The organism is uncultured Reyranella sp. (genome assembly GCF_945957355.1).
Taxonomy (GTDB): Bacteria; Pseudomonadota; Alphaproteobacteria; order Reyranellales; family Reyranellaceae; genus Reyranella.
Genome location: NZ_CAMFKM010000009.1, coordinates 112,888 through 168,151, shown reverse-complemented (window position 1 = coordinate 168,151; position 55,264 = coordinate 112,888). Strand labels below are relative to the sequence as shown.

The following is a 55,264-nucleotide window of genomic DNA, read 5'->3' as shown; positions in this document are numbered from 1 at the left end:
GCTTGATCAGCTCGCTGGTGAGGTGCGCGGCGGCGCCGACACCCGACGAGCCGAACGAAAGCTTGCCCGGGTTCGCCTTGGCGTAGGCGATCAGCTCGGCCACGTTCTTCACCGGCAGGCCGTTGGTGACGCAGATGATGAGCGGCGCCACGCCGACCAGCGACACCGGCGCAAAGCCCTTCACCGGATCGAACTTCAGCTTGCCGGCATAGAGCGTCTTGTTCGCGGCATGGGCCGCGATCACCGTCAGGAAGGTGTAGCCATCGGGGGCCGCGTTCGCGACGATTTCCGCCCCGATCAGCGAATTGGCGCCGGGCTTGTTGTCGACCACGAAGGTCTGGCCGACGTTCATCTTCTCGAGCGTAAGCCGTGTCGTCACGTCGGTCAGGCCGCCGGCCGTGTAGGGCACGACCCAGCGGATCGGCTTGCTGGGCCATGCCTGGGCACGCACCGCGCCCGGAATGAACGCAGCCGCGGCCGTCGCCGCCAGCGCCGTGCGGCGATTGATCTTCATCATCTGTTGTTCCTTCTTCTTCCCTGCTTGTTTCAGTCCAGATCGAGACCGTTCATGCCGGCGTTCTTGCGGGCCTTCCGGGCGATCTCGGCCAGTACCTTGCCGGCCTGCACCGGATCCATGATCTGCTCGACGGTCGGGCCCTTATGCCAGCCCTCGGCAACGGCGAAAATACCATTTCCGGCCTGGAAGACGCGGCCCGTCACCTCGCGGCTGTCCTCGCTCACCAGCCACGTCGCGACCGGGGCGATCCACTTGGGGTCGCGGCGCTTCTTGTCCTCTTCGGTGTATTCGCGCAGGTCCTCGGTCATGCGCGTGAAGGCCGAGGGAGAGATCGAGTTCACGGTCACGCCATAGCGGGCGAGTTCGCGCGCCGCGATGATCGTGAACGAGGCGATGCCGGCCTTGGCCGCACCGTAGTTGGTCTGGCCGATATTGCCGTAGATGCCCGAGACCGACGTAGTGGTGATGATGCGCGCATCGACCGGCCCCCCCTTCAGCTTGGCCTGGTCGCGCCAGTAGGCGGCGGCGTGGCGGGCCGGTGCGAAGGTACCTTTCAGATGCACCTTGATGACGGCGTCCCACTCGTCCTCGCTCATGTTGACGAGCATGCGGTCGCGCAGGATGCCGGCGTTGAGCACAATGGCGTCGAGCTTGCCGAAGGCCTCGACCGCCTGGTCGATCATGTGCTTGGCGCCGTTCCAGTCGGAGACGTCGTCGCCGTTGGCCACGGCCTCGCCGCCCATCGCCTTGATCTCGTTCACGACCTGCTGGGCGGGACCGACATCATGGCCCTTGCCGGCCCGGTCGCCGCCCAGGTCGTTCACGACCACCTTGGCGCCATGCTCGGCCAGCATCAGGCAATGTTCCCGGCCGACGCCGCGGGCGCCGCCCGTCACGATCGCAACCCGTCCTTCGCACAATCTCGCCATTGCTCCCTCCCGTCTTTTGCGTGTCTGAAACCTGTCGTCCTAGGCTAGTGTAGCGGGGCTCAAGGGAGGATCGCCATGGACACGCTGCCGCTCGTTACCCCCGAACAGGTCGGGCTTTCCGCAGCGCGGCTCGACCGCGTGCGCACTTGGATGAACCAGTGGGTCGACAGCGGCAAGCTGGCCGGCATGGTGACCTGCTTCATGCGCAAGGGCGAACTCGCCTTCGCCGAGGTGGCCGGCAAGTCGGACCTCGCCCGCAACAAGCCGATGCGCGCCGATACGATCTTCCGCATCTATTCCATGACCAAGCCGCTCACCTCGGTGGCGATCATGATGCTCTATGAAGAGGGCCGGTTTCAGCTCGACGATCCGATCTCGAAGTTCATCCCCGCCTTCGCCAACCCGCGCGTCATGGTGGGCGGCAGCCGCGGCAAGATCGAGACCGTGCCGGCCGAGCGCGAGATCAACTTCCGCGACCTGCTCACCCATACGTCGGGCCTGACTTACGGCTTCATGGAGAGCAACCCGGTCGACGCCGCCTATCGCGCCAAGCAGGACGGTGTCGACTTCCAGACGGCCGACACCAGCCTGAAGCAGGTCGTCGAGCGGCTGGCCCAGCTGCCGCTGATCGCGCAGCCCGGCAAGGCGTGGAACTACTCGGTTTCCACCGACGTCCTTGGCTATCTGGTCGAGGTGATTTCCGGCCAGCCCTTCGAGAAGTACCTGAAGGAAAAGGTCATCGATCCGCTCGGCATGGTCGACACCGACTTCCACGTGCCCGCCGCAAAGCACGACCGCTTCGCCGCCAACTATGCCGCCGGTCCGGGCGGCCGGCTCGACCTGATCGACGATCCGGCCAAGAGCCGCTACCTCGCGCCGCGCAAGGTGAACTCCGGCGGCGGCGGCCTCGTCTCGACCGCCTCCGACTATCTGCGCTTCTGCAAATTCATGCTGAACAAGGGCGAACTCGACGGCGTGCGTCTGCTCGGCCGCAAGACGGTCGAGCTGATGACCATGAACCATCTCAAGGGCGACATGGCCGACATGGGCACGCCGCGCTTCTCGGAATCGACCTATACCGGCATCGGCTTCGGCCTCGGCTTCTCGGTGATGATCGACCCGGCCAAGGCCTATATCGCCGGCACGCCCGGCGAGTATGCCTGGGGCGGGGCCGCCTCCACCGCCTTCTGGATCGATCCGGTGGAGGACATGGCCGTGGTGCTGCTGACGCAGCTCATGCCCTCCTCGACCTACCCGATCCGGCGCGAGCTGCGCGTCCTCACCTACCAGGCGATCATCGACTGAGGGCCGACGCCATGCGCAACACCGGCAGCATCGAAGTCCGCAAGCTCCATCCACTGTTCGGTGCGGAGATCACCGGCATCGACATCACGCGCCCCCTCTCGGCGCGCGAGTTCGGCCCAATCCGCGCCGCCTTCGAGGAGCATTCCGTCCTTCTGTTCCGCGACCAGGCGATGGACGACGACAAGCAGATCGCCTTCAGCGAGAATTTCGGTCCGCTGGAGACGACCCTCAGCGCCAATCCCGCGGCCGGCACCAAGTTCCAGCGCCAGTCCAATCTCGACATCATGACCGGCGAGCCGATCCCGCCGGACGACATGCGCATGATCTACCAGAAGGCCAACTACTTCTGGCACTCCGACTCCTCCTTCAAGCGCATCCCGTCGCTCTGCTCGATCCTGACGGCGCGGATCTGCCCGCCCGAGGGCGGCAACACCGAGTTCCTGAACATGCGCGCCGCCTGGGACGCGCTGCCGCCCGCCCTGCAGGCGACGATCCACCCGCTGGTCGCCGAGCATGCGCTGGCCCACTCGCGCGACCGAGTGCAGAAGGGCATCCTGAGTGCCAAGTCGCTGGCGGAGTTGCCGCCGGTCAAGCAACGCATGTTCCGCGACAATCCCATCAACGGCCGCCGCGCGCTTTATATCGGCGCCCATGCCGGCCGGATTCTCGACTGGCCCGAGCCGATGTCGAAGGCGATCCTGTGGGAGCTGGCGCAGCGTGCCGAGCAGCCGGAATTCATGATGTCCCACGCCTGGCGCGAGGGCGACGTGATCGTCTGGGACAATCGCGCCGTGCTGCATCGCGCCACCTACTACGATGCGACCAGGCACAAGCGCCTGATGCAGCGGACAACCATCGCCGGCGACGAACTGACGGTCCCGCAGTAACAGATGGCCGAACCCGCTTCAGCCGGTCCGCTCCCCGACGGCATGCCGCCGGGACCTCGCCGGCTCGCCGCCGTGGCGACCATCACCATCGGCCTGTCGATGGCGGTGCTCAGCAACTCGATGACCAATCTCGCCCTGCCCTACATCGCGAACGACCTCGCGATCACGGCCGAGAGCTCGATCTGGATCGTCAACGCCTACCAGATCGCCCTCATGGTCATGCTGCTGCCGGTGGCGGCGCTGGGCGACATCGTGGGCTATCGCACCGTCTATCGCTGGGGCCTCGTCGTCTTTTCCCTGGCGTCCATCGGCTGCGTCCTGGCGCCCTCGCTCGCCTGGCTGATCACCGCCCGCACGCTGCAGGGGCTGGGCGGTGCCGCCATCATGGCCATCCAGCCCGCCCTGGTGCGATCGATCTATCCGCGCGCCGCGCTCGGCCGCGGCCTCGGCTTCAACACGACCGTCGTGGCGACCTCGCTGGCGGCCGGTCCCAGCCTCGGCGCCGCCCTGCTCGCGATCACGAGCTGGCCGATCCTGTTCGCCGTCTACATTCCACTCGGTATTCTTTCCTTCTTCCTGGCCGGCCGGTACCTGCCGGTGACGACCCACGCCAAGCGGCCCTTCGACGTGCTCTCGGCCGTCCTGTCCGGCGGCACCTTCGGCCTGCTGATCTTCGGCATCGACGGCGTCGGCCATGGCCATCCCCTGCCGGTGATCGTCGCCGAGCTGGTGGGGGCGGCCCTTTTCGGCACCCTGTTCGTCTGGCGCCAGCGCAAGCTCGCCGACCCGATGATGCCGATCGACATGTTCAGCCGGCCGATCTTCTCGCTGTCGGTGTCGGCCTCGACCTGCACCTTCACGGCACAGGGCCTGGCCTTCGTCAGCCTGCCCTTCTTCTTCCATACGGTGCTGGGACGTGACGCCACGGCGACCGGCCTGCTGCTGACGGCCTGGCCGCTGGCGCTGGCGGGTGTCGCCCCGATCGCCGGGCGGCTGGCCGACCGCCACCATGCCGGCGCCCTGGGCACGATCGGCCTCACCAGCATGGCCGCAGGTATGATCCTGACGGCACTGCTGCCGCCGGACCCGTCGGCCTTCAACATCATGTGGCGGCTGGTCCTGTGCGGCGCGGGCTTCGGCATCTTCGCCTCGCCCAACAACCGGTTGATGATGAACGCCGTGCCACGCGACCGCAGCGGCAGCGCCGGCGGCATCATCGCCACGGCCCGGACGCTCGGCCAGACGATGGGCGCCGCGCTGGTGGCCCTGGTCTTCGGCCTGTTCGACTTCTCGGGCGGCGGCGCCGCCGATGCGGCGCGGGCTGCGCTCTGGCTGGGCGCCGGCTTCGCCCTCACCGCCCTGATCCTAAGCAGCCTGCGCCTACGTCACTGACGCGGCGTGCATCTCGCGGAACAGCGACGGCGCCATGCCGAAGCGGCGCTCGAAGGCCTGGCCGAGCCGTGCCGAGGAGCGCAGGCCCACGCGGTCCGCGATCGTCTTGAGCGGCAGGCCCTTGGCCAGCAAGGTGCGGGCCGCGTCGAGCCGCAGCCCTTCGACGAAATGCGCCGGTGTCTTGCCGGTCGCCTCGACGAACTTGCGATAGAAGCTGCGCTCCGACAGGCCGGCGCGGACTGCCAGTGCCGGCACGTCGAGCGGCTCGGCGAGATGGGCCTGCATCCATTCGATCAGCCGGGCGAACGGCGCAGCGGCTTCGGTCTGCACCTGCAACAGCGGACTGAACTGCGACTGGTAGCCGGGCCGGCGCGCATAGAGCACGAAGTGCCGCGCGATCAGGTTGGCCGTCGCCGCGCCGAGATCGGCCTCGACCAGCGCCAGCGCCATGTCGATGCCGGTCGTCACGCCGGCCGAAGTCCAGACCTTCCCGTCGACGACATAGAGCGCATCGGCATCCACGGTCAGCGCGGGGAACTTCTCGGCCAGCCGCTGGCAGCTTGCCCAGTGCGTCGCCACGCGCCTGCCGTCGAGCAGGCCGGCCGCCGCCAGCACGAAGGCGCCGGTGCACACCGACCCGAAGCGCCGCGTGCGGGGCGCCACCCTCTGCAACCAACGCCGCACGTCCTCGCGCGCGACCACCGCCTTGAGCCCCCGCGAGCCGCCTGCGACCAGCAGCGTATCGTAGCGCTTCCCGAAGCGGCGGCTCATCAGCACGACGCCGCAGTTGGACGTAATCGGACCGCCATCGGGCGAGACGATTTCGACCTCATAGGCCGGGCGCTCACGCCCCTCGTTGGCGGCGCCGAACACGGCGGCGGGCCCGGTGACATCGAGGAGCTGGCAACCTTCATAGGCCAGGATGGCGATGCGGTGCGGCTTGGGCATTGGCAGAAATTACTCTCTATTTGACGTTTCTGCCAGCCGCCGGAGCGCCTACTGTCTCGACCAACAACGGAGATTCCCCATGGCAGACACGGTTCATATTGGCATCCTGCTCTTCCCCGACGTCACACAGCTCGACGCGACCGGTCCCGCCCAGGTCCTGTGCCGCGTGCCCAACGCGAAACTGCACATGATCTGGAAGACGCTCGATCCCGTGCGGACCGATGCCGGGTTCTCGATCGTGCCGACGACCACCTTCGCCGACTGCCCGCAGCTCGACGTGATCTGCGTACCGGGCGGCGGCGGACAGGTCGCGCTGATGACCGACGAGGAAACGCTCTCCTTCCTGCGCAAGCAGGCCGAAGGCGCACGCTACGTCACCTCGGTCTGCACCGGCTCGCTGGTGCTCGGCGCCGCGGGGCTTCTGAAGGGATACAAGTCCGCCTGCCACTGGACCTCACGCGAGTTCCTGCCGGCCTTCGGCGCGATCCCGGTCGCCGACAGGGTCGTGCGCGACCGCAATCGCGTGTCGGGTGGCGGCGTCACCGCCGGCATCGATTTCGGCCTCACCCTCGCCGCCGAGTTGGCCGGCGAGGAAGTGGCCAGGTCCATTCAGCTCACCCTGGAATACGATCCCAAGCCGCCCTTCGATTCGGGCAGCCCCGAGAAGGCCGGACCGGAACGCGTCGAGCGGCTGAAGGAACGCATCCACGCGATGCTGCAGAAGCGCGAGGAAGCGAACCAGGCCGCTGCCGCACGACTGGCCTAGCGCCGCGCGGCGATGAACGGGACCATGGCGGCGGTCGGGACGACCATCCGCCGATGCGTCCCGGCGATCCTCAACCGCCTCCCACGAGGCGCTGCAGCACGGCGTCGAGCGTCACCGTGCCCCGGCGCAGGTCATCGCTCGGCGGAAAATCGAGACGGCCAGCATTGATCGCCTCGTCGAGCTCCGCGAGCTTCGCCGCGTAATCGGCCCCGAGGCCCGCGGCCACCAGCGCCGCCACCGACTGTTCGCGCGACGACGGCACCGCCGTCACCGGCTTGCCCAGCAGACGCGACAGGACTGCCGCCGCATCGAGCGCCGAATAGGGCGCCGGCCCCGCGAGATCGACGATGCGCGTCCCCGGTCGCGGGTCGAGCAGCAGGTCCGCCGCGACGCGGCCGACATCGAGCGCCGACACGGCCTCATGGCGTTTGTCGAGCGCGAGCTTGCCCGAGGGCAGCACGCCCGCCTCTCGCGCCACCGGCAGCATGGCCGCCCAGTTCTCCAGGAATTCGCCCGGGCGCAGGAAAACGAGGGACGGTGCGGCGTCGGCAAGGGCCGCTTCGAAGTCATGCAGGACCTGCACGATGCCGTTGCCCTCGTGGAGATGCGCACCGACCGACGAGAGCGCCACGACATGCGGCACCCCTGCCGCGCGCACCGCGGCAGCGATCGATCGGGCCATGACACGCGATTGGGCCACTACGTCCTGAGCCTGATACGGCGGGACCAGCATCACGAAGGCCGCCTCCGCGCCCGTGAAAGCCGCGGCGAGGCTTTCCGTTTCCGATGCGTCGCCGCGGACGGTCTCGACGCCCAGCCCCTGTGCACGCGCCGGATCGCGCACCACCGCGCGCAAGGCGGTGCCGCGTTGCTTCAGGGTCTCGAGCGCTGCGCCCCCGACTTTACCGGTGGCTCCCATGATGACGAACATTGCGACCTCCAAGGTTGTGGAGCCGCACCTAGCATCCCGGTGTACTTCTCATAAGTACGCACATTTTTTATACTAGGTATCAGTCATGGATTTGGAGGCGCGCGCGATGGCCGAGACGAAGGCCCCCTGGTGTCCGGTCACGGCGACGGTCGAAGTGATCGGCGGACGCTGGAAGCCGACGATCCTGTACCACCTGAAGGATCAGCCCCGTCGCTTCAACGAGCTGCGCCGCCTGGTTCCGGGGATCACGCAGCGCATGCTGACGCTGCAGTTGCGCGCGCTGGAGCAGGACGGGATCGTGGCGCGCAGGGTGCACAACACGATCCCTCCCCATGTCGAGTATTCGTTCACGAAGAAGGGATTTACGCTCGGCCCCATCCTCGATGCGATGGTGGCCTGGGGCGATGCGAACCGTCCGCGCGGGCGCGGACGCGCCGACGGCTAGTTGGCGCCGGCCGTCGCGCTCTCAATGGTGATGGCCTTGCCGGCGGCCATGTCGAACTTGAGACGGCGTACGTAGTCGAGGTCGCGGCCGGTGACGCGCACGAAGCGGCTACCGTCGGGATAGTCGATGGCGTGGATCGCGCCGACGTCATAGACGCCGGCGTGGCCGGGCTCGAGGCGATAGGTCTTGACCTTCTCGAGCTTCGCGTCGCCGGCGTCTGTCCCGCCGTCGACGCGCTTGTACTCGCTCATGTCGGTGTACATCACCGCCTGGCCGTAGACCGCCCATGAGGCGCCGTGATCGTGCGGCGGGCTCTTGTGCGGCTTGGGATTGCAATGCGCCAGCACGACGAAGCCGAGGTCCTTGTCCTCGTAGAGCTTGCGCGTGCCGATCGGCGCGGCGGGGCCCACGGCCTCGTCGACGAAGGACGGGTTCGCCAGCAGCTTCTCCAGCAGCATGCGAACCTGCTCGCGGCCGGCGGGTCCCTCATGCGTCTTGAGCGCGGCCTGCGCATCCTTGACGAACGTGTCGAGCGTGTAGGCCATGCGACGGCTCCCTCAGAGAAAACGGCAGGCGGAAATGATCCGCCTGCCCACCTCGCCCTGTCAACGGCCGCCGAAGATGCGGCGCGCGATCACCATGCGGTGCACTTCCGACGGGCCCTCGTAGACCCGCATGGTGCGCACCTTCTGCGCCATCATCGACAGCGGCAGCTCCTGCGTCACGCCCATGGCGCCAAACGCCTGCTGGGCATGATCGATCACCTCGGTCGCCATCTCGGTCGCGTAGACCTTGATCATCGAGGCCTCCATGCGCACGTCGCGGCCCTCGTCCTGCTTCACGGCGGCATCCATCACCATCAGGCGACAGGCGTGCAACTTCATCGCCGCATCGGCCACCCACCACTGGACGGCCTGACGGTCGGCCAGTTTCTCGCCGAAGGTGACCCTCTGGCTGGCGTGTTCGACCAGCATGTCGAGCGCGCGCTGCGCCATGCCGATACACCACGAGCCCATCTGCAGGCGGCGCACGGTGAGGCGGAGCTGCATGGGTGCGAAGCCCGCACCGATGCGGCCCAGCACCTGCGTCTCGGGCACGCGGCAGTCCTCGAATACGACCTCATAGGTGCGCTGGCCGGCCAGCATCGGAATGGCGCGGGCCACGACCAGGCCCGGCGTGCCCTTGTCGATCAGGAAGGCGGTAATGCCGCCGCGCGCGCCGAGATTAGGATCGGTCACCGCCATGGCGATGGTGAAATCGGCCTTGGCAATGCGGCTGATCCAGATCTTGCGGCCGTTGATCACCCAGTCGTTGCCGTCCTTCACCGCCCGGGTCTTCATGCCGGCCGGATCGCCGCCGGCGCCGGGCTCGGAGATGGCAATGGCCGAGCTGGTTTCGCCGGCGGCGTAGGGTTCGAGGTACTTCTTGCGCTGCTCGGGGCTCGCCGTCGCCAGCAGCATGTGCAGGTTGGGCGAGTCGGGCGGGAAGGTGAAGGGCACGCAGGTGTAGCCCAGCTCCTCGTTGACGCCAACCAGTGCCACGGCCGGCAGGTTGGCGCCGCCGACTTCCTCGGGCACGTCGAGCGCCCAGAGGCCGAGGTCCTTGCACTGCTTGAAGAGCTTGGCGTTCTCCTCGTCGGACAGCGACGCCGGCTGGCCCGAGGCGAACCGGTCGAGCACGTTCTTCTCGAGCGGCATCAGCTCGTTGCGCACGAACTTCTTCACGAGATCGCGCAGCATCTGATGTTCTTCGTTGACCTGGTACATAGCAGCTCCTCCTGATTCGATTACGTCGGCTTTCCGATACCCTTGTTGACGAAGTCGAGCGTGTAGGCCCGGGCCACGTCGAGCCCCTTCGGCAACACGTCGACATCGACCATCGACTGATAAAATCCCTGCCAGCGCGAATCGGTCATGGCGCCGACGCCGCGCTGCAGCGCGTCGCCCGACATCACGATGCCGCGCTCGTTCATCACCCGGATCGCGTACTGGATACGATCGTCGGTCTGTTCCGGATTGGCCTTCTTGATGAGTGCGTTGGCGGCCTCGGCCGCCGGCCCTCCCTTGAGATACTGGGCCCAGCCTTCGAGCGTTGCGTCGACGAACCGCTGGATGAGGTCGCGCTTCTCGCCGGCCAGCTTGCGCGAGATCGCGATGGTGGTCTGGTAGGCGCTGAATCCCGCGTCGGCAATCAGTAGGTACGGCGGCATGCGCCCGATGACCTTCGAGATCGAATAGGGCTCCGACGACACGAAGCCCTGCTGCACGACGTTCCGGTCGGCGAGGTAAGGCGCCATGTTGAACGTGTAGGGCCTGAGCTGGTCGTCGCGCAGCCCGAACTTCTTGCGGAGATAGGGCCAGTAGGTGACGCGCCCGCCGCTGCCGATCAGCAAGGTGCGCCCCTTGAGGTCCTCGAAACCGTCGAAGCCGGTGTCGGGATGACCGATCAGGACCTGCGGATCCTTCTGGAAGATCGAGGCGATGGTGAAGAAGGGCGCGCCCTCGCGTACATAGGTGAAGGCCTCGAAGCTGTTCGACATGGTCATGTCGACGCGGCCTGTCAGCAGCAGCTGGCCGATGTTCAGGCTCGGGCCGCCCTGGCGGATATCGCACTCGATTCCCACCTTGCGATAGAGGCCGGCTGCGACCGCCTGGTAGTACCCGCCATGCTCGGCCTGGGCGCGCCAGTCGGTCTGGAACACGAGCCGGTCGAGCGTCTGGGCGCGCGCCTGTCGTGCGAGCGGCTGCAGGAGGGGCACGGCGGCGAGACCGAGCGCGGCACGGCGACTGAGGCGATAGGCGGTCATGGCGCGAGACCGTCTCCCCGGCGGTCGAAGGTTAGTGCCACCAGTTCCCGGATCGCCAGATTCGATTCAGCGAGGGCGCCAACGGAAGGCAGCCAGGCATCCCACCATGGGATGGCATCGTTGGGGACACTCCAGTCCACGCCGAAGATCGCGAAGTTCAGGCCGGCCCGCTTCGCGAGCTTGGCCGCCCGGGGCACATGGAAGGCCGACGTGATGATCGCCAACCTGCCGCCCTTCACGAGCTCGCGGACGTTGCGCATGTTCTCGATCGTGTTCAGCGACTTGCCGTCGGAGACGATCGCGTCGCCGGGAATGCCGAGGTCGAGCAGGAAGCGCCGCATTGCTTCGGCCTCGGTCGTGGCCGCCCCCCCCTGCTGCTCGACGAACGATCCGCCACTCACGATGATCCTGGGCGCGGCGCCCGCCTTGAACATGCGGGCCGCCTGCCAGATTCGATCGGAGGCGTCGTTCAGTTCCGGCTCCGTCGTATAGGGCGGGGCGGCGGGCGAGATGCCGCCGCCCAGCACGACAATTGCGTCGTAGCAGCAGGGCTGGTTGCCGGCCACGGCCTCGCGGGCCTTCGCTTCGAGGTGCAGGTTGAGCCGCTGGGTCACCGGCGGGAAGGAGAGCACGAGAATCTGCAAGAGCGCGACGCCAAGCGTTGCCCCGGCGAGCCGGCGCCACCCGGCCAGGCGCAGCAGCAACGACAGCACGACGCCGACCGCCAGCGAGGCCGGCGGCAGCATCAGGGTGGCGAGAATCTTGAGGATGACGAAGGTGTTCATGCCGGTCTGCGTCGCGCTCCGGCTATACTAGAGCAAAGCACTGCAGGCTCGTCGAAAGGATTGCGAAGATGTCGCTATGCGATGACGGCAGCCGGACTGAAGCGGGCAAAAAGAAGGGCGGGCCCGGCCTGCGCCGGAACCCGCCCGATCTTGGTCCGTAGAGAACGAACTAGATCGCTTCCTTGAGGTCCTTCGCAACGCGGAAGGTGACCTTCTTGGACGCCTTGATCTTGATCGCTTCGCCGGTGGCCGGGTTGCGGCCCATGCGCGCCGGACGGGCGCGGACCTGAAGGATGCCGAGGCCGGTGATGCGAACCTTGTTGCCCTTCTTCAGGTGACGAACGACCAGGCCGACGAACTCGTCGAGAGCGCCCGTCGCATCCTTCTTGGTCATGCCCGTCTTCTCGGCCAGCTCTGCGGCAACCTTGGAAAGCGGAACGGTGGGAACAGTGGTGGGTTTGGTAGCCATGGTTGAGGGGTCCTTACATTTTTGGTTTGTCGACGTTCCTGACGCCCCAGGGCACCGCCGACGGCGCCAAGGTTATCCACGAATTGATCCCCCGCAAGGGGCGAATCCACGGAAAATGTCGATTCTTGGGGCTTTTTCGGCCATTTAGAGCAGTCATCCACAGATTGCAGAGAGCGTTTGGCGTGTCGAGCCCCAGCCTGATCCCGACTTTCAGCACCGCCGTGAATACGTGGCAGTGCGACGAAAACAACCACCTCAACGTCCAATTCTACACCGAGTTTGCCCACGAGGCGTCGGCCAGTCTGCTGTCACATCTCGGCTTCGGTCCGCGCGCCCAGCGCGCGGCTGGGGTCGTGACGCGGCCTGACGACGACCATGTCCGCTACCTGCGCGAGTTCCGCGTGGTCGAGCCGGTGGAGGTTCATTCCGCCCCGGTCGAAGTCGGCGAGCGCGATCTCGTCGCCTATCACGAGGTGCGCAATCCCGCGAAGAACGAGATCGCCGCCACCATCCGCCGCCGCATCGCCTGCGACCGCGCCTGGCCCGCCGATTTCCGCGCGCGCGCCGAAGCGGCCTGCATCGCATTGCCCGCAACGGCGCGGCCGCGCAGCGTCGGCCAGCTCTCCCTGCCCGACCTGCATCTTTCCCAGGCAGCGTCGGTCGGCCTGATCGAAGTCGGCCGCACGCAGATCACGCCCGACGAATGCGACGAGCGTGGTGAGTTCCTGCCGCGCCACCAGTTCGGCCGCTACTCCGACGGCGCGCCGGTCCTGTGGAACCATCTCGGCTTCGACCGCGCCGCCATGCAGGAACGCCAGGAAGGGTCCGTCGTGGTCGAGATGCTGAACCACTATCGCCGACCGCTGCGGGCCGGCGACCTCGCCGTGGTGATGAGCGGGCTCGCCACCTTCACCGACAAGACCATTACCTTCACGCATTTCCTGTTCGAGGCCGAGACCGGCACGCTTGCTGCTTGCGCCGAGGCCGTTGGCATGAAGTTCGACCAGAAGATCCGCAAGATCATGACGTTCCCGCCCGAGGATCGCGCGCGCATGGAGGCGCGGCGCCTCAGGCTCTGAGGAGAAGGCGATGGACGAGAAGACGAAGACGGCCGCCGGCATCGCCACCGGCCTGCAGGGCATGAAGTATGATGACGTGCGCCTGGCCGAACTGGCGACCGAGGTCGAGATCCTGAACGACGCGGTGCGCAAGGCGGCCGCCGCACGCCTCACCTTCGACGACGATCCGGCGGCCTTCGCCAGCATCATGGCGAAGGAAGCCCGCTCATGAAGAACCAGGATCTCGCACTGGATGATCTTGCCTCCATTGCCGACGCGATCGCCGCCGGACGCACGACATCGGTGGCCGCGACCGAAGCCTGCCTCGCCCGCATCGAGGACTGGCAGCCGCGCACCAATGCCTTCCTGCGCGTCTACAGGGAGAAGGCGCTCGAGCAAGCCAAGGCAATGGACGCCGAGCTTGCCGCCGGCAGGCGTCGCGGCCCGCTGCACGGCGTGCCGATGGCGCACAAGGACATGTACTACCGCAAGGGGGAGGTCTCGACCGGCGGCAGCGCGATCCGCCGCGACTGGGTGGCGCCGGTGACGGCGACGGTGCTGGGCAAGCTCGACGCCGCCGGCGTGGTCGAACTGGGCTTCCTCAACATGGCGGAGTTCGCCGCCGGCCCGACGGGCCACAACGTGCATCACGGCCATTGCCGCAACCCCTGGGACCAGAGCCGCGTCACGGGCGGCAGCTCGAGCGGCTCGGGCGCGTCGGTGGCTGCACGGATGGTCTATGGCGCGCTGGGGTCGGATACCGGCGGCTCTATCCGACTGCCGGCGGCCGCCTGCGGCGTCGTCGGCATGAAGGCCACCTATGGTCGCGTGAGCCGCGCCGGCGCCGTGGCGCGCTCGTGGAGTCTCGACCATGTCGGACCGCTGACGCGCACGGTGCGCGACAATGCCCGCATGCTCGCGGTCATCGCCGGCCACGACCCCGAGGATTCGACGACCAGCGAGAAGCCCGTGCCCGACTACGAGGCGCTGCTCGACGGCGGCGTCGCGGGCCTGCGCATTGGATTGGCTTTGCCGAACGATGGCCCCGCACCGCTGGATCCTCAGATCGGCGCGGCAGTGCAGGCCGCCGCAGATGCGCTTGGCCGGCTCGGCGCGAAGGTCTCGAGCGTCACCCTGCCCGACTTCACCGCGCTCTACCGCGCCGCCGAGGTGATGGTGAAATGCGAGGCGGCCGCCATGCACCGGCCGTGGATGGAGAAGACGCCCGAACTCTATGCCAACCAGGTGCGCACGCGCATGGAAGCGGGCTTCTTCATTCCGGCGACGCAGTACATCGACGCGCTGCGGCTGCGCGCGCATTTCGTGAAGGAGTTCCTGTCGACGGCGATGGATGGCGTCGATGCCGTGCTGCTGCCGGCGATCCCCTTCCCGCTTCCCACCATCGAGGAGACCGACACCGAGACCAAGGGTGGTCCGGCGGTGCTGAAGACGGTGGCGGGCTTCACCGGCCTCACGCGGCCGTTCAATACGCTGGGCATTCCCGCGCTGTCGGTGCCCTGCGGGTTCGACAGGAACGGCGCGCCAATCGGGATGCAGCTCGTCGGCCGGCCGTTCGACGAAGCGATGCTCTACAGGATCGGCCACGCCTACCAGGGCGCGACCGAATATCATTTGAAGGTGCCGGTTTAAGAGAAAGATCTCTCGCTTTCGCTCGGGATGACACCGTTTGTCATCCCGAGCGCAGCGAGGGATCCTTACTCAAACGTCTAGACCGCCAGGTTGACCGTCACGCTCTTGCGCTGGGTAAAGCTGTCGAGCATGCCCTCGAGCGAGAACTCGCGGCCGAGGCCGCTCTGCTTGTAGCCGCCGTAGGACATGCCGGGCGTCTGGCCGCCGCCCTGGTTGACCTGGACCCAGCCCGATTCGATCGCATGCGCGGCGCGCAGGCCCTTGCCAATGTCGTGCGTCCAGACATAGGCCGCGAGGCCGTAGTGGCTGTCGTTGGCCATGCGGATCGCCTCCGCCTCGTCGCTCCAGCGGATCGCGACCAGCACCGGCCCGAAGATCTCCTCACGCGCAAGGCGCCAGTCGTTCGAGCGGTCGGCGAACACGGTCGGCATGGTGAAGTAGCCTTCGCTCAGCGGACCGGTCTTGGGCGGCAGGCCGCCGAACACCAGCTTGGCATCGGAGCGGTCGAGACCGTCCTGCACGTACTTGCAGACCTTGGTGTACTGCTTGTTGTTGATGATGGTGCCGATGTCGCTCGCCTCGTCGAGCGGATCGCCGATCTTCAGCGCCGTGGTCTTCTTTTCGAGCTTCTTGAGGAAACTGTCGAAGATGTCCTCGTGCAGGAACATGCGCGAGCCGGCCGTGCAGCTCTGGCTCTGGCGGGTGAAGCGCATCGCGTTAATGATGCCGTCGACCGCCCAATCCTCGTCGGCATCGGGATAGACGATCGAGGGGCTCTTGCCGCCCAGCTCGAGCGACACCGGCACGATACGCTCTGCCGCGGCGCGCATGATCACCTTGCCGACTTCGGTGGAGCCCGTGAACGACAGCTTGCGGATCTTGGGGTGGTTGGCGAGCGGACCACCGCACTCCTGGCCGTAGCCGGTCAGCACGTTCAGCACGCCCGGCGGTAGGAACTCCTGGCAGATGTCGGCCATCAGCAGCACGCCCATCGGCGCATCCTCGGCCGCCTTCATCACCAGCACGTTGCCGGCGCAGAGGGCGGGCGCGATCTTGAGCGCGCCCAGCATGACCGGCGCGTTCCACGGGATGATGGCGCCCACGATGCCGATCGGCTCACGGCGCGTATAGGACAGGACATGCTCGCCCAGCGGCACGGTCTCGCCCTTCAGTTCCGAGCCGAGGCCGCCGAAGTAACGGAAGATGTCGGCGGCAAGCTTGGCCTCGCCGCGTGCCTGGGTGCGCAGCGCATTGCCGGTTTCAAGTGCGATGGTGCGCGCCATCTCTTCGCTGCGCGCCTCGAGCACCTCGGCGATCTTCAGCAGGATCTTGCCGCGCTCGCGCGGCACCACGTTCTTCCAGGCCGGGAAGGCCTTCTCGGCCGCCTCGACGGCGGCGTTGACGTCGGCTTCCGCGGCGCGCGGCACTTCCGCCACGGCCGTGCGCTTGCCCGGATTCTCGATGGTGATGCGGGCGCCCGAGGCGCTCTCGACCCACTTGCCGCCGATCAGCATGCCCTTGGGCTTGTAGGTATTGGCCGGCTGGGCCTGGGTCTTCAGTTCGGCAGTGGCGGTCGACATGCGGTCCTCCGAGGGTCCAAAAAATCGGCCCGGAGTTTGGCCCGCAGGACGCTGCGCCACAAGCAGAACGGGCCGCCCCTAACCCTTCTTCGGGGAGGGCCTGCGCTTCCGCTTCGCGGTCAACTCGCCGTACTTCATCCCTTCGAGCTTCAGACCGTCGGGATCGAGGAAGAACACGGCGTAGTAGTCCTCGTAATATTCGCCGGCCGGATCGACGATGCGGACGCCCTGCCCTTCCAGGTAACCCTGCAGCGCATCGACGTCCCGTCGGCTGCGCAGCTGGAATGCATAATGATGCAGGCCGACATCGCCGATCCGATGCTTCTTTCGCCCCTCGGCCGGCGCGATCCAGTAGCGCGTCCTGCCGTTGGTCCAGCCGATGGTCGAGGGATACTCGTCCGAGATTTCGAAGCCCAGGAACGTGAACAGGCCGCCATAGAAGGCCTTCGACTTCTCGTAGTCGCTGACCCTGATGCTGATGTGGTCGATGCCGACGACGCGGGACACGGGAGCGGACTTCTTGGAGCGGGCCATGGCGTCCTCCGGATTTCCAGTGGCGACAACGGGCCGAATATCGGATTGTTTCGCCGTCATTCGAAGAGGGACGAAATGAAGCGATTCGCGAGCGGCGTTGCCCCGACACTGGCGCTGACCCTGGGCCTCCTGGCCGCCGGCAGCGCCTGGGCCGGCACCCTGGACGATATCGCCAAGAGCGGCGTGATCCGCGGCGGCTTTCGCGAGAATGCCCATCCCTTCGCCTACAAGGGCTCCAACGGCAAGCCCGCCGGCTTCATGGTGCAGCTCTGCGAGGCCGTGGCAGGGGACATCGCCAAGCAGCTGAAGCTGCCCGGCCTCAAGGTCGAATTCGTGCCGGTCACCACCGAGAACCGGCTGGATATGATCAAGCAAGGCAAGATCGACCTGCTCTGCGATTCTCTCACCGAGACGCTGGACCGCCGTGCCGTGGTCGACTTCTCCATCACCACCTTCGTCGACGGCACCAGCTTCGCCATCCGCAACGACGGCCCGCGCGACATGCAGGACCTCGCCGGCAAGAAGGTCGGCGCGGTGGCCGGAACGCTGACGGAGGAAGAACTGCGCAAGGCACTCGCTTCCATCCACGTGGCCGCGACCGTGGTGCCCTTCACCAGCTTTACGGCGGCCATGGCGGCGCTGGAGAAGGGCGAGATCTCCGCCTATTTCGCCGGCGGGGCGATGCTCACCGCGATGATCAAGGACCACAAGGACGCGGCCAAGATCCTGCTGGCAAACACCTATCTCAGTCTCGAGCCCTTCGCGCTCGCCATGAAGCTGGGCGAAGGCCCCTTCCGTCTTGCCGTCGATCGGGCGCTCAGCCACATCTACCGGTCGGGGCAGATCGCCACGATCTTCAGCGACGTGTTCGGCAAGAACGCGCGGCCGACGCAGCAACTGCAGACGCTCTATATGATCGCGACCTTGCCGGAATAGACCGCAGGGCCCATCTCCAGCCGATGTCGCGTCCCTTCCGCCTTTCCGTCCTCGACCAGTCGATCGCCGTCTCGGGCCGACCGCACGGCCAGTCGATCCGCAACACCGTGGCGTTGGCCAGGCACTGTGAAGCCCTGGGCTACGACCGCTTCTGGGTGTCGGAGCACCATAACCATCCGACCATCGTCGGCACCGCGCCCGAGATCGTGATGGCAGCGATCGCCGCCACGACCGAGCGTATTCGCATCGGCAGCGCCGGGATCATGCTGCCGCACTATTCGCCGTTCAAGGTGGCCGAGGTTTTTCGCGTGCTCGACGCGCTGGCGCCCGGCCGCATCGATCTCGGCCTCGGCCGCGCGCCGGGCTCGGACGGCCGTACCGCCTTCGCGCTAAATCCCGCCGCCAACGAGCGGCCCGAGCATTTCCCGGCCGACGTGCGCGACCTGATCGCCTGGGTCCACAACGAACCACTGATCGAGCGCCACCCGTTCGCGACGGTGAAGGCCTTCCCACAAGGCGATACGGCACCCGAGATCTGGGTCCTCGGCAGCTCTGACTACGGTGCACAGGTCGCGGCGCTGTTCGGCCTGCCCTACTGCTACGCTTGGTTCTTCAGCGACGGTGCCGGCGGCGAGCGCGCCATCGATCTCTACAAGCGAACCTATCGCCCGAGCGCACGGCATCCCGAACCGCATTCCGCCCTCTGTGTCTGGGCGCTGGCCGCCGAGACGATGGAAAAGGCGCAGTACCACTTCACCTCGAGGGCGCTGAGCCGGATCAATCGCGACAAGAACATCCTGGGGCCGCTGCTGCCGCCCGACGAGGCCGCCCTGGCACCGGTCACCGCCTACGAGGCGGCGAAGATGGAGCAGTTCCGCAAGGACTCCTTCGTCGGCACCGGCCCCGAAGTGGCGGCGCGCATCACCGAACTGAAGGAGCGCGTCGGCGTCGACGAGATGGCGGTCGTCACCTGGACCCACGACGAGCAGGTCCGCCGAGACAGCTACGCCGAACTCGCCAAGGCCTACGGCTTCGCGCCGTAAGCCTTGGCACCGTCTGCTTAGCGCGGCTCCGTCCAGCTTTCGGAGAAGGCGAGCGCCGAGGTGCTGAAGGGGCGGCCTTCACGTTCGCGCGGCCACGGCTTGCCGCGGGCCTGCTGGCCGTTCAGCGTGAGGCGGCCGGATAGCGCCGGGACCAGTACCGTGCAGACACCGTAGGGCCTCGGATTCGGCTCCTGGTTGGGTTCGGTGTGGATCAGCAGCGGGTCGCCGATGTCGTGCCAGGTGAGCGCGATCTCGGCATCGGCGGCGGAAACGTATTCGGTCCAGAAATAGCGCGGGTCGCCGGCCTTGCTGAAGTCGGCATCGATCACCGGGATCGACAGGTCCTTCAGCTCGGGATTGAGCATGCCCTGCACGGTCTGCTGCAGCCAGCGCGCCATGGCGATGTTGTCGGAATAGATGCGCCAATGACCGTGCGTGAGCTCGCTCTTGAGATAGAGCACATGCCCCGGACCGGCTGGGCAGAACAGGATCCGCCAGTAGCTGGCATCGGTGGAATTGGGATCCCTGTCCTTTTCGCTGAGGCGAAGAAACGGATTTTCGCCCGTCAGGACAACACGATGCGGATCGGCGACGCTCATCTTCTCTCCCCTGTGCCTGTCTGGAGTGCGCAACCGAGCTGCCGGCTGGGCCGTTCACGAAACCTAGCCTAGCAGGAGGTCCCGTATGGGCGAAGTCCTTGGACGCACCACGACGAAGCTTCTGGCCGGTGTCGTAGGCGCCACGCTGGTGGCTTGCAGCAGCCTGGCACAGGCGCAGAACGACCCGCCCGGTCGTGTCGGCCGCCTCGCCTTCATCGACGGCACCGTCTCCTTCCATGACGACGAGGAAAACGGCTGGACCCGGGCCGTCGTCAATACGCCGCTCACAACCGGCGATGCACTCTGGACGGAACCGAACTCCCGCAGCGAAGTGTCACTGGCCGGCACCCGCATCCGCATGGACGGCTCGACCGAGCTCGACATGACCCAGGTCGACGACAGGCAGGTGCGCCTGCAACTGCCGCAAGGGCGTATCGATGTGAAGTCGACCCAGCTCGACACCTCCCAAGCCTACGAAATCGTCACCCCGCGCGGCACGATCTCGCTCCAGCAGCAGGGAGACTATTATGTCGAAGCCGGATCGCAGCAGAATCCGACTCGCCTGGGCGTCCGTTCCGGCGCTGCGCAGATCCAGGGCCTGAACGGCCAGGCCCTGGCCGTGCGCCCTGGTGAAGTGGGCGAAGTCTACGGTGACGGCTCGTCGATGCAGCTCAAGGCCGTGCGCGCGGCCCCGCCGGCACCGGCCGCCTCGTGGGCCGCGCGTGACCGGCAGATCGTCTACGAACAGCCGCCGCAATATCTGCCCGTGGGTATGACCGGTTACGAGGACTTGAACGCCTATGGCAACTGGATCAATGACGGCAGCTACGGTCAGGTCTGGGTGCCGCGATCGACGCCTGCCGGCTGGGCCCCGTACCGCACGGGCCACTGGTCCTACGTCAAGCCATGGGGCTGGACGTGGATCGACGAGCAGCCCTGGGGCTTCGCGCCCTATCACTACGGGCGCTGGGCCAACAGCAACAATCGCTGGGTCTGGATCCCGCCGCAGCGCGAGGAACGTCCGGTCTACGCTCCGGCGCTGGTCGCTTTCGTGGGCGGAATCGAATTGGCCACACAGCTCGGCAACCAAAGCGGCAATACCGGCCCGGTGGGCTGGTTCCCGCTGGGACCGCGAGAGGTCTACGTACCGCCCTACTCCGCCGATCGCGACTACTACCAGCGCATCAATCGTGCTGCGCGGATCCAGGATCGCGAGCTGCAGGAACGCTGGGAGCGCGCGCAGCGCCGCGAGGCGTTCATCGCGGGGCAGAATTCGGTGCTCGCCAACCAGCGTTTCGCGACCGTCGTGCCCTCGCGGGCCTTCGTGCGATCGCAACCGGTCCAGCGTGCGGTGCTGAAGGTGCCGGCCGAGAGACTGATCAAGGCTGCAGTGGCGCCGGTCTCGGCGCCGCCCGTCCCGACGGCTTCGATTTCCGCCGTGGCCGACGCGAAGACCGCCAAGCCCGAAAACAACGACCAGAAGACGGCTCCCACCGATCCGAAGCTCGCTGGAAATGCCGGGACCGCCACGCCGGACGTAGCGGTTGCCAAGACGGCGGTCGCCGACATGCCGATGCTTGCCAAGCCGCAGTCGGCCGACCGCAAGGCCGCTCCGGGTCCGGAGGTCGCCTCCACCGACAGCAAGGCCGGCGCCGATGCCAAGCCGGCCTCGGGCGACAACAAGGCTGCCCCTGCGCTGCGGCCGCGCCAGGGCGCCGCCCCGCCGGCGCCGAAGGAGACCGACAAGCCTGGGCCCGGCCAAGCGAAGCAGACGCCGGCGATCCAGGAGCGCGGCAAGCCTGCAGCCAACCAATCCAAGGAAGCGGCACCTGCGCCTTCCAAACCAGAGCTCGCCTCGCCCGCCCCGGTTCCCGCGCAGCCGCAGCTGCGACAGGATGGGCCGAAGCAGGCTGCCCCCGCTCTGCAGCAACGGCCGGCGGCCACCCCGCAGTCGCGCAAGGAAGACGAACCGCGGCAGGCGGCTCCCCAGCCCACACCGAAGCCGGAAGCGGCGCCCCGTCAGGAAGCGCCGCGCCCGCAACCGCGTCCCGAGCCTCAGCAGCCGCCGCAACAGGCTCAGCCGCCGCGCCCTCAGCCTCAGCAGCAGGCACCGCAGCCGCAGCGCCAGCAGCAGCCGCAACAACATCAGCAGGCTCCGCGCGAACAGGAAACCCGCGCGCCCGCTCCGCAGCAGCAACGGCAGATCGCTCAGCCGCCGAAGGCCGAACCGCCACAGCCGCAGAAGCAGCCCCAGCCGCAACAGGGCAACGGCAAGAAGGACAAGGACTGACCCGTCCCTCTTGCTGACAATCGAACGGCCTTAGAGAACCTGATTGCGGAGCGTTGCTTCGCCCCGCCAAAGACGGTCGAGATTCTCGATCAGGATGTCGATGACGTTGTCTTCGTAGGCGCGGGTTTCGCCCGCGGTGTGTGGGGTGATGAAGACATTCGGCATCGTCCAGAGCGGCGAGGCCGCCGGGAGAGGCTCCTCGGCGGTGACGTCGAGGGCCGCCGCCCAGATCTTGTTACCCTCCATCGTCTTGATGAGGGCCGTCTCGTCCGCGACCTTGCCGCGGGCCACGTTCACGAACACCGACGAGGGTTTCATGGCGGCAAAGGCTGCCGCGCTCATCAGGCCCGTTGTTTCCGGTGTCAGTGCGCAGGTGAGCGCGACGATGTCGGCCTGCGGGACCAGCTTCACCACATCAGCCATGCCATGGATTTCGTCGGCGCCATTGGTGCCGGCCTTCGGGTCGCGGCGGATGCCGACCACCTTCATGTCGAAGGCCTTGGCGAGCTTGGCGAGATGGCTGCCGATGCGGCCCATGCCGACGATCAGGATCGTCTTGCCGCCCAGTTCGTCCTCGCGCTGGGTGAGATCGCCCAGCATACCGCGCCACACTTTCTTGTGCTGGTTGTCCCGCGCCTCGGGCAGGCGGCGATAGACGGCCAGGATGAGGGCCAGTGCGTGTTCGGCCACGGCCCGGGCGTTGACGCCGGCCGCGCTCGCCAGGCGGATGCCCTTGGCGCCCAGCAGTTCCTTCGAATACTGGTCCATGCCGGAACTGATGGACTGGACGAACTTCAGTTTGGTGGCATGGGGGATGATGTCGTTCTTCCACATGCCCGAGACCGAGACCACATCGGCCTCGCCGACCCGCTGCACGAATTCGTCGTAGCTGCGCACCTGGAAGCTGTTGATGCCGGTATTCCGGGCATCGAACCGCGCATTCATCTGGTATGCCGCATGCGCGAAGCAGATTGTCAGCTTATCTCTCGTCGGAAACATGGAACTCCCCCTGCACAAGGTGCCACACTAGCGCGAACGACGACCCAGGGGGAACAAGATGAGCCGCAATCCGCTCCGTGAACGCCTGAATGAGGGCAAGCCGACGCTCGGCACGCACATTCTGTCGGCCTGGCCGACGCTCGTGGAGCTGATCGGCCATTCCAAACAGTACGACTATGTGGAATTCACCGCCGAGTACGCGCCCTTCACCATGCACGACCTCGACAATCTCGGCCGCTCCTTCGAGCTGATGGGCATGTCGGGCATGATCAAGATCGAGCAGACGCAGTACACCCACCAGGCCATGCGGGCGATCGGCTCGGGCTTCCAGAGCGTGCTGTTCGCCGACATCCGCTCGGTCGAGGACGCGAAGGCCGCCGTCGACGCCGTGCGCGCCGAGACGACGATGGCCCACGGCGCGCGTGGCCGCGGGCGGCTGGGCGTCGGCATGCGGCGCGACGTCGGCACGGTCCGAACCGGCGGCTCGCCGGCTTACGTCGATGCGCTGAACGAGGTCGTGATCGCCATCATGGTCGAAAAGAAGTCCTGTGTGGACGATCTCGACCGCATCCTCGACGTTCCAGGCCTCGACATGGTGCAGTTCGGCGCCTCCGATTTCTCGATGAGCATCGGCAAGACCGGCCAGTACAACGATCCCGAGGTGCTGGCGGCCGAGAAGAAGACGATCGAGACGGCGCTCAAGAAGGGCCTGCACCCGCGCGTGGAACTGCGCGATCCCAGCCAGGCTGGCAAGTATCTCGACATGGGCGTGAAGCACTATTGCATCGGTTGGGACGTCCGCATCCTTGCCGACTGGTGGGACACCAAGGGCGCCGAGATGCGCGGCCTGCTGGGCGGCGCCGCCGCCCCGGCCAAGGCGCCTGCCAAGGCCGGCAACTACTGAGTCTCACGATGAAGCCTCCGATCGCGCCGCGGCGGCCGTCGCAGCGCACCCTGCACGGCGTCACGGTCATCGACGACTATGCGTGGCTGAAGGACGAGAACTGGCAGGAGGTGCTGCGCGATCCGTCGCGGCTCGATCCAGACATCCGTGTCTACATCGAGGCCGAGAACGCCTATGCCGAGGAGAGGCTCGGACCGACGAAGGAGCTGCAGAAGACGCTGGTCGCCGAGATGCGCGGCCGCATCAAGGAGGACGATTCCGGCGTGCCGACGCCCGATGGGCCGTTTTCCTATCTCTGGAAGTTCCGCCAGGGCGGCCAGCACCAGCAGATCGGGCGCACGCCGCGCGACGGGGGCGAAATGCAGACGATCCTGGACGGCGATGCGCTGGCCAGGACATCGGACTATTTCAAGTTCGGCGGCACGCGGCATTCGCCCGACCACAAGCTCGAAGCGTGGAGCGCCGACCTGCGCGGCTCGGAATACTTCACCCTGCGCGTCCGGCGCTGGGATACCGGCGAGGACCTGCCCGACACGCTGACGGAGACCGGTGGCAGCGTCGTCTGGGGACGCGATTCGTCGTTCTTCTTCTACGTCCAGGTCGACGAGAACCATCGCCCGCTCAAGGTCTTCCGGCATCGGCTGGGCACGTCACAGGCAGACGACGTCCTCGTCTACGAGGAGAAGGACGTCGGCTGGTTCACCCATATCGGTGAAAGCGCCAGCGGCCGCTTCTGCGTCGTCTCGGGCGGCGACCACGATACCACCGAAGAATGGCTGATCGATCTCTCCGTGCCCGACGCCGCGCCGCGCCTGGTCGCGCCGCGCGAGACGGGCGTGCGCTACAGCGTGGCCGATCGCGGCAAGGATTTGTTCATCCTCACCAACGAAGGCGGCGGCATCGATTTCAAGATCGTCACGGCGCCGCTGGCTGCCCCCGAACGCGCCAACTGGCGCGAGCTGGTGCCGCACCGGCCGGGCACCTACGTCCTCGGCATCGAGCTCTTTGCCGGCCATCTCGTACGACTGGAGCGCAGCAATGCCCTCCCCTCGATCGTGATCCGCGATCTCGCCACCCAGGCCGAGCACACGATCGCCTTCGACGAGACCGCCTATTCGCTCGATATGGTCGGCGGCTACGAGTTCGACACGACGGTCATGCGCTTCGTCTACTCGTCGATGACGACACCGTCGGAGGTCTACGACTACGACATGGCGACGCGGCAGCGTGTGTTGCGCAAGCGTCAGGAAATCCCCTCCGGTCACGATCCCGCCGCCTATGTCACGACGCGCATCACGGCGAAGGCGCACGATGGCGCCGAGGTGCCGGTGTCGATCCTGCATCGGCGCGACCTGGTGCGCGATGGCAGCGCACCGCTCCTGCTCTACGGCTACGGCTCCTACGGCATGGCGATGCCGGCCTCCTTCTCGGCGAATCGCCTGTCGCTGGTCGATCGCGGCTTCGTCTATGCAATCGCCCATATCAGAGGCGGTTCCGACAAGGGCTGGTCCTGGTATCTCGACGGGAAGCGCGAGAAGAAGACCAACACGTTCGACGATTTCGTCGCTGCCGGTCGCGCGCTGGTCGAGGCCAGGTACACTTCGGCCAAGCGTATCGTCGGCCACGGCGGCAGTGCGGGCGGCATGCTAATGGGCGCGGTCGCCAACCGGGCGCCCGACCTGTTCGCCGGCATCCTCGCCGAAGTGCCCTTCGTCGACGTGCTGGCGACGATGCTCGACGACAAGCTGCCGCTCACGCCGCCGGAATGGCCCGAGTGGGGCAATCCGATCACCGATCCAGTGGCGTTCAACACCATCCGCTCCTATTCGCCCTACGACAATGTCGCGGCACAGCAGTATCCGGCGATCCTGGCGATGGCCGGGCTCACCGACCCACGCGTGACCTATTGGGAGCCGGCCAAATGGGTGGCGCGGCTGCGTGCGACCATCACGGGTGGCGGGCCGGTGATCCTGCACACCAACATGGGCGCGGGTCATGGCGGCGCCTCGGGCCGCTTCTCCCGCCTCGACGAGGTGGCGATCGGCTACGCCTTCGCCCTGGATACCGTTGGTCTTGCAGGAGCCAAGCCATGAAAACGCGCATCGATACGATCCTGAACGACGCCGTGCAGCGCGGCGACGTACCCGGCGTCGCGGCCGTCGCAACCGACGGCAATGGCACGATCTACGAGGGCGGGTTCGGCAAGGCGATCCTGGGACAGGACGCCGACATGACGCCCGACACCGTCGTCTGGCTCGCCTCGATGACCAAGGCCGTCACCGGCGCCGTGGCGATGCAACAGGTCGAGCGCGGCGCACTGAAGCTCGATGCGCCGGCGAAGAGCGTGATTCCCTATCTCGGCGAGGTACAGGTGCTGGAAGGCTTCGATGCCGCAGGCAAGCCGCGGCTGCGCAAGCCGGTGCGCGACATTACCCTGCGCCATCTGCTCACCCACACGGCGGGCTTCGGCTACGACATCTGGAACCCGGAGATCCTGCAGTATCGCGAGGTCATGGACGTACCGACCATCGGCGCCGGCCTCGACAAGTCGCTGACGACGCCCCTGCTGTTCGATCCCGGCACGCGCTGGCAGTACGGGATCGGCATCGACTGGGCCGGCAAGATGGTCGAGGCGGTCACGGGCCGGAAGCTCGGCCAGGTGATGCACGAAGATCTATTCGGCCCGCTCGGCATGGACAGCAGCGCCTTCCGCCTCACCCCGGCGATGCGCGCCCGCATGGCCAGGGTCCATCACCGCAAGGAAGATGGCAGCCTGGTCGCCGACCTGAAGCGCGAAGTCCCGCAGGATCCCGAATTCGAAGCGGGCGGCGGCGGTCTCTACTCGACGGCCAACGACTATCTGAAGTTCGTGCGCATGGTGCTGGACGGCGGCAGGTCGGCGCGCGGCGAGGTCGTGATGAAGCCAGAGACAGTCGATGCGATGGCCACCAATTCGATGGGCGACTCGACCGTGACCTTGCTGAAGACCGTGATGCCCGCTTTGTCCAACGATGCCGAATTCTTCCCCGGCATCACCAAGCAGTGGGGCCTCAGCTTCCTGATCAACAACGAAGAAGCGCCGACCGGCCGCTCGGCCGGCAGCCTCTGCTGGGCCGGCCTGCCCAACACCTACTACTGGATCGATCGCAGGAAGCGCCTGGGCGGCGTCTACATGACCCAGATCCTGCCCTTCGCCGACGTGAAGTCGCTGCCGCTGTTCTACGCCTTCGAGAGCGCGGTCTACGGGCGCTGACCAGCGAGACCGAACAGCTCCGTTTCCTCCCGCACGCCCCTCAGGCGGTGACGGCCGAGCGACACGAGCCGGTCGCGGCTCGCGGTCGCCGCCTCGGCGAATGCCTGCGACATCAGCAGCGACTGGCCGAGCGGCTGGCAGAGCGCCTCGATGCGCGAGGCCTCGTTCACCGCAGGACCGATCACCGTGAAATCGAGCCGCGAATCGGAGCCGACGTTGCCGTACAGGACCCGGCCGATGTGCAGGGAGACGTCGAGCGATGTCGCCCTTTGGCCGGAATTGCGCCGGTCGATGTTCAGTGCGTCGATGCGGGCCAGTATCTCCTCAGCCGCCGCCAGCGCCGTGGCACAGACCTCGGCCCGGTCGTCGAGCACCACCGCGAAAGCCGCCAGCATGCCGTCGCCCATGAACTTGAGCACTTCCCCGTCCCGCGCGACGATCGGTTGGACCATGCAGTTGAAGTAGTCGTCGAGCAGCGCGATCACCTCATGGCCCGGCATCGTGTCGGCGAGCGCCGTGAAGCCCCTGAGATCGGTGAAGAGCACCACGGCCTCGACACTCTGCACCTCGCCGCGCCGAACCGTGCCGGCCAGAATGCGGCCCGCCGGATCGTCGCCGAGATAGGCCGCGAGCAACCCGTGGCCGATGCCACGCATGCTGATGGCCTTCACGGCAAGGGCGAAGACAGGCAGAACCTCGCGCAGGAAGGCGACATCTGCTTCGCGAAAACCGTCCGACCGGTCGGTCGAGGTGGAGACCACAAGTCCTAGCCGCTCCGAATGCTCGGCCTCGGCCGGAGTGCCGACCTGTAGCGACAATTCCCCGAACGGCTGGACCCATCCGATCCATTCGGTCATCCCGGCGGCACGCAGCTCCTCGAAGACAGGGACACCGCCCAGATCGTCGATCCCATCGACGCGGCGACGGCGCTCGCTGATGCCGTCAAGCAGCATCGTCGCAAACGGGCTGCTCCGGATCTCGGTCGAATCGATCTCGGAATGGGCGAACTCGAAATGCTGGCCGATTCCTCCGGCCGCATCCCAGATCAGACTGCGCGCCCGCACCATGGGATGGAGCGTGTTCATGCCCAGGAACATGCGCTCGACCCGCAGGTCCGCCTCATTGAGGCGGCGACCGAAACCGTCGACCAGCTCCTCCAGGAGCATGTTGCGGAGGCCAGCCTGTGCCAACCAGCCCGCGAGATCGATCGGCGTCACGGCGTCACCGCTTACGTCGTCGGCGGCGTCATCGTTCCCGCCGGTAGAGCGGCGCAATGATCGTAGATGTCGCTCGGCCGCGTGAACCAGACCTTGTCCTTCTGCGGATGATTGGCGATGTGCGACAGCGCCTCGCGCAGCGCCCGCAGCCGATAGGGTTGGCCCACGATCATGGTGTGGAGCGCGATGCCGCAGACCAGCGGCTGCTTCGCGGACTGCCGCAGCAGCTCCTCGAACTGGGCGATGATCATGTCGCGGAACTCGTCGCCGCTGTGGTGGCGCACCAGAACCTGCGGGCTGTCGTTGACCTCGATCGGATAGGGCACGCTCATCAGCGGTCCCGAGCGCGTCTTCATCCAGATCGGCTGGTCGTCGTTTGGCCAGTCCATCAGGAAGTCGTAACCCGTCTCCTTCAGGAGATCGGGCGTGACGCGGGTCGAGGCCATCCACGGCGCCATCCAGCCGCGCGGTCGCTTGCCCGACGCCTTCTCGATGGCGTCGCTGATCTCCTGCAGGAAGCGCTTCTCGTCGGCCTCCCACATGCCGCCGTGGCGCTCGGCGTTGGTGCGGCCATGACCGATGAACTCGTCGCCGCGCGCCTTCAGCGCATCGACGATCTGTGGCGCATAGTCGAACACCGTCGTGTTGATCAGGTGCGCGGCCGGCAGGTTGAGCTCGTCGAACAGTTCGAGGCAGCGCCAGACGCCGACCCGGTTGCCGTAGTCGCGCCAGGCGAAGGTGCGAGGGTCAGGTGGCGGATTGGCAACGGTGAGAAGGTGTCCCTCGCCCGCCCCGAAAGCGAAATGCTCGATGTTGAGACCGAGATAGACCGCGAGCCGCTTGCCCCCGGGCCACGAATAGTCCTTGCGCTGGGTGATCGGCGAATAGGGATAGCGGTCGTGATACGGCAGCCTGATCGTGTGCATTCCTACCTCTTGACGACCGCAACCTTGTTGTCGGTCTGCTCGGTATTCATTCGCCGGAACCTGTCGACCGCTTCCGCATGGAAGGCGCGCTCCTCTGGCCCCGCTTCCTGGACCGGCCGGCGCTCGTCGTCGAAGTGGCCATACTTGTCCTCGCCGCGCACCAGCATGGCGCTCACCCGCGTCGGCGAGGTGCAACGCGCCCAGGTCGGGATGTAGCTGATGCCGAGGCCGATGCGCCGATCGGTCGAGCGGTTGGGCCGCGAATTGTGGACGAGGTGCGTATGGTGCAACGAGAATTGGCCGGCCTTCACCGGCATAAAGGCCGTCCGGCTGCGGTCGAAGTCGCCCGTCAGCTCCTGGCCGCGCGACAGCAAATTCTCCGGATCCTGCATCTCGGCATGCGGCAGCTGGCCGAGCTTGTGCGACCCCGGCACGACCTCCATGCAGCCCGCCTCGACCGGCGCGTCGGAGAGCGCAACCCAGGCGGTGACATGGCAGGCGGGCTCCAGCGCGAAGTAGGTCGCGTCCTGGTGCCAGCTCACATAGGCGCCGGAACCTGCGTCCTTGGGCCAGACGCTGAGATGGAACAGGCGGATGTCGGGTCCGATCAGATCCTCGACCGCGTCGAGCACCTCGGGCGAATGGACGATCTCGTCGACCCAGGGAAAGAGAAGATGCGGCTTGAAATTGTGGCCGCGCGTCAGCTTCTGGCCCTGCGCGCGCTCGAAGGCTTCGAGCCTGTCGCGCCAGGCCCGTGTGCGTTCGGTCGAGAAGGCGTCGACCGGGCAGACATAGCCGTCTCGCGCATAGGCTTCGACCTGTTCGGGTGTGAGCTTCTTTGGCATGTCAGTGCGCCGTCCAGCCGCCGTCGACGAACAGCAGCGAGCCCGTGGTGAAGGAGGAATCCGAAGAAGCCAGGAAGAGGGCCGCCTTGGCCACTTCCTCCGGCTGGCCGATGCGGCCCATCGGATGGCGCACCTTCCAGAAGGCGCGCGCGGCCTCGGGGTCGGGTTGGCGCTTCAGCGAGCGCGCCGGCATCGGCGTGTCGATGACGCCCGGCATCAGCGCATTGATGCGGATGCCCTGGGCGGCATGATCGACGGCGACGGTCTTGGTGAAGGAGACGATGGCGCCCTTGGAGGCGATATAGGCCACGTTGGTGCCCAGGCTCGACTGGGCGAGCTGCGAGCCCAGCGTGACGATGGCGCCGGACTTTGCCGCGATCATCGGCTTGATGGCGTGGTGGACCCAGAGAAAGGTGCCCTTCACGTTGATTGCGAAGGTGCGATCCCAGGTCGCCTCGTCGACCTTGTCGACCGTGCCCCCGAAAGAGGCACCGGCGGCCGTCACCAGGACATCGACGCGGCCCCATTTCTCCAGCACCTTCGCCACGCCCGCGCGTGCCTGTTCGTTGTTGCTGACGTCAGCGGGGATGATGAGGGTGTCGCCGGCGATCTCGGCGGCGACCTTCGCAAGCCCCGCCTCGTCGAGATCGACCAGCGCGACCCTGGCGCCCTCGGCTGCGAACAATCGTGCGGTCGCGGCGCCGATTCCGGATGCCGCACCGGTGACAATGGCCACCTGATCCTTGAGCTTCATGGCGAGAAGCTTAGCCCGCGGCCGCCTCCCTTGTCAGCGCGTCAGCGTGGTCGCTTGCGCAGTGGACGTCTGCGCTGCGCGCGACGCGCCATCATGTTCAGCCCCTCGATCAGGCCCGAGAAAGCCATGGCCGTATAGATATAGCCCTTGGGTACGTGCACGCCCATGCCGTCGGCGATCAGGGTCATGCCGATCATCAGCAGGAAGCCCAGCGCCAGCATGACGATGGTCGGATTGTTGCCGATGAACCTGGCCAGACCATCCGCAGCAGCAAGCATCAGGCCAACAGCCACGACGACGGCGATCACCATGATCGGGATGTCGTCGGTCATGCCCACGGCAGTGATGATGCTGTCGAGCGAGAACACCAGATCGAGGATCAGGATCTGGCCGATCACACCCGCCACGGTGACGCGCACGACCTTGCCGGCGACATCCCCCTCGCCCTCATGCTCTCCCACGACATGGTCGTGAATCTCGCTGGTCGCCTTGTAGATCAGGAACAGGCCACCGCCGATCAGGATGAGATCGCGCCAGGAAAATCCATGGCCGAACAGTGAAAAGAGCGGCGCCGTGAGCTGGACGATGAAGGCGACACCACTGAGCAGCCCGAGCCGCAGGATCACCGCGAGCGCGATGCCGATTCGGCGGGTGCTCGACCGCTTCTCCTCCGGCAGCTTGTTGGTCAGGATGGAAATGAAGATCAGGTTGTCGATGCCCAGCACGACTTCCATGACGATGAGGGTCGCCAACGCGGCCCAGGCATGCGGATCGCGGGCGAGGACGAGAAGCTCTTCCATCATCCCACCACCATAGGTCATTGCTGGGTCGCGCCAAGAGACCTTTCTTTTGCGGGTCCGAGCCGGTAAGCCCGCAACCGATGCCTTCCCCCGCCGTTCCACCGCGGCCGTCCCCCAGCGTCCCTCCTGCCGCGCCCACGATTGCCATCGTGCTACTGTCGGTCGCCGCCTTCGCGTCGGCCGCCAACATGAGGGTGATCGACCCGCTGCTGGTGCAGCTCTCCGCTTCCTTCGGCGTCACGGTCGGCGCGGCCTCGATCGCCGCCACGGCCTTCCTGTTTGCCAACGGCGTCTTCGTGCTGGTGCATGGGCCGTTCGGCGATCGCTACGGCAAGATGCCGGTGGTCGCCATCGCCTGCATCGGCGCCGCCCTCTGCTGCATGCTGGGCGCAATCTCGACGTCGCTCGGGATGCTCACCCTGGCGCGCTTCCTGACGGGCGTGACCGGTTCGGCGATCATCCCGCTCGCCATCGCCTGGGTGGGCGACAATGTGAGCTACGAGAAGCGGCAGGCGACGCTCGCCCGCTTCCTGACCGGCCAGACGCTGGGCCTTATGACCGGATCGGCGCTGGGCGGAGCCATCGGCGACTGGCTGGGTTGGCGCTCGGTCTTCTGGGTTCTGGCGGCGATCTACATCATGGCCGGTGCCGCGTTGTTCGCCGTGATGCGCGCCCGGCCCGACATCGCCCGCCCGGGCGAACGGGCAGCGGGCTCGATGATCGGCCAGATGGTCGGTGTCCTCAAAAGACCCTGGGCCATGACGGTCATCCTGGTCGTGGCGCTGGAGGGCGGCGTCTTCTGGGGCGCCTTCACCTTCGTCGGCGCCGACCTGCACCAGCGCTTCGACCTGGGCTTCGCCGCCATCGGACTGGCGGTCGCGGCCTTCGGCGCCGGGGGCTTCCTCTACGTGATGGTGGCGCACCACCTCGTGCGCATCCTGGGCGAGCGCGGCCTCTGCACATGGGGTGGCACGGGACTGGGCATCGCCTTCGCGGCCATGGCGCTGGCGCCGACCGCCGAGATCGAGTTCGCCGCCATCGTCCTCTCCGGCGTTTCGTTCTACATGCTCCACAATACGCTGCAGACCAACGGCACCCAGATGGCGCCGGAGGCCCGCGGCGCCGGCATGGCGCTGTTCGCTCTCTGCCTGTTCGTGGGCCAGGCGATTGGCGTGCCCATCGCCGCTCCCATCGTCGACCGCTGGGGCGCGCCGCCCGTCTTCTGGGCGGCCGCCCTCGTGCTGCCGCTGCTGGCCTTCTGGTTCTCCGCCGCGATCGGCCGGCGCGCTCAGTTGACCGGCGAAACGCGGAAGGCGTAGGGCGCCTCGAGCTCCTTGCATTCCTCAGGCGTGAGCGTGATCTCGGTCGCCTTGGCCGCCGAGGTCAGCTGCTCGAGATCGGTCGCGCCGATGATCGGCGAGCCCATGTATGGCTTGTGCAGCAGCCAGGCGAGCGCCGCCTGGGCCGGCGTGCAGCCCTTCCCGCTCGCGATCTTCTTCAGCCGCTCGACGATTTCCCAGTCGCAATCGCGGTAGGTGCCGTCCTTCACGACCGTATCGTTCTTCGCGCGCTCGGTGGTGCCGCCGCCGTCCTTGCTGCGGTTGCCCGCGAGGAAGCCGCGCGCCAGCGGCGAATAGGGAATCAGACCGACGCCCTGCTCGTGGCAGAGCCGATTCATCTCATGCTCCTCCTCGCGCTGGATCAGGTTGTAGAGGTTCTGCATGGCAATCGGCCTGGCATAACCCTTCCAGTCGGCGATCATGATCATCTGTGCGAACTTGTAGGCCGGCATGGTCGAACCGCCGATGTAGCGGACCTTGCCGGAGCGCACGATCTGGTCGAGCGAATACATGGTCTCCTCGATCGGCGTGTGCGGGTCGAGGCGATGGACCTGGTAGACGTCGATATAGTCTGTCTGCAGACGCTTCAGCTGCGCATCGACCGAGGCCATCAGGTGCTTGCGGCCGGTGCCGACGTCGTTCTGGTTCTCGCTCATGCGGATGCCGACCTTGGTCGACAGCACGAAATCCTCGCGCCTGGCCATCTTCATGAGCGTGGCGCCCATGATCTCCTCGGAGCGGCCGAAATTGTAGGTATCGGCGGTGTCGAAGAAGGTGATGCCGACGTCGAGCGCGCGCCTGAAATAGGCCGGCGCCTCCGACTCGTCGAATTTGCCCCAGCCCCGCCGGCCCTTGGCGCCCCAGGAATTTCCTCCCAGGCAGATCCTGCTGACGATCAGGCCCGAGCGGCCGAGCGGTCCGTACTTCATCGATACCCCCCTTAAAAAGCTGCGGCACCGGTCGCCGTCGACCGATGCCGCCTTTCGACTCTCGTGAAGCCCGGCCTCAGCCGAGCACTTCCTTGTTCACGACGTTCGCCGCATTGGGCCTTCCGTCGAAAACGCTCAGGATGTTCTCGATGGCGGTGACGGCCATGCGGTCGCTGGCTTCCTGGGTGACGCCGGCCATGTGTGGGCTGAAGAACACGTTCTCCAGCTCAAACAGCTTGTTCGTCGGATCGGGCGGCTCGCGGTCGAGCACGTCGAGGCCCGCCCCGCGCAGCTTGCCGCCCTTCAGGGCAGCGTATAGCGCGTCCTCGTTGACGATGCCGCCGCGCGCCGTGTTCACCAGGAACGCCGTCGGCTTCATCAGCCCCAGTGTCTCTGTGTTGAACATGTCGATCGTCTCCGGCCCTTTCGGACAATGGATCGACACATAGTCGACCTCTGGCAGGATCGCCTTGAGATCAGTGACCTTGGTGGCGCCGGCCTTCTCGACGTCGGCCTTCGACATGTTTGGATCGAGCACATAGGTGTCCATCTCGAACGCGACGCAGCGCTTGACCGTGCGCGAGCCAATACGGCCCATGCCGACGACCAGCACCTTCTTGCCCGCGACGTCGGACGGCAGGTCGCTCAGCCGTTCGGCCCAGGCGCCGGTGCGCACCCAGCGGTCGGACTTCTTGGTGAGGCGCGACGCGGCGAGCATCATGTACATCGCATGCTCGGCCACGGACACCGAGTTGGCGATGCCGGTGGTCATCAGCGGGATCTTGCGCTTGTTGAGCGCCGGGATCTCGACGGCATCGAAGCCGACGCCGAGGCGGGCCACCACCATCATGCCGGGCGCCGCATCGAGCTCGGCCTGCCGGAACGGGGTGGCGCCGAGGGTCACGGCATTCGCGTCCTTGAGCTTGGGGTGGAGCGACGGGACCCGGTCGTCCGTCAGGATCTCGTAGTCGACATCGTCGCGCGCCTTGAGGACGGCGATTCCCGCCTCCGGCATGCGGCCGACGATCAGCACCTTCTTGCGATTCTTGCCTGTATTCGGGCCCGTATTCATCGTTTCCCCTGGATCATGCTGTGCAAACGGGCGCGATCCTAAGGCTCACCGGCGTGGGAGGCCAGAGCCAGCCGCTAAGGCAGGTAGTTCAAGGGCAACCGCGTGGTGGACTTGATCTCCTCCATCGCGAACATCGAGGTGACGTCGGACAGTTCGATCTTGGCGATCAGGCGCTTGTAGAAGGCGTCGTAGGCCTCGATGTCGGGCAGCGCGAGCCGGATCAGGTAGTCGATTTCACCGCTCATGCGATAGCAGTCCATGACCTCGGGAAAGGAGGCCACCGCCCTGGCAAAGCGGGTCAGCCACTGGGCATTGTGCTGCGCCGTCCGAACCGCCACGAACACGGTGACGTGTGCGTTGACGGCCTTGCGGTCGAGCAGCGCCACGCGCGACCGCACGATGCCCTCTTCCTGCAGCCGGTTGATGCGCCGCCAGCATGGCGTGGTCGACAGGCCGACGCGTTTCGCTACTTCGGCCAGCGGCATGTCGGCATTGTCCTGGAGGCAATCCAGGATCTTTTTGTCGAAGGAATCCAGTGTAAATTTTCCGGCCATTGGCTTCCCCGAAGAATTGTATTCTCAAGTTTGGGCTCCGCACGGGGAAGGTAGCAAGCCGTTTCCTGCGATGGCCGGTACAATTTGCTCATGTTCCGCCGCTTCACCGACCACCCCGCCTCGGTCAACGAGACCTATTTCCAGCACATGGGCATGGCCTTCGGTTTCGGCGCCAGGATGCTGGTTGGCTCGCTCGCCTGTTTCGTGCACGGTATCCTCCCTTGGGTATGCCTGACCCGCGGAAGCGACACGGTCCGCACGCTTCATCACCGCATGGTGAGCCATCGCGTGGTGCGTCCGGCGAAGGACGACGCGACGGTCGTCGCCGCAGGCGACTAGCCGAGCTCCTCGGCCTGCCCCCTTGGGCATCCGCATTTCTTCTATTCGAGTCCCGGCGAACTGAACCGACCGCCTCGCGCAAAGCGTGCCCGCGGGCGAATTTCGCGTGGTTCCGGCCGCTGGCGACAGCGCATCATTCCACCAAAATTTGCCGCCACCGGGACGCAGTCGGTCATCGAATTTATTTTCGCGACGCCCCTAGGGCACGCGACACCGGCGACCTATGTCATGAAATGAGGGTGCCCGGGATGCCCTCTACAGAAGCGCAACCCCTTCCCGACATGCTACGTTTTCCGCGGGGGAAGCGAACAGAAGCGGAGGCTGTAATGGAAACACCGGTACGCATCAGCTATCAGGGCGGCACGCCGAGCGAAGCGTTGAACACGCTGATCTCCGAACACATCGAGACGCTCGAGAAGCTCTATGGCCGGCTGACGTCCTGCCAGGTGGTCGTGCAGGTCCCGGACCGGCATCACCGCACGAGCAACCTCTTCAGCGTGAACATCCACATCGCCCTGCCGGGCCATATCGACGTGAACATCGACCATACGTCGCATGACGACGAGCGGCTTGCCGATCCGACCTTCGCGGTGAACGACGCGTTTCGCCGCGCAAAGCGCCAGATCAAGGAACGGGCGCGCAAGCAGCGGGGCGACGTCAAGAATCTGCATGAGCGCGTCGAGCGCACGCTGGATCGCGCCGAGGGCTAGCGCCGCCGCGGCACGCCTTTTTCGTCGAGTCTTTCTCTCAGGAGAAAGACTCGATCGCCGCCCCAGAAGATCTCGCCGTCGAGAACGAAGCTCGGGACGCCGAAGATGCCCGATGCTTCGGCTTCGCTGCGGAGCGAGTCGTGGCGCGCGCCACCTTCGCCTTCGAGAAAGGAGCCGAATCCCGGGGGCGCGCCCGCCTGCTCGAGCGCCACACTGACGGCTTCGATGCTTTCAGGATCGAGAGCGCGACGCCAGAAACGATCGAACGCGAGATCGTTGTAGGCACGGAAGACGCCATGCTGCTGGGCGTAGAGCATTCCGGCATTGATCGCCCGTGCATCGTAGATCTTCTTCGGCCCCATCAGGGTCAGGCCCTGCTTGTTGGCGAAGCGGCGGGCGTCCATGTAGGCATAGCGCACGCGGCGCCAGTGATGCGGATCGCGCTGCTCGACCGAGCCCTGGAACGAGGCGATGTCGAGCGTGTAGGGGCGCCAGTCGAGGTCGATCTCGTAGTCAGCCTCGAGTTCGTAAGCCCACGCCTTCGCCACGAAGGCGTAGGGACTCACATAGTCGCTCCACAGGATGACCTTCGTACGCTCCGTCACGGCGCGCTCCTCTCGCGCCTCCACAGCCACCAGAACACGCCGCCGACCGCGACGACCATCAACGTGCCGACCAGCAGCAGCATGGCCGAATCCTGGATCCACGCCACGGCTGGCACCGACAGAGCGAGGAACAGGCCGACCAGGCAGATACGCCAGACCCGCGCGTGAACGCCCGCCACGAAGGTGCCGAGCGCCAGCAGGATCAGGAGCGCGAGACTGGTCGCATTGTCGTTCACCACGCCGCGCACCTCCGGCAGGAACATCAGCCACATCGCCGCCAGGAAGGCGAGCCAGTGCAGCGCCTGCGTCACGATGAGCCGCAGGTGATCGGCCGTCTTGTCGACCTCCCGCCATCCCGACATCACGCAGGCGAGGCCGTAGATCGGCGCCAGGACCATCCAGTAGGCGTAGGTCGTGGGCCCCCGGAAGCCGGTGAGGATGACGCCGCCGACCGCCAGGGCCAGCATCGCCACATAGGGCAGTTCCCGGGCCAGCCAGTGCCGGCCGGTGCCGTCGCCGGCGGTGCTCAACGCGCGTCCTTCGCCAGCCGCTTCTCGACCACGCGTGCCCACAGGGTCGAGCCCAGGGTGAGCGCTTCGTCGTTGAAGTCGTAGCTGGGATTATGGACCTCGCAGCCGCCCTCGCCGCCGCCGTTGCCGATGTTGATGAAGGCGCCCGGGACCTCTTCCAGCATGTAGGAGAAATCCTCGGAAGCCATCACGAACGGCCCCTCGCGGTTCATGTTCTCAGGTCCGACGATCTCGGCCGCCACGTCGGCGATGAACTTCACCGCGTCCTTGTCGTTCACCAGCGGCGGGAAGGCGATGCGCACGTCGGCCTTGGCGCTGCCGCCCAGGCTCGCGGCGATGCCGCTGGAGATCGTCTCGATACGCTCCTTGATCAGCGCCATCGTCTCCTTCCGGAAGGCGCGAATCGTGCCGCGCAGCACGGCTTCCTGCGGGATCACGTTGTAGGCGTCGCCCGCGTGCATCTGCGTGACCGAGATCACCGCCGAATCGAGCGGTGCCACGTTGCGCGACACGACGCTCTGCAGCGCCGAGATGATCTGGGTCGCGATGATCACTGGATCGATGCCGGCCTCGGGGCGTGCTCCATGGGCGCCCTTGCCGGTGATGTGGATGTCGAACAGGCCGCCGCCCGCCATCTGCGGGCCCGAGCGGATGGCGAACTTGCCGACGTCGAGCTTCGGCCTGTTGTGCATGCCGAAGATGATCTCGCACGGGAACTTCTGGAACAGCCCGTCCTTGACCATCGCCTCGGCGCCGCCGCGCCCTTCTTCGGCCGGCTGGAAGATGAGATGCACCGTGCCGTCGAAGTTGCGGGTCGCGGCGAGATACTTGGCGGCGCCCAGCAGCATCGCGGTATGGCCGTCATGGCCACAGGCATGCATGCGGCCCTTGTGCGTGCTGCGATGGTCGAAGGTGTTGAGCTCGTCCATCGGCAGCGCGTCCATGTCGGCCCGCAGGCCGATGGCGCGCGGATTGTTGCCGACCCGGATGGTGCCGACAACGCCGGTCTTGCCAATGCCCGTCGTGACCTCGCAGCCCCACTCCTTCAGCTTCTGGGCGACGATGGTGCTGGTCCGCTCCTCCTCGAAGCCCAGCTCCGGATGCGCGTGGATGTCGCGCCGGATGGCGGTCAGCTCGGCGGCGGCGGCGGCGATCAGCGGTTCGATCTTCATGGCGGTCAGGACTCCAAAAGGAAGGCGGTCATTACACGACGAAACTCCGCGCCGTGCACGTTCGGATATGCATGGCCGCCGTCCGGCAGCACATAGGCGCGTGCGCCCGGGATCAGGCGCACCAGCTCCTCGGTGAAATAGAGCGGCGTCACCGTATCGTCGCGGGCACAGAGGGCCAGGGTACGCGCCGTCACTTTCTGCAGCTGCTCGCGCCGGTCATGCGCCACGATGGCGGCAATGCGCGAGAGGACGATCTCGGGAACGGGAATGGTCTGCAGCGCCTTCGCCTCGGCGGCCACGAGGTCGGCATCGTGGTCACGGACCCAGGCCGGCGAATTCAACGCCAGCGCACTCGACTTCAGATAGGCTGCCGGTCCCAACTCGCGCAGCATCAGCGACCGCACCTCGAACAGACGGCGGAAGAAGGCATCCGTCTTCGCCCAGGTGGCGCTGAGCACCAGCCGGTCGATCCGGGCGGGATGTTCGATCGCGAGAATCTGTCCCATCGCGCCGCCGGTCGAATGTCCACACCAGTGGACCTTGTCGTAGCCCAGCCCCTCGATGAGCTGGAGCGCATCGTCGGCCATCTGCTCGACGCTGTAGTCGATCCTCGAAAGGCTGCTGCGCGCGGTGCCGCGATGATCGTGCACGACGACGGTGAAATTCTTCGCCAGCTCGGACACGTTGTCGCTCCACCAGCGGCCATCGCCGCCGAGGCCGGCGACCAGAAACAGCGCGGGGCCGCTGCCATGGACCTCGTAGTAGAGTTCGGCGCCGTCGCGCAGCTTGAACAGGGCCATTCCGTCTCCTCGGCGATTTGCTATGGTCGGCCCAGGAGGAAAGCGCACCATGAAGCGCCTGTCGATTCTCGCGTTGATCCTGATTGGCGGCTGCGCTCCGAAGGAGCAACCGTTGACCACCACGATTCCGCGGCCGGCGCCCGACGAGGCGACGCCGACCGGGATCGCCTATCTCTGCGACGGCCGCAAGGAAGTGTCGGTAGTCTACGCGAAGAACCGCGCCTCGGTGACGCTCGGCGACCGCACGTGGCGGCTGGAGTACCAGGGCAGCGCGCCGGGTTTCCGCTACGCCAATACCGCCACCGAATGGACCGGCCGCGACGATCTCGCCACGCTGCGGGACACGGGCGGCAATCCGCTCGCCTTCAACTGCCGGCCGACCCGCCGCACGACCTAGGTCGACGGATATGGCTGCGTTTGGCCCGCCGTCATCATGGCCAGACAGGTGCGCCGTCGAGCCCCGCAGTTTCCGGCAGGCCGCAGATCAGGTTCGCATTCTGCACCGCCTGGCCGGCAGCTCCCTTGCCGAGATTGTCGACCACGCCCATCGCGATCACCAGGTTGCGCTCCGGATCGGCCGCATAGCTGACGAAGGACAGATTCGAGCCGGTCGCCCACTTGGTCTGTGGCGGCTTGCCAGTCACACGCACGAACGCCCGGCCGGCGTAGAAGCGCCGCGCCGCGTCCAGACACTGGTCCGTCGTGGCGCGGCCGCGGCAGTAAATGGTGGCAAGCACGCCGCGGGTCATCGGCACGAGGTGCGGCGTGAACACCAGGCCGGCGGCGCTACCGCCGCTCAGCCGCTCGATCGTCCTGGCCATCTCCGGCATGTGGGTGTGCTTGAGCAGGCCGTAAGGCACCAGGTTCTCGTTGCTCTCGGCATAGCCGAAGCGGCTGTCGGCACCGCCACGACCGGCTCCCGAAATGCCGGTCTTGGCGTCGATCACGATGTTGCCGGGCTCGATCAGCCTGTCAGCCAACAGCGGCGCCAGCGCGGTCAGCGTTGCCGCGGGAAAGCAGCCGGGGTTGGCGACGCGGGTCCTCCCGGCGATCTCCGTCGGCCAGACATCGGCGAGACCGTACGCCCACCCCTCGACATATCGGTGGTCGCCGCCGATATCGACGATCTTCACGTCCTTTGGAACACGCGCCAGCGCGTCCGCCGAGGCGCCCGTCGGCAAGGAGGCGAACAGCACGTCGAGCTTCGGCAGGGTCAGCGGATCCCACTTCTCGATCACGAGGTCGGCCAGCCTGGCCGGCAGGCCGGGAAAACGCTCGACCAACCGGCTGCCCGCGCTGCCTTCGCCCGCGGCATAGACCAGTTCGAAAGAGGGATGGCTCGCGACCAGGCGCATCGCCTCGCCGCCGCCAAAACCGCTGATGCCGACAATACCGACACGAATGCTCATGATGGTGTCCTTTGGAGTTTGGGCAAAACAAAACCCCCGGAGCGGGGGCTGCGGGGGTTCGGAAGCGCGGGCCGGAGCATTCCGGCGGGCGGGATCTAGGGTGACGCAGTCACCACACCGACGGACGCTGATCGACGCGCAGCCCGAAGAGCCGCCGCTTGGGTGCAGCGACGTCGGCATCGATCACAAAGGTTGCGGTTCCCGAACATGTTCTTTGAAACTGTCGCCCGCCGGATTGAACGTCAAGCGGAATGTCTCCTGGGAGGCTACTTCAGCCAGAGCTTGATCGCGTAGCCGACCAGCGCCGTGACGCCGACGCCGCCAGCCCACAGGCCGACGAACCACAGCCACTGCCGTGCTTTGGGCATCAATGATAGCCCTCGTGACCGGTCTTGCCGCGGAACACCCAATAGGAAAAGCCGGTATAGGCCAGGATGATCGGCACGATCACCAGGACGCCGGGCAGCATGAACTTCAGGCTGTCGTGCGGCGCGGCGGCATCCCAGATCGAGACCGACGGCGGCACGACATTGGGGTAGAGGCTGATGCCGAGGCCGGCGAGGCCCAGGCCGAACAAAGCAAGCGCCATCAGGAACGGCGTGTAGTGATGCAAGCGGCGCAGGCTCCAGAACAGAACGAAGGTGACGATCGCCACGAGAAGCGGGACCTGGGCGGTGAACAGGACCTGCGGCCAGGCGAACCAGCGCATCCAGTAGGCATCGCGCAGGAAAGGCGTCGCTGCACTCACCGCCGCCATCGCCACGATCGTCGCAATACCGAGGCGAAAGGCCAGGCGATAGCAACGCTCCTGCAAGGAGCCCTCGCTCTTCATCACCAGCCATGTCGAACCCAGGAGCGCATAGCCGCAGAGGAGACTGACGCCAACGAGCAGGCTGAACGGCGTGAGCCAGTCGAACCAGCCGCCGGCATAGGTGCGGTTCTGGACGGCGATTCCCTGCAGCAGGGCTCCCAGGGTGATGCCCTGCGCGAGAGTGGCCACGACCGAGCCACCGCTGAACGCCACATCCCACAGCACGCGATGGCGCGGGTCGCGCCAACGGAACTCGAAGGCCACGCCGCGGAAGACCAGCGCCAGCAGCATGGCGATGATGGGTGCATAGAGGGCCGAGAGGATCATGCCGTAAGCCAGCGGAAAGGCAGCGAGCAGGCCGCCGCCGCCCATCACCAGCCATGTCTCGTTACCGTCCCAGACGGGTGCCACCGAATTCATGGCGCTGTCGCGCTCGCGGCCGACCGGCAGGAATGGAAACAGGATGCCGATGCCAAGGTCGAACCCGTCCATGACGACGTAGGCCAGGATGGCGAAGGCGATGATGAAGGCGAAGAACATCGGAAGGTCGAACGGCATGATCAGGCCTCCTTGCCGGTCGCGAGCGAATCGGCCACCGCCGGGGCAGGCGTGATGCCCGCGGCGCGCACCGGCTGGTCGCGCCGCGGCCCCTCCTCGCCGCGATGCGGCGGATGCGACATCAGCCTCAGGATGTAATAGGTCCCGGCCCCGAAGGCGAAGAAGTAGACGATGACGAAGGCCATCAGCGAGGCGCCGACCGCCGGTGCATCGAGCGCGGAGACCGAATCGACCGTGCGCAGCAGGCCGTACACCGTATAGGGCTGGCGCCCGACCTCCGTCGTCACCCAGCCGGCGATGACAGCGACAAACCCCGCCGGTCCCATCGCCAGCGCGAAGCGATGCAGCAGCGGCCAGTCGTAGAGGTGCCTGCGCATCCTCGCGAGCAGGCTGAATGCCGCCAAGGCCAGCATCAGCATGCCCATGCCGACCATGATCCGGAACGACCAGAACACGACGGGCACCGGCGGCCAGTCCTTGCGGTCGACCGTGTCGAGTCCCTTCAGCGGCGCATCCCACGAATGCTTCAGGATGAGCGACGACGCCTTGGGAATCTCGACGGCGAACAGGTTCTTGCCGGCGGCCTCGTCGGGCCAGCCGAACAAAACCAGCGGCGCGCCGTCGGGATGGCTCTGGAAGTGGCCCTCCATGGCCATGACCTTCACGGGCTGGTGCTCCAGCGTATTCAGCCCATGCTGGTCACCGGCGAATATCTGCAGCGGGGCCACGACGGTGATCATGCCCATCGCCATGGAGAACATGACCCGCGCACCCTCGTTGCCGCGCTCTCGCAACAGGTGCCACGCACCGACCGCGCCAACGACCAGCGCCGTCGTCAGGTAGGCGCCGAACACGGTGTGCACGAGCCGATACGGAAAGGACGGATTGAAGATGACCGCCCACCAGTCGACCGGCACGAACTGGCCGCCCGCATTGATCGCGTAGCCGGCCGGCGTCTGCATCCAGCTGTTGGCGCTGAGGATCCAGAAGGCCGAGAAGAAGGTGCCGACCGCGACGGCAAGCGTCGCCGCGAAGTGCAGGCCCTTGCCCACGCGATTCATGCCGAACAGCATGACGCCCAGGAAGCCCGCTTCGAGGAAGAAGGCCGTCAGGACCTCGTAGGCCATCAGCGGTCCGATCACCGGGCCCGCCTTGTCGGAGAAAGCCGACCAGTTGGTGCCGAACTGATAGGACATGACGATGCCCGACACGACGCCCATGCCGAAGGCGAGCGCGAAGATCTTCAGCCAGTACTTGAAGAGGTCGAGATAGACCTGGCGACCCGTCCACAGCCACAGGCCTTCGAGCACGGCGAGATAGCTCGCCAGGCCGATCGAGAAGGACGGGAAGATGAAATGGAACGAGACGGTGAAGGCGAACTGCAGTCTGGCGAGGAAGATGGCGTCCAGTCCCTCGAACATCATGTTCTCCCTAGACGATGCGCGACGCGTAAGCGGGCGACTTCAATGCGACGACCAGTACGTCCAGCGCCGCCACGAGTTCCGCGCGGCTCCGCGCCGCGCCCAGCGCGATGCGGATGGCGTGTTCCGGTTCGCCATCGACGCTGAAGCTGTCACTCGTGACCACGGCAAGCCCCTGTCGCTGAACGTGCGCCGCAAATTCTGCACGGGTCCACGTCGCGGGCAGTCTCAGCCACACGTGAAGGCCCTTGCCGTGAGCTGCGTAGCTCTGGCCCGCAAGCGCCTTGATCGCCAGCCCCTGTCTGGCCGCAGCCTCCGCAGCGACGGCCGACACGATGGCGTCGGCGCTGCCGTCGGCGAACCAGCGCGAGACCAGCGCGACCATCAGCGGTGCCGGCATCTGCGATACCGTGCGCAAGGCATTGGCAAGGCCCGACGCGGCGGTGCGATCGGGCGCCAGCACATGGGCCACACGCAATCCCGGCGCCATGCACTTCGACAGCGTCATCGCGAGATAGCTGCGCTCGGGAATGAGCGTCGCAATCGGCAGCGGAGCCGGCTCGAAACTTCCATAAGCGTCGTCCTCGATCAGCACCAGATCGTGACGACGAACCGCCTCCGCAAGCTCTTCGCGACGCGGCAGACCGATTGTCGCGGTCGTCGGATTGTGAATCGTCGGCAGCAGGTAGACCGCCTTGGGCGCGTGAAGGCGGCAGGCTTCCTCGAGCGCCCGGGGATCCATGCCCTCTTCGTCCGACGCCACGCCGACGAGACGCACGCCGAGCGATGCGGCCGCCGACCTGAAGCCCGGATAGGTAAGCCGGTCGGTGAGCACGACGTCGCCCGGCCTCGTCACCGCCAGGAGAAGCGCCATGAGCGCGCTCTGCGTGCCGGGAGAGATGACGAGCCGGTCCGCCTGGACCGTGGGAACACGCCGCCGCAGCCACTCGGCCGCGATGCCGCGATCCACCGTGCTGCCACCCGCCTGCTGGTAGCTCAGGAGATCGGAGAAGCCATGGTCGCGCTGAAGGGTCGCCAGCCCCCGCATAATGCGCCCTTCGAGATCGGCCTCGATGGGCGACGGCGGCAGGTTCATCGACAGATCGACGTCGATGCCAGCGGCGGCGCGGCTGGCTGGCCGCGTGCGATTTTCGGCGACGAAGGTGCCCTGCCCGACCCGTGCATCCGTCAGCCCCCGGCGGCGCGCCTCGTTGTAGGCCCGCGTCACCGTCGTCAGGTCGACATCCAAGGCCTTGGCGAGGGCGCGATGGGTCGGCAGGCGTTGGCCACGATGCAGACGACCGGAGGCAATATCGCGCTCGAGCGCCGCCACGATGCCTTCGTAAACCGGCCCGCCCGCATCGAGTGTAGGGCTCCAATCCATACAATATCGCTCCTTGTCCTTGAATGTATGGCCACACGTATGGATATACAAGCCGACAATCCGAGGAGGACACGATGGCTGGGAAGGGCGGTCTTTATCTGATGAGGGGCATGATGGGACGCTGCCCGGCCTGTGGAGAGGGCAAGCTGTTCCGCGCCTTCGTGAAGGTGGCCGATCGCTGCCCGGCTTGCGGCGAGGACCTGCACCATCACCGCGCCGACGATTTCCCCGCCTATCTGACGATCTTCCTGGTCGGCCACCTGGTTGTGCCGATCGCCATGTATGTCGAGATCGCCTACCAGCCGTCCTACTGGCTGCACACGATCCTGTGGGCGCCGCTGGTGATCCTTCTGTCGATCGGCCTGCTTCAGCCAATCAAGGGCATGATCGTCGCGTTGCAGTGGCACATGGGCATGCACGGCTTCGCCGCGGCGAAGCAGGAACGTATCGAGCCCTGTTAGCCGCCCTCTCTAGCCGAAAGCCTCGAAGACCTCGGCAATCGCGGCCTTGTCCAGTCCGGCGCGCAGGCAGGTCTGGAGCAGCACGCGCGCCTTGAGCGGATTGAGCCGGCCGCCCCAGATGAGGCCGGCCTTGCGCAAAGCGATCTCCGAGCTGGGTCCGCCATAGGTCTGGCGCAGCAGCGGCCCGCCGCCGGCGCGCGGCGATACGACGGTGGGAATGATCTCGGCCAGCTGTCCCACCAGCGAGGCGATGCGTTCGGGAACGTGACCGCCACCCATCGCACCCACGACGGCGCCCCGATAGCCGAGCTGGTCACGATGATCGACCATCGCCTCGAGGATGTAGCCCGGCTCGTCCAGACCCAGCCACAGCAGCGCCACCGGCTGTTCCCGGCCCGATGCCGCGCCCAGCCGCTTGCGCGCCGCCTCGATCGGCGCACGTACCGGCAGCGACAGCGGCACGACCCTCTCCTCGACCAGCGCCGCGAGCGGGCCGGTCTGCGGTGAGGCGAAGGCATTGAGCCGCGTCGGATGGATCTTGAGCACGTCGGACGCTGCGTAGACCTCGTCCAGCATCACGACGGCGACGCCCAGCGCCTTCGCATGGGCCTTCACCCAGGGATCGCAGGCGACGCGCACTGCCGCGAGCAGATTGCCCGGCCCGTCCGCCGACGTGAGCGCGGGATTGCGCATCGCCGCCGTCACGATCACCGGGATGTCGCGCGCGACCAGCAGGTCAAGCAGGAAGCTCGTCTCCTCGAGCGTGTCGGTGCCCTGCGTCACCACCACGCCGTCGACATCGAGGTCCATGATCTTGTTCGCCAGCGCATGGAGCTGGTCGAAGGACAGCGAATGGCTGCCGACCCGCGACACGGTCTCCGCGCGAATGTCGGCCAGCGTGGCCAGCAAAGGCACCGCGCCGACCAGATCGTCGGCGCCCAGTCCCATCTGCATGGCGCCCGACGCATCCGGCGCCGTCGCGATGGTGCCGCCAAGGGCCAGGATCTGGATTCGCGGAAGGGTCATGACAAAAGCCTCAGGGAACGGAAGAAGCGCTCGGCTTCCGGCGCCCGCAGCGCATCGGCCGGCGCGAGATAGCCCAGGGAAACGTATTGGCGGCCCTTCAGCACGACGAGCTGTCGCAGTGCATTGCCACCCGCCAGCGGTCCGGTTGATTCGACGGCCGGTGCCCCTTGCACCGTCTTCCAGTCGACGTTGGTCCACTTGCCCCCGGCCAGGCGTTGCGCGCGATCGTCGAGCGCGGATTGCAGGTTGGCCTTGGGTTGCCGCACATCGACATCGGCGGGAAAGAGCGCGCTCTGCGCCACGAACGACAGGCGCCGGTATTCGAGACTGTAGGAATGATAGACAAAGGGCGTGCCGCCGGCCGACACCGTATCGAGCACCTTGTAGACTGGCGCGCCGGGCATCTCGACGAAGAACGACTTGTCGGCACCCTCGACCGGAAACCACGAGGCCGATTGCGCCGCTGCCTCCGCCGCCAGCAATGCCACCGGCAGCGAGAGAAAAGACCGCCTGTAGTGAGTCATTCGGCGGCCCGTGCCGTTGCGAACTTCTCGCGGGCTTCCGTCGCCGTGTAGTAGCCGCGCGCCACGTCGCGGGCGACCGCGTCCGGATGGCGCCTGGCCGGATCGCCGAAGCCGCCGCCGCCCGGGGTTGAAACGCGCACCACGTCGCCGACGCCGATCTCGATGTCCTGGTCCTTCGAGAGATGCGGCGGACGATAGGTGCGGCCGCCCTGCTCGACCTGCACCGTGTTGGTACCGCCGTCCTTCCCACCCAGCACGCCCTGCGGGCCGGTGCGACCATGGTCCATCACCATGGAGACGCGCGCCTCGCCGCGGCGCAGCTTGATGGCGTAGTTGATGCCGAAGCCGCCGCGGAACTCTCCGGCGCCGCCGGAGCCTTCGCGCAACGAGAACTCCTCGAACAGCACGGGGTAAAACTGCTCCAGCACTTCGACCGGCGGCATCTTGGAGATACCGATTGTCGAGCAGCCGTTGCTGAGGCCGTCGCCGCCCTGGAAGCCGCCATAGCCGCCGCCGGTGAACAGATACATGATGTAGTTGCGCTTCCGGTCCGGATCGTAGCCGCCGACGCCGAGGTTGCCGGACGTGCCGGCGGGCGCCGCAAACAGCAGATCGGGGATCGCCCTGGTGAGCGCCGCGAACACTGCCTCCGCGATACGCTGGCTCACCTCGGCCGCGCAGCCAGACACCGGCCGCGGATACTTCGCGTACAGGAACGTACCCTCGGGTTCGACGATGCGCAGCGGCTCGAAGGTGCCGGCATTGATCGGCACGTCGGGAAAGACGTGCTTCACGGCGAGGTAGATCGCCGACTTGGTCGTGGCGATCACGCTGTTCATCGGGCCGCGGCAGGGCGGGCTCGATCCGGTCATGTCGAAAGTGAGTTCGTCGCCCTTCTTCGTGATCTTCATCCGGATGGTGAGCGGCTCATCGACGACGCCATCGCTGTCGACCTGGGAGGTACCCTCGTACACGCCATCGGGAATGTCGGCGATCTTGGCGCGCATCTGCCGTCCGGCGCGGTGGCGCATCTCGGCGATCGCCGCGCGCACGACGTCGGCGCCATAGCGGTCGATCAGCTCGGTGAGGCGCACCTCGCCGGTCGTGAGCGCGGCGGCCTGAGCCTTGATGTCGCCGATGCGCTGGTCGGCGATGCGGATGTTGGACAGGATGATGGACAGGATCTCCTGGTCCATCTCGCCCTTCTTGAAGAATTTCACCGGCGGCAGCCGCAGTCCTTCCTGCTCGACCTCGGTCGCGCTGGCGGAGAAGCCGCCAGGCACCATGCCCCCGACGTCCGGCCAGTGACCGGTGTTGGCCAGCCAGGCGAACAGCTCGCCCTTGTAGAAGAACGGCTTCACGAAACGCACGTCCATCAGATGCGTGCCGCCGAGATACGGATCGTTGACGATGAACACGTCGCCCGGATCAACCTTGCCGGCATAGTGCGTCTTCACCCTCTCGATCACCGCGCGGGTGGAAAACTGCATGGTCCCGACGAAAACCGGCAGGCCGAGTTCGCCCTGGGCGATCAGGGAGCCGTCGACGGTGTCGTAGATGCCGTCGGAGCGGTCCATGCCCTCGGAGATCACCGGCGAGAAGGCGGCGCGCACGAACGCCAGATCCATCTCGTTGCAGACCTGGATCAGGCCGTTCTGGATGACTGTCAAGGTGACGGGATCGAGGTTCGACATGTCCGAATGACTAGCACAGGCCGTGCCTTGCTGCGCTATGATGACGTTCAAATCCCCCACTTTTCGAAGCGGAATTCCCATGAACGCGCCTCTCGCCGCCGACAATCTCGATTTGATGAAATTTGGCGTCGGCCAGCCCGTGCCGCGCCAGGAAGACCCGACCCTGCTGCAGGGCCAGGGCCGTTACACCGACGACATCAACCTCCCCGGCCAGGCCTATGCCGTGATGGTCCGCAGCCAGGTGGCGCACGGACTGCTCAAGGGCATCGACGCCGAAGAGGCCCGCGCGATGCCGGGCGTGCTGGGCATCTGGACTGGCGCCGATCTCAACACCGCCGGCTACGGCGCCCTGAAGACGGTGATGATGGTGCCGAACCGCGACGGCTCGCAGATGAAGACGCCGACGCGCTATTCGCTGGCCACCGACAAGGTCCGCTTCGTCGGCGACCCGGTGGCCTTCGTCGTCGCCGAGACCCAGGCACAGGCGCGGGATGCCGCCGAGGCCGTGATGCTCGACATCGAGCCCCTGCCCTCCGTCACCAATGCGCGCGAGGCCGCCCAGCCCGGCGCTCCCGTCGTGTTCGACGACGTGCCCGACAATGTCTGTGCCGACTTCCAGTTCGGCGACAGTGCCAAGGTCGCCGCAGCCTTCGCAAAGGCTGCGCACGTGACGAAGCTGCACATCGTCAGCAATCGCATCGTCGTCTGCGCGATGGAGCCGCGCACGGCGATCGGTCACTACGACAAGGAGACCGACCGCTCGACTCTCTATGCAGGCTGTCAGGGCGTGTTCGGCCTCAAGAACCAGATGGCGGCCCTGCTCGGCATCAAGCCGGCACAGATGCGCGTCGTCACCGGCAATGTCGGCGGCTCGTTCGGCATGAAGGGCTCGCCCTATCCCGAATATGCCGGCCTCTTCCACGCCTCCAAGATCCTCGGCCGTCCGGTGAAATGGACCGATGATCGCTCCGGCAGCTTCCTCAGCGACCAGCACGGCCGCGACCACGATTTCGACGCCGAACTGGCCCTCGACAAGGACGGAACTTTCCTCGCGGTGCGCCTCAAGGGCTATGCCAATCTCGGCGCCTACCTCTCGAATGTCGGCGCGGCCATGGGCGCGCTGGGAGTCTCGCGCAATCTCGCCGCGGTCTACCGCACGCCCTTGATCGAAGTGCAGACCAAAGTGGCCTTCACCCACACCTCGCCAATCGGCGCCTATCGCGGCGCCGGCCGGCCCGAGGCCAACTACTTCATGGAGCGCCTGATCACCACCGCCGCCCGCGAGATGGGAATCGACCAGGTGGAGATGCGCCGCCGCAATCACATCAAGCCCGAGGAGATGCCCTACAAGACGGCGTCGGGCACGGTCTACGACAGCGGCGAGTTCACGGTACTGCTCGACAAGGCGCTGGAGCTGGCGGACGTGGCAGGCTTCGCTGCCCGCAAGGAAGAAAGCAGGAAGCGCGGCAGGCTGCGCGGGCTGGGCATCGGCGACTATCTCGAAGTGACCGCGCCGCCCACGAACGAGATGGGCGGCCTGCGCTTCGAGGAGAATGGCGACGTCACGATCATCACCGGCACACTGGATTATGGTCAGGGGCATTGGTCAGCGTTCGCTCAGGTGCTGACCTCGAAGCTCGGCATCCCGTTCAACAAGATCAAACTGAAACAGGGCGACAGCGACCTGCTGATCGCCGGCGGCGGCACCGGCGGCTCCAAGTCGATCATGGCGTCGGGCGCGGCGATCATGGAAGCCTCCGACAAGGTGATCGAGAAGGGCAAGGAGATCGCGGGCGTCGCGCTCGAAGCCTCGGCCGCCGACATCGAGTTCAAGCTCGGCCGTTTCGAGATCGTCGGCACCGACCGCGGCATCGGAATCCTGGAGCTGGCAGCCAGGCTGCGCAGCGGCATGAAGCTGCCCGAAGGCGTGCCCACCACGCTCGATGTCAGCCACGTCCACGAGGCGGCGCCGTCGGCCTATCCCAACGGCACCCACGTGGCGGAGGTCGAGATCGACCCCGACACTGGCCATGTCGAGGTCGTGAAGTACACGATGGTCGGCGACTTCGGCACGGTCATCAATCCGCTGCTGGTCGAGGGCCAGAGCCATGGCGGCGTGGTTCAGGGCATCAGCCAGGCGATCTTCGAGCACGTCGTCTACAGCGAGGAAGGACAACCGCTGACCGGTAGCTTCACCGACTATGCAATCCCACGGGCCGGCGACGCGCCGTCGTTCAAGATCGACTATCACTCGGTGCCGGCCAAGACGAACGTGCTGGGCGCCAAGGGCTGCGGCGAGGCCGGCTGCGCGGGCTCGCTGCCGTCGGTGATGAACGCCATCTCCGACGCGCTGGGCGGCAAGCACATCAACATGCCGGCGACGCCCGAACGGGTCTGGGCGGCGCTGAACGGCTAGCCGAGCGGAGAACGGCACCCGTTGGAGGAGCATGCCCGATCGGTTATGAGCTAGCCCTATGAAGCATAGACGTTTCTGGTTCTGGGGTGTGTTCTCGGCCCTGCTCGTCGCGATCACGGTGGCGGGCCTGGAGGCCCTGAGCGCGTTCGTCGTGCCTCCGTGGCCGGCGCGTGATTTGCGACCGATCGAGGTGTCCAATGCCGCCGTCGCGAGCACGCTCAGCGGCGCGCAGGCGGTCCCGACGTACAACAGCTGGGGCCTGCGTGACCGCGAGCATCCGCCGCAAAAGCCGGCCGGCATTTCCCGCACCGTGCTAGTCGGCGACAGCTTCCTCGAAGGGGCCTTCGTCGAGAAATCGGTCGGCGCGCGGCTCGAGGAGATCTGGCTGGCGGAGGGCCATCGCGACTGGGAGGTGATGAGCCTCGGCATCTCGGCAACGGGACCGCCGCAATACTACTATCGCATCCGTAACATCGCGCTGTCGCTGCAACCCGATGCGCTCGTCCTGATGTTCTACGCCGGCAACGATTTCGTGTCGGACTCCCTTTCGCCGTGGCGCATCCCGCCTCCCATCGCGGAGCGGCCGCAGCCGTCGTGGCTCGGGGCGGTGGCGCCCCGCCTGACTTGGCTGCTCGTGAATCGGCTCGGCCTCTCGGAGTTCGGTCGCGGCAACAAGGCCCCCCCGGAAGAGGCGCAGAAGATCATCAAGCTGCCGCGTGCCGACCGCCTCGACGCCATGGTCCGGCTGATCAAGACCTACTACTTCCCGGACAAAGACGAGAAGGTGATTCGCGAAATCCTGTCGCGCGGTGGCGACAAATTCTGGGACCGGCTCGAGCCGCGCGACCGCGACGAGGAATACATTCAGGCTTGGTGGCTCGCCAGCATGGTCGACTGGGAGACCGCCACCTGGACGGTGCCGGTGACGCCCGATGAGATCGAGCAATCGTTGAACAAGGATCAGGTCGCCTCGACTCTGACCTGGCTGCTCGGCGCCCGCGATCTTGCGCGCGAACGCGGCATCAAGTTCCTGGTCGCCATGGCGCCGGTGGGCCTGGTGGATCCGAGCTATGCCGACTTCTGGAGTCCGTGGCCACGCTACATGAGCTACCCGCGCCAGAACGAAGCCAAGCACCGCCTGTTGCGTCGCGAATTGGAGGCCCAAGGCGTGACGGTCGTCGACCTGACGGACGACCTCAAGGGGGTGCCGGGAACCTATCGCGTGTCCGACGGCCACTGGACCGAACTCGGGACCGAGATCGCCGCCAAGCGCCTCGCTGCGGCGCTCGAGAAATTGCGGGAGGCCCGTTAGAGCCTCCCGCCAACGAGCGTCAGGCCGGCATGAGCTACGGCGGCGACGGCCCAAGAGCAGAACGAGGCCCTATGCCTCGACAGGCTGAAGTCGCTGCGCTAACCCGGCGCGGTGACTTCCGCGCTATCTCCGGACGTCGCCATCCTGGGTTACGGCCCGGTTGGCGCGCTACTGGCAAACCTGCTGGGCCAGGCTGGGCTGTCGGTCGCCGTTTACGAGCGCGGCACGGCGATCTATGCGCTGCCGCGCGCGGTGCATTTCGACGGCGAGGTGATGCGGATCTTCCAGTCGGTCGGGCTGGCGGAGAAGATCGCCGCGACGGCGCGGGCCTCGTCGAAGGGCATGCACTTCGTCAATGCCTACGGCCAAACCTTGATGGTTCGGCGCGGCACCGACGGACCTGGGCCGCACGGCTGGGCGGGTAACTGGTATTTTCACCAACCGGAGCTCGAAGAAATCCTGCGCGCCGGCGTCGCGCGCTTCCCGAACGTGACGGTCCATCTCGGTCGCGAGATCGCCGACATGGACGAGCTCGACGCCCGCTACATCGTCGGATGCGACGGCGCACGCTCGCTGGTGCGCCGCGCGATCGGCAGCCGGCAGGGCGACCTCGGCCTCCACCAGCCGTGGCTGGTGGTCGACCTGCTGTGCAATCCCGACTCGCCGCGGGTAAAGGCGCTGCCCGACCACACCGTCCAGCTCTGCGATCCGGCGCGGCCGATGACGGTCGTGCATGTCGGCGGTGCGCGGCGCCGCTGGGAGATCATGCTGATGCCGGGCGACGATCCGGAGCGAATGGCCGACCCGGACATATTCTGGCCGATGATGGCGCGCTGGGTCGGGCCCGACGACGCGCGGATCGAGCGCGCCGCCGTCTACACCTTCCATTCGGTCGTGCAGGAGGGCTGGCGCCGGGGAAAGCTGCTGCTGGCGGGGGATGCCTGTCACCAGACGCCGCCCTTCCTCGGCCAGGGCATGTGCGCGGGGATGCGCGACGCCAGCAACCTCGCCTGGAAGCTCGCCACCGTGCTGCGCCAAGGCGCGCCCGAGTCGCTGCTCGACACCTATGAGAGCGAGCGCCTGCCGCATGTCCGCGCCTTCATCGAGCTCGCGGTGAAGCTCGGCGCCGTGCTGCAGGAGACCGATCCCGCCGCCGCCACGGCGCGTGACGCGCGCTTCACTGCCGGTGCGCAGATGTTCGACTTCCCGCAGCCGCAACTCGGGCCGGGATGCCGCACCGACGCGCCGCCACCTGTCGGCGCGATCTTCCCGCAGCCGCGTCTTGCCGACGGACGACTTATGGACGAGGTCATCGGCCAGCGCTTCGCAATCGTGGGCAATGCCGAGCTTCTTGCGGGCCTTGAAACCTCAGCCGCCCTGCTGCCGGGCGTTGCGGCCGACTGGCTGGCGCGTCACGGAGCAAGCGCTGTGATCCTGCGCCCGGATCGCTATGTTTTCGCTCTCGCCGGCAACCGGGCGGATCTGGAGACACACCTTCGATCCGCCATGGATTGGAAAGGAATGCGGGAGGCTCGCCAGAGTCTCCCGCCACCGGGCGTCAGGCTGGCGTGAACATCGGCAGCGGTGGGCCGCCGTCGGTCGGCTTGAAGGTGACCGTCACTGCCTGATCGCACTTCAGCTTGTCGAAGTCGCAGTCGACGATGTTTGTCAGCATGCGCGGGCCTTCGGCCAGGGTGACGTAGCCGATTGCGTAGGGCACCGGTGCGCGGCGCATTACGCTGTAGGAATAGATCGTGCCCTTGCCCGACGCCTCGACCCATTCGGTCTTGTCGCTGAAGCAGAACGGGCAGATCGTGCGCGGATAGTGGTGCGCCTGGCCGCAGCTCGTGCACTTGCGTACCAGCAGCTTGCCTTTGCCCGCGGCATCCCAATAGGCCTGCGTCTCCTCGCTGATGGCGGGAGGCGGCAGCTTGCGCTCCTTGGTCTCGGACATGATCTACTCCCTCTCCAGAATGACGGTCGCGCTGCCGTGGCGCAGGCCGAGCGAGCCGCCCGTACCGTGCGCGATGGCCAGATCGCAGTTCTTCACCTGCACCTTCGGATGCGCCTCACCGCGCAACTGACGCACGGCCTCCAGCACCTTGGTGAGGCCGCCACGATTGGCGGGATGATTGTTGCACAGGCCGCCGCCATCGGTGTTGAACGGCAGCTTGCCGATGCCCGAGATCAGGTTGCCGTCGGCCACGAAGGCGCCGCCCTTGCCCTTCTCGCAGAAGCCGAGATCCTCGAGCTGCATCAGCACCGTAATGGTGAAGCTGTCGTAGATCGAGGCGTACTTCATGTCGGAGGGCTTCACGCCCGCCTCGGCGAAGGCCGCCGGGCCGGTAAAGCGCGCGCCCGAGTAGGTCAGATCGACCTTGCCGCCCATCTGCGTCTTGATGAACTCCGACGATCCCAGCAGCTTGACCTTCGGCCGCTTGAGTGTGGCCGCGATCTCCGGCGCCACGACGACGATGGCGCCGCCACCGTCGGTGATGACGCAGCAGTCCAGCCTGTGCAGCGGATCGGAGATCATCGGTGAGTTCACGACCTCCTCGACCGTGACCACGTCCTTGAGCAGGGCATGCGGATTGTACTGTGCGTGGTGCGAGGCTGCGACCTTGATCCA

The 55,264-nt window shown here is 66.5% G+C and carries 55 protein-coding genes and 1 pseudogene (2 of these 56 running past the window's edge); 22 read left to right on the top strand and 34 right to left on the bottom strand.

Annotated elements, in window-relative coordinates; genetic code table 11:
- Positions 1–517, bottom strand: partial view of a tripartite tricarboxylate transporter substrate binding protein gene (locus tag Q0Q48_RS16445; RefSeq protein ID WP_295139772.1) — the 5' portion only. Its footprint begins 458 nt before the window's first position; 517 of the gene's 975 nt are visible here — the first part of the coding sequence; it begins with the start codon at positions 515–517; its stop codon lies beyond the left edge, outside the window.
- A gap of 29 nt (positions 518–546) precedes the next feature.
- The gene (locus tag Q0Q48_RS16440; protein WP_295139770.1) at positions 547–1,446 is read right to left on the bottom strand and encodes an SDR family NAD(P)-dependent oxidoreductase; all 900 of its coding nucleotides are present in this window, start codon (positions 1,444–1,446) and stop codon (positions 547–549) included.
- Between the two features lie 75 nt (positions 1,447–1,521).
- Between Q0Q48_RS16440 and Q0Q48_RS16435 the strand changes: the two genes are divergently transcribed.
- From Q0Q48_RS16435 to Q0Q48_RS16425, 3 genes are read left to right on the top strand one after another with little or no spacing between them, the layout of a single operon-like run.
- Positions 1,522–2,751 (top strand): serine hydrolase domain-containing protein, encoded by a 1,230-nt coding sequence (locus Q0Q48_RS16435; RefSeq protein WP_295139769.1) that lies wholly within the window; start codon positions 1,522–1,524, stop codon positions 2,749–2,751.
- Positions 2,752–2,762: 11 nt separating this feature from the next.
- On the top strand, positions 2,763–3,638 hold the full coding sequence (locus tag Q0Q48_RS16430; protein WP_295139768.1) for a TauD/TfdA family dioxygenase: 876 nt from the start codon (positions 2,763–2,765) through the stop codon (positions 3,636–3,638).
- Between the two features lie 3 nt (positions 3,639–3,641).
- Positions 3,642–5,030 carry an MFS transporter gene (locus tag Q0Q48_RS16425; protein ID WP_295139767.1) on the top strand — a complete coding sequence of 463 codons (1,389 nt, stop codon included), beginning with the start codon at positions 3,642–3,644 and terminating at the stop codon, positions 5,028–5,030.
- Here the strand turns inward: Q0Q48_RS16425 and Q0Q48_RS16420 are convergent.
- Positions 5,019–5,978, bottom strand: a complete 960-nt coding sequence (locus tag Q0Q48_RS16420; RefSeq protein WP_295139766.1) for a GlxA family transcriptional regulator — start codon at positions 5,976–5,978, stop codon at positions 5,019–5,021. The two genes, Q0Q48_RS16425 and Q0Q48_RS16420, sit on opposite strands and share 12 nt — an antisense overlap.
- Before the next feature lie 79 nt (positions 5,979–6,057).
- On the opposite strand from Q0Q48_RS16420, the gene Q0Q48_RS16415 reads away from it, so the two are divergent.
- Positions 6,058–6,744 (top strand): DJ-1/PfpI family protein, encoded by a 687-nt coding sequence (locus Q0Q48_RS16415; RefSeq protein ID WP_295139765.1) that lies wholly within the window; start codon positions 6,058–6,060, stop codon positions 6,742–6,744.
- 70 nt (positions 6,745–6,814) lie between these two features.
- Here Q0Q48_RS16415 and Q0Q48_RS16410 read toward each other — a convergent pair whose 3' ends face one another.
- Complete coding sequence (locus tag Q0Q48_RS16410) at positions 6,815–7,675, bottom strand: NAD(P)H-binding protein (protein WP_295139764.1); 861 nt, start codon at positions 7,673–7,675, stop codon at positions 6,815–6,817.
- Between the two features lie 106 nt (positions 7,676–7,781).
- Between Q0Q48_RS16410 and Q0Q48_RS16405 the strand changes: the two genes are divergently transcribed.
- The gene (locus Q0Q48_RS16405) at positions 7,782–8,120 is read left to right on the top strand and encodes a helix-turn-helix domain-containing protein (RefSeq protein ID WP_295139763.1); all 339 of its coding nucleotides are present in this window, start codon (positions 7,782–7,784) and stop codon (positions 8,118–8,120) included.
- Here Q0Q48_RS16405 and Q0Q48_RS16400 read toward each other — a convergent pair.
- From Q0Q48_RS16400 to Q0Q48_RS16380, 5 genes and pseudogenes are all read right to left on the bottom strand, one after another.
- Positions 8,117–8,665, bottom strand: a complete 549-nt coding sequence (locus Q0Q48_RS16400; protein WP_295139762.1) for a hypothetical protein — start codon at positions 8,663–8,665, stop codon at positions 8,117–8,119. The two genes, Q0Q48_RS16405 and Q0Q48_RS16400, sit on opposite strands and share 4 nt — an antisense overlap.
- Positions 8,666–8,725: 60 nt before the next feature.
- Positions 8,726–9,886 carry an acyl-CoA dehydrogenase family protein gene (locus tag Q0Q48_RS16395; RefSeq protein WP_295139760.1) on the bottom strand — a complete coding sequence of 387 codons (1,161 nt, stop codon included), beginning with the start codon at positions 9,884–9,886 and terminating at the stop codon, positions 8,726–8,728.
- A 20-nt stretch (positions 9,887–9,906) separates the two neighbouring features.
- Positions 9,907–10,926 carry an ABC transporter substrate-binding protein gene (locus Q0Q48_RS16390; protein ID WP_295139757.1) on the bottom strand — a complete coding sequence of 340 codons (1,020 nt, stop codon included), beginning with the start codon at positions 10,924–10,926 and terminating at the stop codon, positions 9,907–9,909.
- On the bottom strand, positions 10,923–11,711 hold the full coding sequence (locus Q0Q48_RS16385; protein WP_295139755.1) for a YdcF family protein: 789 nt from the start codon (positions 11,709–11,711) through the stop codon (positions 10,923–10,925). The genes Q0Q48_RS16390 and Q0Q48_RS16385 overlap by 4 nt, the downstream gene beginning before the upstream one ends.
- A gap of 169 nt (positions 11,712–11,880) precedes the next feature.
- Positions 11,881–12,195: pseudogene (locus Q0Q48_RS16380) on the bottom strand (HU family DNA-binding protein); the annotation flags it as partial.
- A 167-nt stretch (positions 12,196–12,362) separates the two neighbouring features.
- On the opposite strand from Q0Q48_RS16380, the gene Q0Q48_RS16375 reads away from it, so the two are divergent.
- From Q0Q48_RS16375 to Q0Q48_RS16365, 3 genes are read left to right on the top strand one after another with little or no spacing between them, the layout of a single operon-like run.
- Complete coding sequence (locus tag Q0Q48_RS16375) at positions 12,363–13,259, top strand: thioesterase family protein (protein ID WP_295139753.1); 897 nt, start codon at positions 12,363–12,365, stop codon at positions 13,257–13,259.
- A gap of 10 nt (positions 13,260–13,269) precedes the next feature.
- A complete protein-coding gene (locus Q0Q48_RS16370) occupies positions 13,270–13,470 on the top strand; it encodes a hypothetical protein (RefSeq protein WP_295139751.1) in 201 nt (66 codons plus the stop codon).
- Positions 13,467–14,888, top strand: a complete 1,422-nt coding sequence (locus Q0Q48_RS16365) for an amidase (RefSeq protein WP_295139749.1) — start codon at positions 13,467–13,469, stop codon at positions 14,886–14,888. The genes Q0Q48_RS16370 and Q0Q48_RS16365 overlap by 4 nt, the downstream gene beginning before the upstream one ends.
- Before the next feature lie 77 nt (positions 14,889–14,965).
- Here Q0Q48_RS16365 and Q0Q48_RS16360 read toward each other — a convergent pair whose 3' ends face one another.
- Positions 14,966–16,468: an aldehyde dehydrogenase family protein gene (locus Q0Q48_RS16360; RefSeq protein ID WP_295139747.1), complete on the bottom strand. Its 1,503-nt coding sequence runs from the start codon at positions 16,466–16,468 to the stop codon at positions 14,966–14,968.
- A gap of 78 nt (positions 16,469–16,546) precedes the next feature.
- On the bottom strand, positions 16,547–17,002 hold the full coding sequence (locus Q0Q48_RS16355; protein WP_295139745.1) for a VOC family protein: 456 nt from the start codon (positions 17,000–17,002) through the stop codon (positions 16,547–16,549).
- A gap of 75 nt (positions 17,003–17,077) precedes the next feature.
- On the opposite strand from Q0Q48_RS16355, the gene Q0Q48_RS16350 reads away from it, so the two are divergent.
- Together Q0Q48_RS16350 and Q0Q48_RS16345 are read left to right on the top strand one after the other, a co-directional pair.
- Entirely contained in the window at positions 17,078–17,938 is an 861-nt protein-coding gene (locus Q0Q48_RS16350; protein ID WP_295139743.1) for an amino acid ABC transporter substrate-binding protein, read from the top strand.
- A gap of 23 nt (positions 17,939–17,961) precedes the next feature.
- On the top strand, positions 17,962–18,981 hold the full coding sequence (locus Q0Q48_RS16345; protein WP_295139741.1) for an LLM class flavin-dependent oxidoreductase: 1,020 nt from the start codon (positions 17,962–17,964) through the stop codon (positions 18,979–18,981).
- 17 nt (positions 18,982–18,998) lie between these two features.
- Here Q0Q48_RS16345 and Q0Q48_RS16340 read toward each other — a convergent pair whose 3' ends face one another.
- Entirely contained in the window at positions 18,999–19,580 is a 582-nt protein-coding gene (locus Q0Q48_RS16340; protein ID WP_295139740.1) for a hypothetical protein, read from the bottom strand.
- Between the two features lie 85 nt (positions 19,581–19,665).
- Between Q0Q48_RS16340 and Q0Q48_RS16335 the strand changes: the two genes are divergently transcribed.
- Positions 19,666–21,870, top strand: coding sequence for a DUF6600 domain-containing protein (locus tag Q0Q48_RS16335; RefSeq protein WP_295139738.1), 2,205 nt, complete (start codon positions 19,666–19,668; stop codon positions 21,868–21,870).
- Positions 21,871–21,900: 30 nt separating this feature from the next.
- Here the strand turns inward: Q0Q48_RS16335 and Q0Q48_RS16330 are convergent, their stop codons facing one another.
- Entirely contained in the window at positions 21,901–22,869 is a 969-nt protein-coding gene (locus tag Q0Q48_RS16330; protein WP_295139736.1) for a D-2-hydroxyacid dehydrogenase, read from the bottom strand.
- 58 nt (positions 22,870–22,927) lie between these two features.
- Here Q0Q48_RS16330 and Q0Q48_RS16325 point away from each other — a divergent pair, with 58 nt between their 5' ends.
- Genes Q0Q48_RS16325 through Q0Q48_RS16315 form a run of 3 tightly spaced genes read left to right on the top strand, consistent with a single transcriptional unit; the run spans position 22,928 to position 27,026 of the window.
- Positions 22,928–23,773, top strand: coding sequence for an aldolase/citrate lyase family protein (locus tag Q0Q48_RS16325; protein WP_295139735.1), 846 nt, complete (start codon positions 22,928–22,930; stop codon positions 23,771–23,773).
- Positions 23,774–23,781: 8 nt separating this feature from the next.
- Positions 23,782–25,866, top strand: coding sequence for a S9 family peptidase (locus tag Q0Q48_RS16320; RefSeq protein ID WP_295139733.1), 2,085 nt, complete (start codon positions 23,782–23,784; stop codon positions 25,864–25,866).
- On the top strand, positions 25,863–27,026 hold the full coding sequence (locus Q0Q48_RS16315; protein WP_295139731.1) for a serine hydrolase domain-containing protein: 1,164 nt from the start codon (positions 25,863–25,865) through the stop codon (positions 27,024–27,026). The genes Q0Q48_RS16320 and Q0Q48_RS16315 overlap by 4 nt, the downstream gene beginning before the upstream one ends.
- Here Q0Q48_RS16315 and Q0Q48_RS16310 read toward each other — a convergent pair.
- The 5 genes from Q0Q48_RS16310 to Q0Q48_RS16290 are packed head-to-tail and all read right to left on the bottom strand — an operon-like array spanning position 27,014 to position 31,568.
- Positions 27,014–28,300, bottom strand: a complete 1,287-nt coding sequence (locus Q0Q48_RS16310; RefSeq protein ID WP_295139729.1) for an adenylate/guanylate cyclase domain-containing protein — start codon at positions 28,298–28,300, stop codon at positions 27,014–27,016. The genes Q0Q48_RS16315 and Q0Q48_RS16310 overlap by 13 nt on opposite strands.
- On the bottom strand, positions 28,255–29,169 hold the full coding sequence (locus Q0Q48_RS16305) for a polysaccharide deacetylase family protein (protein WP_295139728.1): 915 nt from the start codon (positions 29,167–29,169) through the stop codon (positions 28,255–28,257). The genes Q0Q48_RS16310 and Q0Q48_RS16305 overlap by 46 nt, the downstream gene beginning before the upstream one ends.
- A 2-nt stretch (positions 29,170–29,171) precedes the next feature.
- Positions 29,172–30,014 (bottom strand): phytanoyl-CoA dioxygenase family protein, encoded by an 843-nt coding sequence (locus Q0Q48_RS16300; RefSeq protein WP_295139726.1) that lies wholly within the window; start codon positions 30,012–30,014, stop codon positions 29,172–29,174.
- A 1-nt stretch (position 30,015) separates the two neighbouring features.
- The gene (locus Q0Q48_RS16295) at positions 30,016–30,768 is read right to left on the bottom strand and encodes an SDR family oxidoreductase (protein WP_295139725.1); all 753 of its coding nucleotides are present in this window, start codon (positions 30,766–30,768) and stop codon (positions 30,016–30,018) included.
- 41 nt (positions 30,769–30,809) lie between these two features.
- Positions 30,810–31,568 carry a TerC family protein gene (locus Q0Q48_RS16290; protein WP_295139890.1) on the bottom strand — a complete coding sequence of 253 codons (759 nt, stop codon included), beginning with the start codon at positions 31,566–31,568 and terminating at the stop codon, positions 30,810–30,812.
- 149 nt (positions 31,569–31,717) lie between these two features.
- On the opposite strand from Q0Q48_RS16290, the gene Q0Q48_RS16285 reads away from it, so the two are divergent.
- A complete protein-coding gene (locus Q0Q48_RS16285) occupies positions 31,718–32,887 on the top strand; it encodes an MFS transporter (protein ID WP_295139724.1) in 1,170 nt (389 codons plus the stop codon).
- Here Q0Q48_RS16285 and Q0Q48_RS16280 read toward each other — a convergent pair.
- From Q0Q48_RS16280 to Q0Q48_RS16270, 3 genes are all read right to left on the bottom strand, one after another.
- Positions 32,857–33,837, bottom strand: coding sequence for an aldo/keto reductase (locus Q0Q48_RS16280; protein ID WP_295139722.1), 981 nt, complete (start codon positions 33,835–33,837; stop codon positions 32,857–32,859). The two genes, Q0Q48_RS16285 and Q0Q48_RS16280, sit on opposite strands and share 31 nt — an antisense overlap.
- Before the next feature lie 76 nt (positions 33,838–33,913).
- Positions 33,914–34,909: a hydroxyacid dehydrogenase gene (locus tag Q0Q48_RS16275; RefSeq protein ID WP_295139721.1), complete on the bottom strand. Its 996-nt coding sequence runs from the start codon at positions 34,907–34,909 to the stop codon at positions 33,914–33,916.
- A gap of 74 nt (positions 34,910–34,983) precedes the next feature.
- Complete coding sequence (locus tag Q0Q48_RS16270; RefSeq protein ID WP_295139888.1) at positions 34,984–35,445, bottom strand: Lrp/AsnC family transcriptional regulator; 462 nt, start codon at positions 35,443–35,445, stop codon at positions 34,984–34,986.
- Positions 35,446–35,553: 108 nt separating this feature from the next.
- Between Q0Q48_RS16270 and Q0Q48_RS16265 the strand changes: the two genes are divergently transcribed.
- Both Q0Q48_RS16265 and Q0Q48_RS16260 read left to right on the top strand, forming a co-directional pair.
- Positions 35,554–35,802 (top strand): DUF6356 family protein, encoded by a 249-nt coding sequence (locus Q0Q48_RS16265; RefSeq protein WP_295139719.1) that lies wholly within the window; start codon positions 35,554–35,556, stop codon positions 35,800–35,802.
- A gap of 326 nt (positions 35,803–36,128) precedes the next feature.
- A complete protein-coding gene (locus tag Q0Q48_RS16260) occupies positions 36,129–36,512 on the top strand; it encodes an HPF/RaiA family ribosome-associated protein (protein ID WP_295139718.1) in 384 nt (127 codons plus the stop codon).
- Here the strand turns inward: Q0Q48_RS16260 and Q0Q48_RS16255 are convergent.
- Genes Q0Q48_RS16255 through Q0Q48_RS16240 form a run of 4 tightly spaced genes read right to left on the bottom strand, consistent with a single transcriptional unit; the run spans position 36,509 to position 39,619 of the window.
- A complete protein-coding gene (locus tag Q0Q48_RS16255; protein WP_295139716.1) occupies positions 36,509–37,117 on the bottom strand; it encodes a DsbA family protein in 609 nt (202 codons plus the stop codon). The genes Q0Q48_RS16260 and Q0Q48_RS16255 overlap by 4 nt on opposite strands.
- Entirely contained in the window at positions 37,114–37,647 is a 534-nt protein-coding gene (locus Q0Q48_RS16250) for a hypothetical protein (RefSeq protein WP_295139714.1), read from the bottom strand. The genes Q0Q48_RS16255 and Q0Q48_RS16250 overlap by 4 nt, the downstream gene beginning before the upstream one ends.
- On the bottom strand, positions 37,644–38,819 hold the full coding sequence (locus tag Q0Q48_RS16245) for a M20 aminoacylase family protein (protein ID WP_295139713.1): 1,176 nt from the start codon (positions 38,817–38,819) through the stop codon (positions 37,644–37,646). Before Q0Q48_RS16245 ends, Q0Q48_RS16250 begins: the two co-directional genes overlap by 4 nt.
- Before the next feature lie 5 nt (positions 38,820–38,824).
- Positions 38,825–39,619, bottom strand: coding sequence for an alpha/beta hydrolase (locus Q0Q48_RS16240; RefSeq protein WP_295139711.1), 795 nt, complete (start codon positions 39,617–39,619; stop codon positions 38,825–38,827).
- Between the two features lie 49 nt (positions 39,620–39,668).
- On the opposite strand from Q0Q48_RS16240, the gene Q0Q48_RS16235 reads away from it, so the two are divergent.
- Positions 39,669–40,016 (top strand): MliC family protein, encoded by a 348-nt coding sequence (locus tag Q0Q48_RS16235; protein WP_295139709.1) that lies wholly within the window; start codon positions 39,669–39,671, stop codon positions 40,014–40,016.
- A 34-nt stretch (positions 40,017–40,050) separates the two neighbouring features.
- On the opposite strand, the gene argC is transcribed toward Q0Q48_RS16235, so the two are convergent.
- From argC to Q0Q48_RS16215, 4 genes are all read right to left on the bottom strand, one after another.
- On the bottom strand, positions 40,051–41,028 hold the full coding sequence (argC, locus tag Q0Q48_RS16230) for an N-acetyl-gamma-glutamyl-phosphate reductase (RefSeq protein ID WP_295139708.1): 978 nt from the start codon (positions 41,026–41,028) through the stop codon (positions 40,051–40,053).
- Between the two features lie 367 nt (positions 41,029–41,395).
- On the bottom strand, positions 41,396–42,403 hold the full coding sequence (gene cydB, locus Q0Q48_RS16225; RefSeq protein ID WP_295139886.1) for a cytochrome d ubiquinol oxidase subunit II: 1,008 nt from the start codon (positions 42,401–42,403) through the stop codon (positions 41,396–41,398).
- A complete protein-coding gene (locus Q0Q48_RS16220) occupies positions 42,400–43,818 on the bottom strand; it encodes a cytochrome ubiquinol oxidase subunit I (RefSeq protein WP_295139706.1) in 1,419 nt (472 codons plus the stop codon). Before Q0Q48_RS16220 ends, cydB begins: the two co-directional genes overlap by 4 nt.
- 10 nt (positions 43,819–43,828) lie before the next feature.
- Positions 43,829–45,202: a PLP-dependent aminotransferase family protein gene (locus Q0Q48_RS16215; RefSeq protein WP_295139704.1), complete on the bottom strand. Its 1,374-nt coding sequence runs from the start codon at positions 45,200–45,202 to the stop codon at positions 43,829–43,831.
- Between the two features lie 74 nt (positions 45,203–45,276).
- Here Q0Q48_RS16215 and Q0Q48_RS16210 point away from each other — a divergent pair, with 74 nt between their 5' ends.
- On the top strand, positions 45,277–45,663 hold the full coding sequence (locus Q0Q48_RS16210; RefSeq protein WP_295139702.1) for a DUF983 domain-containing protein: 387 nt from the start codon (positions 45,277–45,279) through the stop codon (positions 45,661–45,663).
- 9 nt (positions 45,664–45,672) lie between these two features.
- On the opposite strand, the gene Q0Q48_RS16205 is transcribed toward Q0Q48_RS16210, so the two are convergent.
- Genes Q0Q48_RS16205 through Q0Q48_RS16195 form a run of 3 tightly spaced genes read right to left on the bottom strand, consistent with a single transcriptional unit; the run spans position 45,673 to position 48,907 of the window.
- The gene (locus Q0Q48_RS16205) at positions 45,673–46,689 is read right to left on the bottom strand and encodes an asparaginase (protein WP_295139700.1); all 1,017 of its coding nucleotides are present in this window, start codon (positions 46,687–46,689) and stop codon (positions 45,673–45,675) included.
- On the bottom strand, positions 46,686–47,213 hold the full coding sequence (locus Q0Q48_RS16200; RefSeq protein WP_295139698.1) for a hypothetical protein: 528 nt from the start codon (positions 47,211–47,213) through the stop codon (positions 46,686–46,688). The genes Q0Q48_RS16205 and Q0Q48_RS16200 overlap by 4 nt, the downstream gene beginning before the upstream one ends.
- The gene (locus Q0Q48_RS16195) at positions 47,210–48,907 is read right to left on the bottom strand and encodes a hydantoinase B/oxoprolinase family protein (protein ID WP_295139696.1); all 1,698 of its coding nucleotides are present in this window, start codon (positions 48,905–48,907) and stop codon (positions 47,210–47,212) included. Before Q0Q48_RS16195 ends, Q0Q48_RS16200 begins: the two co-directional genes overlap by 4 nt.
- Positions 48,908–48,986: 79 nt before the next feature.
- Between Q0Q48_RS16195 and Q0Q48_RS16190 the strand changes: the two genes are divergently transcribed.
- The 3 genes from Q0Q48_RS16190 to Q0Q48_RS16180 all read left to right on the top strand — a co-directional run bounded on the left by Q0Q48_RS16190 (position 48,987) and on the right by Q0Q48_RS16180 (position 54,207).
- Entirely contained in the window at positions 48,987–51,323 is a 2,337-nt protein-coding gene (locus Q0Q48_RS16190; protein ID WP_295139694.1) for a xanthine dehydrogenase family protein molybdopterin-binding subunit, read from the top strand.
- 58 nt (positions 51,324–51,381) lie between these two features.
- Positions 51,382–52,635 carry an SGNH/GDSL hydrolase family protein gene (locus tag Q0Q48_RS16185; RefSeq protein ID WP_295139692.1) on the top strand — a complete coding sequence of 418 codons (1,254 nt, stop codon included), beginning with the start codon at positions 51,382–51,384 and terminating at the stop codon, positions 52,633–52,635.
- Positions 52,636–52,746: 111 nt separating this feature from the next.
- Entirely contained in the window at positions 52,747–54,207 is a 1,461-nt protein-coding gene (locus tag Q0Q48_RS16180; protein WP_295139690.1) for a bifunctional 3-(3-hydroxy-phenyl)propionate/3-hydroxycinnamic acid hydroxylase, read from the top strand.
- Here Q0Q48_RS16180 and Q0Q48_RS16175 read toward each other — a convergent pair.
- Positions 54,194–54,589: a Zn-ribbon domain-containing OB-fold protein gene (locus tag Q0Q48_RS16175; RefSeq protein ID WP_295139688.1), complete on the bottom strand. Its 396-nt coding sequence runs from the start codon at positions 54,587–54,589 to the stop codon at positions 54,194–54,196. The two genes, Q0Q48_RS16180 and Q0Q48_RS16175, sit on opposite strands and share 14 nt — an antisense overlap.
- A gap of 3 nt (positions 54,590–54,592) precedes the next feature.
- On the bottom strand, positions 54,593–55,264 hold the 3' portion of the coding sequence (locus tag Q0Q48_RS16170; RefSeq protein WP_295139686.1) for a thiolase domain-containing protein. The gene runs 501 nt beyond the window's last position; only the last 672 of its 1,173 coding nucleotides appear in the window; its start codon lies off the right edge, out of view; the stop codon is at positions 54,593–54,595.

Coding starts and splice junctions, on each gene's coding strand:
- Q0Q48_RS16320 (WP_295139733.1), top strand. CDS start 23,782: ATGAAGCCTCCGATCGCGCCGCGGCGGCCGTCGCAGCGCACCCTGCAC.
- Q0Q48_RS16205 (WP_295139700.1), bottom strand. CDS start 46,689: ATGACCCTTCCGCGAATCCAGATCCTGGCCCTTGGCGGCACCATCGCG.
- Q0Q48_RS16390 (WP_295139757.1), bottom strand. CDS start 10,926: ATGACCGCCTATCGCCTCAGTCGCCGTGCCGCGCTCGGTCTCGCCGCC.
- Q0Q48_RS16275 (WP_295139721.1), bottom strand. CDS start 34,909: ATGAATACGGGCCCGAATACAGGCAAGAATCGCAAGAAGGTGCTGATC.
- Q0Q48_RS16355 (WP_295139745.1), bottom strand. CDS start 17,002: ATGGCCCGCTCCAAGAAGTCCGCTCCCGTGTCCCGCGTCGTCGGCATC.
- Q0Q48_RS16215 (WP_295139704.1), bottom strand. CDS start 45,202: ATGGATTGGAGCCCTACACTCGATGCGGGCGGGCCGGTTTACGAAGGC.
- Q0Q48_RS16385 (WP_295139755.1), bottom strand. CDS start 11,711: ATGAACACCTTCGTCATCCTCAAGATTCTCGCCACCCTGATGCTGCCG.
- Q0Q48_RS16195 (WP_295139696.1), bottom strand. CDS start 48,907: ATGTCGAACCTCGATCCCGTCACCTTGACAGTCATCCAGAACGGCCTG.
- Q0Q48_RS16240 (WP_295139711.1), bottom strand. CDS start 39,619: ATGGCCCTGTTCAAGCTGCGCGACGGCGCCGAACTCTACTACGAGGTC.
- Q0Q48_RS16370 (WP_295139751.1), top strand. CDS start 13,270: ATGGACGAGAAGACGAAGACGGCCGCCGGCATCGCCACCGGCCTGCAG.
- Q0Q48_RS16395 (WP_295139760.1), bottom strand. CDS start 9,886: ATGTACCAGGTCAACGAAGAACATCAGATGCTGCGCGATCTCGTGAAG.
- Q0Q48_RS16210 (WP_295139702.1), top strand. CDS start 45,277: ATGGCTGGGAAGGGCGGTCTTTATCTGATGAGGGGCATGATGGGACGC.
- Q0Q48_RS16300 (WP_295139726.1), bottom strand. CDS start 30,014: ATGCCAAAGAAGCTCACACCCGAACAGGTCGAAGCCTATGCGCGAGAC.
- Q0Q48_RS16245 (WP_295139713.1), bottom strand. CDS start 38,819: ATGAAGATCGAACCGCTGATCGCCGCCGCCGCCGCCGAGCTGACCGCC.
- Q0Q48_RS16220 (WP_295139706.1), bottom strand. CDS start 43,818: ATGTTCGAGGGACTGGACGCCATCTTCCTCGCCAGACTGCAGTTCGCC.
- Q0Q48_RS16360 (WP_295139747.1), bottom strand. CDS start 16,468: ATGTCGACCGCCACTGCCGAACTGAAGACCCAGGCCCAGCCGGCCAAT.
- Q0Q48_RS16430 (WP_295139768.1), top strand. CDS start 2,763: ATGCGCAACACCGGCAGCATCGAAGTCCGCAAGCTCCATCCACTGTTC.
- Q0Q48_RS16290 (WP_295139890.1), bottom strand. CDS start 31,568: ATGGAAGAGCTTCTCGTCCTCGCCCGCGATCCGCATGCCTGGGCCGCG.
- Q0Q48_RS16345 (WP_295139741.1), top strand. CDS start 17,962: ATGTCGCGTCCCTTCCGCCTTTCCGTCCTCGACCAGTCGATCGCCGTC.
- Q0Q48_RS16405 (WP_295139763.1), top strand. CDS start 7,782: ATGGCCGAGACGAAGGCCCCCTGGTGTCCGGTCACGGCGACGGTCGAA.
- Q0Q48_RS16350 (WP_295139743.1), top strand. CDS start 17,078: ATGAAGCGATTCGCGAGCGGCGTTGCCCCGACACTGGCGCTGACCCTG.
- Q0Q48_RS16325 (WP_295139735.1), top strand. CDS start 22,928: ATGAGCCGCAATCCGCTCCGTGAACGCCTGAATGAGGGCAAGCCGACG.
- Q0Q48_RS16185 (WP_295139692.1), top strand. CDS start 51,382: ATGAAGCATAGACGTTTCTGGTTCTGGGGTGTGTTCTCGGCCCTGCTC.
- Q0Q48_RS16200 (WP_295139698.1), bottom strand. CDS start 47,213: ATGACTCACTACAGGCGGTCTTTTCTCTCGCTGCCGGTGGCATTGCTG.
- Q0Q48_RS16410 (WP_295139764.1), bottom strand. CDS start 7,675: ATGTTCGTCATCATGGGAGCCACCGGTAAAGTCGGGGGCGCAGCGCTC.
- Q0Q48_RS16420 (WP_295139766.1), bottom strand. CDS start 5,978: ATGCCCAAGCCGCACCGCATCGCCATCCTGGCCTATGAAGGTTGCCAG.
- Q0Q48_RS16415 (WP_295139765.1), top strand. CDS start 6,058: ATGGCAGACACGGTTCATATTGGCATCCTGCTCTTCCCCGACGTCACA.
- Q0Q48_RS16340 (WP_295139740.1), bottom strand. CDS start 19,580: ATGAGCGTCGCCGATCCGCATCGTGTTGTCCTGACGGGCGAAAATCCG.
- argC (WP_295139708.1), bottom strand. CDS start 41,028: ATGAGCATTCGTGTCGGTATTGTCGGCATCAGCGGTTTTGGCGGCGGC.
- Q0Q48_RS16175 (WP_295139688.1), bottom strand. CDS start 54,589: ATGTCCGAGACCAAGGAGCGCAAGCTGCCGCCTCCCGCCATCAGCGAG.
- Q0Q48_RS16295 (WP_295139725.1), bottom strand. CDS start 30,768: ATGAAGCTCAAGGATCAGGTGGCCATTGTCACCGGTGCGGCATCCGGA.
- Q0Q48_RS16335 (WP_295139738.1), top strand. CDS start 19,666: ATGGGCGAAGTCCTTGGACGCACCACGACGAAGCTTCTGGCCGGTGTC.
- Q0Q48_RS16260 (WP_295139718.1), top strand. CDS start 36,129: ATGGAAACACCGGTACGCATCAGCTATCAGGGCGGCACGCCGAGCGAA.
- Q0Q48_RS16190 (WP_295139694.1), top strand. CDS start 48,987: ATGAACGCGCCTCTCGCCGCCGACAATCTCGATTTGATGAAATTTGGC.
- Q0Q48_RS16330 (WP_295139736.1), bottom strand. CDS start 22,869: ATGTTTCCGACGAGAGATAAGCTGACAATCTGCTTCGCGCATGCGGCA.
- Q0Q48_RS16265 (WP_295139719.1), top strand. CDS start 35,554: ATGTTCCGCCGCTTCACCGACCACCCCGCCTCGGTCAACGAGACCTAT.
- Q0Q48_RS16305 (WP_295139728.1), bottom strand. CDS start 29,169: ATGCACACGATCAGGCTGCCGTATCACGACCGCTATCCCTATTCGCCG.
- Q0Q48_RS16435 (WP_295139769.1), top strand. CDS start 1,522: ATGGACACGCTGCCGCTCGTTACCCCCGAACAGGTCGGGCTTTCCGCA.
- Q0Q48_RS16365 (WP_295139749.1), top strand. CDS start 13,467: ATGAAGAACCAGGATCTCGCACTGGATGATCTTGCCTCCATTGCCGAC.
- Q0Q48_RS16425 (WP_295139767.1), top strand. CDS start 3,642: ATGGCCGAACCCGCTTCAGCCGGTCCGCTCCCCGACGGCATGCCGCCG.
- Q0Q48_RS16315 (WP_295139731.1), top strand. CDS start 25,863: ATGAAAACGCGCATCGATACGATCCTGAACGACGCCGTGCAGCGCGGC.
- Q0Q48_RS16400 (WP_295139762.1), bottom strand. CDS start 8,665: ATGGCCTACACGCTCGACACGTTCGTCAAGGATGCGCAGGCCGCGCTC.
- Q0Q48_RS16440 (WP_295139770.1), bottom strand. CDS start 1,446: ATGGCGAGATTGTGCGAAGGACGGGTTGCGATCGTGACGGGCGGCGCC.
- Q0Q48_RS16235 (WP_295139709.1), top strand. CDS start 39,669: ATGAAGCGCCTGTCGATTCTCGCGTTGATCCTGATTGGCGGCTGCGCT.
- Q0Q48_RS16280 (WP_295139722.1), bottom strand. CDS start 33,837: ATGAAGTACGGACCGCTCGGCCGCTCGGGCCTGATCGTCAGCAGGATC.